Here is a 56,250-nt window from a genome sequence, read left to right on the forward strand (position 1 = left end):
AGGCCCATGACTTCGGGCTGGAGGATGTAGCGGCCCGAAACGATCTTGTTGGAGGGCGCGTCTTCTACCTTCGGCTTCTCGACGAGGCCCTTCACTTCGGTCAGCTTTCCATTCACTGCACCGGGCTTGATAACGCCGTAGCTGGAGACCTCGTTCTCGGGCACTTCGAGCACCGAGACCAGGTTGCCGCCGACTTCGTTGTAGGCCTCAACCATCTGGGCCATGCAGCCCGGCGAGCCGTACATGAGTTCGTCGGGCAAGAAGATCGCGAAGGGTTCATCGCCGGTGACGGCGCGGGCGCACCAGACCGCATGGCCCAGGCCCAGAGGCACCTGCTGGCGCACGGTGACGAGGTTGCCGGGCTTCATGCGCGTGGGCTCGAGCGGTTCCAGCGACTTGCCACGACCTGTCATCGTGGCTTCGAGTTCATAGGCTGTATCGAAGTGCTCGACAATCGCTGTTTTGCCGCGACCAGTCACGAACACGAATTCCTCGATCCCGGCTTCGCGTGCTTCGTCCACCGCATATTGAATAAGCGGACGATCAACGACTGGGAGAAGCTCTTTCGGTATGGCTTTAGTTGCGGGGAGGAAGCGGGTTCCAAGTCCGGCCACCGGGAATACGGCTTTGCGGACAGGCTTTCTGAAGTTGTTGGCAGTCATGGACCTCGCAGTACCCTTTAGATGTTGCAATGCAATTAAAGCGCTTTCGACGCTGCAGTGCAACCAAGCCCTTCCACAAACACACTGGCTTGCCAATGGTTGCGCGCTTGCTGGCGCGGCAAATCCCGCTAAATGGGAGGGAATGGACAAGATCGTTATTCACGGCGGCAAACGCCTTTCCGGCACTATTCCCGTTTCCGGCGCAAAGAACGCGGCGCTCACGCTGCTGCCCTGCGCGCTGCTGACCGAGGAGCCGCTGACGCTGCGCAATCTGCCGCGACTTGCGGACATCGACGGCTTCCAGCACCTTATGAATCAGTTCGGCATCTCGACGGCCATCGCGGGCTCGCGGCCGGAGGACTTCGGCCGCGTGATGACCCTGCAGGCCACCCGCATCACCAGCACGGTGGCGCCCTACGATCTGGTGCGCAAGATGCGCGCCTCGATCCTGGTGCTGGGCCCCATGCTCGCGCGCATGGGCGAGGCGACCGTTTCGCTGCCTGGTGGCTGCGCCATCGGCAACCGCCCGATCGACCTGCATTTGAAGGCGCTCGAGGCGCTGGGTGCGCAGATCGAGATGGCGGCGGGTTACGTGAAGGCGATTGCGCCCGATGGCGGCCTTCCCGGCGGACGCTTCTCGTTTCCGGTGGTCTCGGTCGGCGCGACCGAGAACGCGCTGATGGCCGCGGTCCTGTGCAAGGGCAAGTCGACCCTTCACAACGCCGCGCGCGAGCCGGAAATCGTTGACCTGTGCAACCTGCTCACCGCGATGGGCGCCCGGATCGAGGGCATCGGCACGTCGGATCTCACCATCCATGGCGTGCCGCGCCTGCACGGGGCGACCTACATGGTCATGCCGGACCGCATCGAGGCGGGGTCCTATGCCTGCGCCGCAGCGATCACGGGCGGCGAGGTCCTCCTCAAGGGCGCGCGGATCGAGGACATGGAAGCTACCGTGCAGGCGCTGCGCGATACGGGCGTGCTCGTCGAGCCGCGCGAGGATGGCCTTTACGTCGCGGCCAATGGCCCCTTGCGTCCGGTCACGCTCTCGACCGCGCCGTTCCCCGGCTTTGCCACGGACATGCAGGCCCAGCTCATGGCGCTCTTGTGCAAGGCGGAAGGCTCCAGCGTTCTTACCGAGACGATTTTCGAGAACCGCTACATGCACGTGCCCGAGCTCAACCGCATGAGCGCGCATATCGAGACCAAGGGCCGCACCGCCGTCGTCCATGGCGTCGATACGCTGACCGGCGCGGAGGTCATGGCGACGGACCTGCGCGCCTCGATGAGTCTTGTCATCGCGGGGCTTGCTGCCGAGGGTGAGACCCAGGTGCACCGCCTCTACCACCTCGACCGCGGCTACGAGCGTCTGGAAGAAAAACTTGCGCTGCTCGGCGCGCAGATCGAACGTATCGGCGCCGATTGAGGAACCGTATGGGCCCCTTGTGCATTCTCCCTTCAAACGCCCGCAAGGGCGCCTGAGAGGAGATTGGACAATGGGCCTTATGCGAATGGCCGCGCTCGGTGCGGCAGGCTACGCGTTCTACAAGTACACGCAGAAGGACAAGGGCGACACGCCCAAGGTTCGCGATGCGGGTGCGGCCAACATGGAAACCACGCCCAAGACGTGGTCCAAGACCGACGAAGCTCTCGACGAGACCTTCCCGGCCAGCGACGCGGTCGCCAACTACTGACAACGCAGTTGCATGTCCCTGATGCAGCGTACCCGAGGGGCGGGGCCGAAAGGCTTTCCGCCCCTTTCCCGTTGGGGCGTCGCAAGCCTGGGTGGCTGGGACGAAGAAGATAGCAGGACGTCAGAATTCAAGGGGCCATCGCCCGTTGACCCCAAAACGGGCCAGTCCACATTTCTCAGCCAGGGTGGCGCGCGAAAGGCAAGCTAGACGGGGTGGGGAGCCCGACGTCGATGGCCTCGGAATTATTTTCGAATTGCAGTGCCACCTTAATCTTCAAGCGGGGTCACGGAACCTGCAAAGCGTAGCATCAACCAGACCCGGATCGCGCTCGCAAGGCCGGGAGGGACTTCAGCTTGTGCACGTTCGAGGTCGATGCGCGCGACAAGCGCGTTGATCGGCACGCGTTCTTCCTCGGCGGCCGAGACGAGCGCGTCCCAGAACACCGGCTCCAAGCTGATCGAGGTCTTGTGTCCGGCGATTTCCACCGAGCGTTTGACGGGTGGGTGAAAGGGGGAGGCCATCCCCATGCAATAGGGGCACGCCCCCGGGCCGCCTACGATTTTTTTGGGGTGCCGTGCATGTGGGGCGCTCTCTAGGTTTCGCCGAGCAAGTGATAGCACGGAAGCGTGGAGAGGGATGGGATCATGGCAGAAGGGGATCTTCAGGACGGCTACGCGGCGCTGACCGAGCGGGAGAAGGAAACGCTGCGGCTGATGGCGCGCGGGCACGACGCCAAGTCCCTGGCACGCCACTTCGAACTGTCGGTCCACACGATCCGCGAGCGCCTGCGCAACGCGCGGCGCAAGATGGCGGTATCGAGCAGCCGCGAAGCCGCCCGTATGGTCTTGGATCCCGAGGAAGGGCGGGGAGCGGACTCGCCCCCCCCAGTCGCAAGGGGACACGGAAATGGGGGCTGCGTCCCGCCCGGATCGCACGGCAGACCGGGAGGAGCCGAACCGCGCTTCGAAGACCCGGCTCCTTCTGGTCTGGGCGCTCGGTGGAGTCCTTGCCGTGTCGCTTGCTCTTGTTGCTGCTCTCCTGATGCAGAGCCCTTCCTCTTCGCTCCCGTCCGCACCCGATGTACAAGGCGTCGAGAGCGCATCTGTGGATTCCGCGCGCGCTTGGCTACGCCTTGTCGACGAAGGAGAATGGAAGAGAAGCTGGTCCGAAACCGGAGAGGCCTTCCAGGCCCAGAACACGGCCGCGCGCTGGGCAAGCCTGGCCGCGCAGGTGCGCCCGCCGCTTGGTGATATCGTTACCCGGCGTCTGTTGGGCGAACAGGCCGTGCCCGGCCCGCCGAGCGCGCTCAAGGTGGTCAAGTTCCAGAGCGAATTCGCCCACAAGGCGAACGTGATCGAGACCGTCTCGCTCAGCTTGGCAGGGGGACGCTGGAAGGTGGTCGGCTACTGGATGTCCTGACCTCAAGTCGGAAAAAGGAAGATTTCCGAGGGTCCTCGCCCTCAGGCTCCCCAACCTGTCCAGCGCACCTTCCGTGCGCACCCTTCGTCGAGAAAGGTGAGGTCGCCCGTTTTGGGGGCAAGGGGCGATGGCCACTTGAAGCAGGACGTCGTGTCCTGATGGGGGGCCTGGAAGGTAGGTCCGTCCAGGCTGCCCCCTTATTTTAGTACATGTGCTGGCCGCCGTTGATCGACAGCGTCGAGCCGGTCACGAACTCGGCGTTTTCCGAGCACAGGAAGGCGACGCCGCGGGCGATCTCGTAGGCGTGGCCGAGGCGTCCGACCGGGATCTTCGCGACGATCTTTTCCAGTACCGGTGCGGGCACGGCTGCGACCATGTCGGTGTCGATGTAGCCCGGTGCAATCGCGTTGACGGTAACGCCGTACTTGGCACCTTCCTGGGCCAGCGCCTTGGTGAAGCCATGGATGCCCGACTTGGCTGCGGCGTAGTTGACCTGGCCGTACTGGCCGGCCTGGCCGTTGATCGAGCCGATGTTGACGATGCGGCCCCACCTGCGCTCGCGCATGCCCGGGAAGGTGGCCTTGGCCATGTTGAAGCACCCACCGAGGTTGATGCGCATCACCTCGTTCCAGTCCTCGAAGCTCATTTTGTGGAGCACGCCGTCGCGGGTGATACCTGCGTTGTTGACGACGATGTCGACCGGACCGACTTCCTCGGCGACCTTTGCCACGCCTTCCAGCGTCGCTTCGTGGTCGCCCACGTCCCACTTGTAGGCCGGAATTCCCGTCTTGTCGGTAAAGGCCTTGGCTTTTTCATCGTTGCCTGCGTAACTCGCAACAACCTTGTGGCCCCTGTCCTGCAGAGCCAGGGAAATAGCCTCTCCGATACCGCGGGTGCCGCCAGTAACAATCGCAACGCGTGCCATATTCAGCCTTTCGCTTTCGTGTGCATCCACGAAGCACATTGCTAAGAAAGGAATATGAATGCGGCAAGCTCAGTGTGGCGATATTTGCATTCGTCCTGGCGAATTGATGGTGCGACAAGTGCAACTGCGCTTGCGTGCCTGCGAATTATAGGCGGCTAGAGACCGCATTTCAACAATTTAGCAATAGTGTCAGAAGCTGAACTGGGTTCCGACATAAACCGCCTGGCTGTCCTGACGCCCATCGGTGAGCGGCTGCAGGCGTTCCCGGTCCTGCGAATAACGCACGCCCGCCGTCACGTTGAGGTTCTTGGCTACGCGGTACGCGCCGCCCAGGTCCACCTCGCCCTCGATCCCCGCGAACGTGCGCGGGGCACGCCCCGCCGCGCGCTTTTCGTCAATCGAGATGCGGGGGGTGAAGCGCGATTCCTTTTCCTCCTTGGTGCCCGGCGTCAGGCTGTAGGACTGGAGGTCGGGGAGGGCGGCTACGGAGCGCTTCTCCGAAGGCTTGACGAGTTCCTGTGCAAAGTTCTGGTATCCGCGCGACGTACCCAGGCTGAACGAGCTGGCGGCGATTTGCGGGTTGGCGGCCGCGCGCGGGCTTTCCGCCTTGGGCGCCTCGTAGCGCCCGCGCACGATGATCGCCTTGGCCGCAACCGGATCGTCGCGCACGACTACCAGCACCGAGCGTTCGGGGCGATGCGGCGTGCCGGCCGGAGTAAAGGCAAATTCGCCACCCTTGGCGAGCGAGCGCATGGCGACGGCGCGCGAGAGCGTTTCGCTGGTGGCCTGCGATTCCAACGAGTTCAGGCTTTCGCGTTGCGGATCTTCGCCATGGAACGACGCGGAAAAGGCCATGACCGCGCTGGGCAGCGCGAGCAGGCCGACTGATCCCGCCAGCAGGGCACCTGCCCGCACACCGCCGCGCGAAGCGGCCGGAGCTTCTGTCGGGGGGGCAGGGGTCTGCGCGGTCACGTCGAGGCACTCCCTTGGGATGGCCAGCGTACTGGCCTTGGTCATTGCGTTTTGCTCTGGCACGCTTCTTCTTAACACAGTCTGGCCCGGAAGGGGAAATGGTGATCGCAACGGCGTGGCTCAAGAGGGAGTCCGAGGACGAGGGCCGGCCACCATTCATCGGGGGTTTACCGGCCAGCAGCTCTACAGGGCGCCAGATCCAGGCCCGCTCACGGCCTGGGCTGTCCCGCTTGCGGCAGCATCAAAGGCAAGGGCGCTCTTGCTCCGAGGCAATGGCGGTTATAGAGGCAATGCAACATGTCGGGGACCGCAGGGGCAACCTCTGGGCCGATCCCTGCCGACACAGATCAGGAACCGGGAAGTAAAATGACAGGCAGCACTGAATTCGGCCTTTTCGCCCCGCGCAAGACGATGACCGCCGCGGTATGCGTGGCCGCAGCCCTCGCGCTGGCCGGCTGTGGCGGCAAGAAGAATGACGTGTCGGGCGCGCTGGCGCCTTCGCATGTCACCACCATCGGCGTGAACAGCTACCTGTGGCGCGCGAGCCTCGATTCGCTCTCGTTCATGCCGCTGGTTCAGTCCGATAGCAATGGCGGCGTGATCATCACCGACTGGTACGTGAACCCGGACAAGCCGAGCGAGCGCGTGAAGGTATCGGTGACGATCCTCGACCAGGACCTGCGCGCCGATGCGCTGCGTGTCTCGGCCGCGCGTCAGGTCCGCCAGGGCGATGGCTGGGTCGGTGCGCCGGTTCAGGCCGCGACCGTTCAGAAGCTGGAAAACGTGATCCTGACCCGTGCGCGCGACCTGCGCCGCGATTCGGTCGGCGGCTGATCCGGCCCTACGCCGGCCCAAGCCGACTTTCGAAAGGTCCCCTGCGAGGGGGCCTCCACCATAAAAGAACGCAAGGGCCGCAAGGGTCCTTGCAGGAGACCAGACTGAAATGACCGAGCGGTTCGACCCGGCGCAGGCGGATGTCCGCTGGCAGGCAGCGTGGGACGAAGCCCAGTGCTTCAAGGCGGACGACACCTCGACGAAGCCGCGCAGCTACGTCCTGGAGATGTTCCCCTATCCTTCGGGCCGCATCCATATCGGTCACGTGCGCAACTACACGATGGGCGACGTCCTTGCGCGTTACAAGCGCATGCGCGGCCATGAGGTGCTCCACCCGATGGGCTGGGACGCGTTTGGCATGCCGGCTGAGAACGCGGCTATGGAAAAGGGCGTCCATCCGGGCGGCTGGACGCGCGACAACATCGCCAACATGAAGGCGCAATTGAAGCGCCTGGGCTTCGCGCTCGACTGGTCGCGCGAGCTTGCCACCTGCGAGCCCGAATATTACGGCCACGAGCAGGCGCTGTTCCTCGACATGTATGCGCACGGCCTTGTCTACCGCAAGGAATCCGCAGTGAACTGGGACCCGGTCGACATGACCGTGCTCGCCAACGAGCAGGTCATCGACGGGCGCGGCTGGCGCTCGGGCGCGCTGGTCGAGAAGCGCAAGCTCAACCAGTGGTTCCTCAAGATCACCGACTTTGCCGACGAACTGCTCGAGGGGCTTGGCAGCCTCGACAAGTGGCCCGAGAAGGTCCGCACGATGCAGGAGAACTGGATCGGCAAGAGCCAGGGCCTGCAGTTTCGCTTCGACCTTTCGGACGGCGGCCTGGTCGAAGTCTATTCGACCCGGCCCGACACCATCTTTGGCGCCAGCTTCGTCGCGGTCGCGGCCGATCACCCGATCGCGCAGGGCGTGGCCAGAGACAACACCGCGGCGCAGGAATTCATCGCCGAGTGCAAGCGCGGCGGCACCACCGCAGCCGAGTTGGAAACCGCCGAGAAGCTGGGCTTCGACACCGGGATCACCGCGAAACACCCCTTCACCGGGGCAGAGCTTCCGGTGTTCATCGCCAACTTCGTGCTGATGGACTACGGCACCGGCGCGGTCATGGCTGTTCCGGGCCACGACCAGCGCGACTTCGAGTTCGCCACCAAGTACGAACTGCCAATCCTGCGCGTCGTCGCGGCCAATGCCGAGGACGCCGACACGCCCTTCTCGGGCGAAGCGGAAGCCGGCGACGGCATTCTTGTCCACTCCGACTTCCTTAACGGCATGAGCGTGGCCGAGGCCAAGGCCGAGGTCATTCGCCGTGCCCAGGACGGAGGCTGGGGCGAAGGCAAGACGGTGTGGCGCCTGCGCGACTGGGGCATCTCGCGCCAGCGCTACTGGGGTACGCCCATCCCGTTCATCCATTGCGAGGTCTGCGGCGTGGTGCCGGTGCCCAAGAAGCACCTGCCCGTCACGCTCCCCGAGGACGTCGATTTCCAGACGCCGGGCAACCCGCTCGAACGCCATCCGACCTGGAAGCATGTCGACTGCCCGCAGTGCGGCCATGCGGCGCGGCGCGAGACCGACACGCTCGACACCTTTGCCGATTCTTCGTGGTATTTCCTGCGTTTTGCCAGCCAGCCCGGCGACAAGCCTTTCGACAAGGAAGCTATCGCGAAGTGGCTCCCGGTCGAGCAGTACATCGGCGGCATCGAGCACGCGATCCTGCACCTGCTCTACGCCCGTTTCTGGACCCGCGCGCTCGCGCGCATCGGCCTTGTTGATGTGAAGGAGCCGTTCGCCAGCCTGTTCACGCAGGGCATGGTCACGCACGAGGTCTATTCGCGCAAGGAAGGCGGGCGCGATGTGTTCTTCGCGCCGTCCGAGGTCGATGTGGGGCAGGACGGGGACAAGCGCGTCGCCACCTTGAAGGCCGATGGCTCGACCATCGAGGTCGGCAAGGTCATCAAGATGTCCAAGTCGAAGAAGAACGTGGTCGACCCTGACGAGATCGTCGCGACGTACGGCGCCGACGCGATTCGCTGGTTCATGCTGTCCGACAGCCCGCCCGAGCGCGACCTGCCCTGGTCGGAAGCCGGGATCGAGGGCTGCGCGCGCTTCGTGCAGCGTCTGTGGCGGCTCTTTGCCCAGTTCGACGCTGGCGCTGAAGGGGCCGACAAGACGCTCGACCGCAAGCTGCACCAGACCATCGCGGCGGTGGCTGACGACATCGAATCGCTCGGCTTCAACAAGGCCGTCGCGCGCATTTACGAGCTGACCGGCGCGGTCGAGAAGGCCAAGCCTTCGGCAAGCCGCTCGACCGCTATCCGTGAACTCCTGCTGCTCATCGCTCCGATGATGCCGCATCTGGCCGAGGAAGCCTACGCTACCTTCGGCAAGGGCCTCGTCGCCGAAGCGCTCTGGCCCGAAGTCGACCCGGCGCTTCTGGTCGAGGACGAGGTGACCATCGCGGTTCAGGTCAAGGGCAAGCTGCGCGATACGCTGACGGTGGCCAAGGGGGCGTCGAAGGACGACCTCGAGGCGCTTGCGCTTGCCAGCGAGAAGGTCCAGCGTGCGATCGATGGCGCTGAAATTCGCAAGGTGATCGTCGTGCCCGACCGTCTGGTCAATATCGTCGCGTGAGGACTCTTCGCGCCTTTGCCGCCGCGCTTGCGCTGGCCGTTCCGCTGGCCGGATGTGGCCTCTCGCCGATGTATGCGGGCGGCGGCAGCGGGGAGGTCGCGCGCGGCCTTTCCGACATCCAGGTCGCCGCGATAGAGGGGCGTGCGGGCTGGCTCTTGCGCAACGCGCTGATCGACAAGATGGGCGAGCCGCCGGCGGGCACCACGCCGCGCTACCGGCTCGACGTGCGCCTCGATGACCAGCTCGAAGGCTTTGGTCTCCTTTCGGACGACACCATCGGGCGCGAGCGGCGTACCTTGCGCGCGCGCTTCCAGCTGGTCGACACGGCTAGCGACGAGATCGTCGTCGACGCGACTGCGGGCTCGGATGCGGGCATCGACGTGGTCTCCTCCGACTACGCCACCATCGCGGCCGAGCAGCGCGCTTTGGAGAACCTGGCCAAGGACGTCGCCGACCGCATCGTAACCAATCTCGCGCTGCGCCTGCGCGACGATGCACGTCCGTAAGGTCCCGTGAAGGCCACTCAGAAGGACTTCGCCTCGGTTGCGGCCCGGGTCGCGCGTGAGGCCCGCCTGTTCTTCTTGTGCGGGCCTGACGAATCGGGCGCGAGCGATGCGGCCGCGAAGCTCATCTCGCTCCTGGACGATCCGGGCGAACGTATCGAGATGAGCGGGGCGGAGCTTCGCCGCGATCCGGTGCGCCTGGGCGATGAGGCCCGCTCGACCTCCCTGTTCGGCGGCACCCGGCATATCTACGTACGCGCGCAAGGCGACGAGGCGCACGATGCGGTCAAGACCCTGATTGAGAATGAGGTCGAGGGTTGCCCGGTCCTGATCGTGGCGACCGGCGCAACCGACAAGTCGCGTACGGCCAAGCTGCTGGCAGGGCGCGGCGATGCGCTGGTGGGCATGTTCTACCCGCCCGATCTTTCCTCGGTGACCACTACGGTGCGCACGCTGGCCAACGGGGCTGGGCTCAAGATGGGGAGCGAGGTCGCGCAGCGCATTGCGCGCGCGGCGGGGCTCGATACGCGTCTTGCGCGCTCCGAGGTCGAGAAGCTGGCGCTCTATCTCGATGCCGTGCCCGAGGCTCCGCAGGCGGTGACGATGGAGGCTCTCGATGCGATTGGCGCCTCGACCGAGGACGATGCCTTCGGTCCACTCGTCGACACGATCTTGGGCGGCAAGCGGGAGCTGCTTGCCTCCGAACTCAAACGCATGCACGACCTGCAGATCAATCCGGTGGGGCTGTTGCTGGCGTTGGAGCGGCGTGTGGCCCAACTCGCCGCACTCAATGCGCAACTGGGGGCGAACGGTGATGTGGGGGTTCTGCTCGAATCCGAGGCCAAGGCGCGCCGCGTGTTCTGGAAAGACAAACCGGCCCTTGCGCAGCAATTGCGAGTCTGGCGCGGTCCGCGTCTTGACCGTCTCGTGTCGCGTCTTGTTGCGCTGCACCAAAATCTCCTGTCCAATAGTCAGGATTCAGAGCTTTTGTTGGCCGATGGTCTCGTGCGAATTGCCCGAATGGCGATAGGATCTACAAAGCAACGCGTAAGCAGAACCACTTAAGGTTTTTCGATTGCTACTTGGAGGCCATGGGGACTATACGTATTGCGTTGCAGCATTACCGTCTTCGAACTAACGCAGGGGGGCAGGGCAAGGTGAAGCTGGCTGTCAGGAGTGCCAAATCCATGAATGCGCCGTTTGCGCCACGTGCCATGCTCTACACCTCGCCGGAGCAAGGGGTTAGCCCCGTTGCGCCGGCTCTCGTGCGGCGGCGCTTGCAGTGTTACCTGGGCATCATGCTCGGCGACATGCTGGCGATTGCAATCGGTTTCGCGGTGATCGGCTGGGCCATTCACGGGCAGGTCGGGTTCTCGCGGGCGCTCGTATATGGACAGCTGGTCCTTCCCATTTTTCTGACACTGGCCCTCTACAACGGCAGCTATTCGCTTACCACGCTGCGCAACGCCTGGTCCGGTGTGGCCCGCACGATGATGGCGATGACTCTGTCGGTGGCTGTCGCGGTCTTCGTGCAGTTCCTTATCCGTCCCTCCGGCGAACTGCCCCGTCTCGCCTTTGTCCTTGGTTCCGTCACGGCGATGATCCTGATGGCCGTTTCGCGTCGTCAGATGCGAGCCCTGGTCCGCTGGCGCTGCGGCGCCCAGGTGCTCAACGAACTGGTCATTGACGATGGCGGCCCCAAAGTCGATTTCCCCGGTGCCATTCGCGTTTCGGCCACCGCGATGGGGCTACGTCCCGATCTCAAGGATCCCGATGCGCTTGACCGTTTCGGTCTGGTGCTGCGCAATATCGACCGCGTGATTGTAAGCTGTCCGGTCGGCCGCCGTGCGGAATGGGCAATGATGCTCAAGGGCGCCAACGTCGATGGTGAAGTGCTCGACGATGTCGTTGTGCGTCTCGGCGCGCAGGGGGCCAGGGTTTCGGGCCAGCATGGTCTCCTCTTGGTTTCGGCAGGGCCGCTGGGGCTGCGTGAGCGGGCGATCAAGCGCATGTTCGACCTCGCCTTCGCGGGCACCGCCATCTTTGCGCTCTCCCCGCTTCTGATCGTGATTGCGCTGGCCGTGAAGTTCTATGACGGAGGCTCGGTGCTCTTCGTCCAGCGGCGCATGGGCCGCGGTAACCGCTTCTTCAACATGTACAAGTTCCGCTCGATGACGGAAGCCTTGTGCGATGCTGACGGCAACCAGTCGGCCTCGAAGAACGACCAGCGTATCACTCCGGTCGGAAAGTTCATACGCAAGACCAGCATCGACGAGTTGCCCCAGCTCTTCAACGTGCTCTTGGGTGACATGAGCCTTGTCGGCCCACGCCCCCACGCGACGGGCTCGCTGGCGGGCGACAAGCTGTTCTGGGAGGTAGACCTGCGCTACTGGCAGCGCCATAGCCTCAAGCCGGGTCTGTCGGGCCTTGCGCAGGTGCGCGGCTATCGCGGGGCGACCGACAAGGAATCGGATCTCGTCAATCGCCTGCAGTCGGACCTTGAATACCTCGAAGGCTGGACGATCATGCGCGATGTGCAGATCATCTTCCTCACCTTGCGCGTGCTGGTCCATGATCGCGCGTTCTAAGCGCGCGTTCAGCCAGGCACACGCACGAAAAAGCCCGCCGGGTCGCCAGGACCGGGCGGGCTTTTTCGTGGCCGTATCGACCGTGGTCAGTTGGACGACTTGGGCACGTTGAACGTGCCCTGCACGCGCCCGCCCGAGGCCGAGGAGACGCCGGTCTTGAGATCGACCACGAACCGTCCCCCGCGCAGCGTGTCGGTGCTGCCGCGTTTGAGCGAGGCGTTGCCGACCATGGTGATGATACGCTTGTTGAAGTCGTAGACCGCCACGTCGCCGGTGGCGACTTCGTCGCGGCGGGTCACGCGCACGCCGCCGGTCGCGGTGATACGCTGGACCTCGAGGCGCTCGGCGTTGGTGAAATTGACCACCGTGCGCGCGGCCTTGAGCGTCAGTCCAGCCTGTCGGATGTCGACATTGCCGGTGAGGACGACGCGGTCCTCACGGTCCTGCAGTTCGATCTTGTCGGCCGAAAAGTCGACCGGTGCGTCGCTGTTGTGGCCTTCGAGGGCCTGCGCCCCGATCCTCTGGGAGGCGACAAGGCCGCCTGTTGCCAGGATCGCGAGGGCAAGGGCCGAACGCAGCGCAAGGGAGGGCAGGCGAACGGACGTCATTGGGGTATCTCCAGCTTGCTGCCGGGGGTCATCCGCAGCTTGGCATTGCCTTCAAGGGTTACGGTGCGCGCTTCGAGGTCGGCCTGCATGGTCTCGGCCTTGAAGGTACCGCTGGGTACCCGGCCTTCGACGCCGCCGGATCCGTGCGCGAGCTTGGATGCGATATCGACCGAGACGTTGTTTGCGGTCATGTGGTAGCCATCGCTCGCGGCGAAATCGACTGGTCCATCGACGTCGAGGAGGTCCTCGTCGTAGTTGTAGCGCCCGCGCGGGGCGGCGATCTCGCCCGGCCCGTCGCTGAGCGCGATCCGGGCGGCAAGGTCGAACATCTCGACAATGGGACTGGCTGCACTTTCCTGTACGGCGGTGCCTGCCGTGACGGTGAAGTCGCGCCCCCGGTCGTCCTTGCCGCTGTAGGCGGCATCGTCGACCGAGAGGCGGTTTTCAGTGACCTCGACCTTGTTGCGGTCGAGCAGGAAGCTGACTTCGCCACGCGGGCTGAGCGGCACGAGGATCATCACTGCCGCAACCACGCCGATCGCGGCGGGCAGGGCCTTCACCAGAAAACCCACCAGGCGGTCGTGCGAGCCGCCGGGCGCGGCAAGGTGCCGGCGGCGGTTGCGGATTTGTCTGGCTTCCTCAGACATGGGCGCGTGGTTCCTGCAGCGTCAAGCCGCTTGGTGGCTGAAAATATCGTGGTCCGGCCACCCGGCGAGGTCGAGACGCGCGCGGGCGGGAAGGAAGTCGAAGCAGGCCTGCGCCATCTCGGTGCGGCCCTCACGGGCCAGGCGCTCGACCAGAATGGTGTGCATCGCGTGGAGGTGGCGCACGTCGGAGGCCGCGTATTCCTTCTGCGGGTCGGACAGGTCCGGCGCGCCCCAGTCGCTCGACTGCTGCTGCTTGGACACTTCCTTACCGAGAAGTTCGCGCACCAGGTCCTTGAGACCGTGGCGGTCGGTGTAGGTACGCACCAGCTTGCTCGCGATCTTGGTGCAGAACACCGGTGCGGCCATCACGCCCATGTAGTGCTCCATCGCGGCCAGGTCGAAGCGCGCGAAATGGTAGAGCTTGAGGCGCCCCGGGTCCGCCAGGACTGCCTTCAGATTGGGCGCGGCATAGTCGCTGCCCGGCGCGAAGCGGATGAGATGCTCATCGCCGCCGCCATCGGAAATCTGGACCACGCACAGGCGATCGCGGCGGGTGATGAGTCCCATCGTCTCGGTGTCGACGGCGACGGGCCCCGGCGCCAGGACGCCTTCGGGGAGATCTTCTTCGTGGAGATAGACAGCCATGATGCAAAAGTGCTTAGGGATTGCCGGTCGGTTGCGCAATGGTCGCAAGCCCACCTTGTTGCCGGGCGCGGAGGAAATTTGCGATGAGCGGATCGGAAGGCTACGCCGGTGTCGAGGGCGCCGAGGCGGTGCCGGAAAGCTGGCGCGCCGCACTTGCCCCGGTGCTGGAAGCCCCTGAGGCGCGCCGTCTGGGCGCTTGGCTGCAAGCCGAGGAGGAGGGGGGCAAGACCGTCTATCCCCCGCGCGGTAGCCGCTTGCGCGCGCTGGAACTGACCCCGTTTGATGCGGTCAAGGTCGTGATCCTGGGGCAGGACCCCTATCACGGGCCGGGACAGGCGCACGGGCTGGCCTTTTCGGTGCAGAAGGGCGTGCGTGTGCCCCCCTCGCTGGGCAACATCTACAAGGAACTGGCCAGTGACTGCGGTGTGACAGCGCCCGGTCATGGCAATCTGGAGGGCTGGGCACGCCAGGGTGTGCTGCTCCTCAACAACGCGCTGACGGTCGAGGCGGGACAGGCCGGTTCGCACCAGAAGCGGGGCTGGGAGGCGATCACCGATGCCGCCGTGGCCGCGGTCGCGGCGCGCCGCGAACCGTGCGTCTTCCTGCTCTGGGGCTCGCATGCGCAGAAGAAGGCGCAGCGGGTGCCGGGCCTGATGCAAAGTCAGCACCTCATCCTTCAGGCGCCGCATCCCAGTCCGCTTTCGGCACACCGCGGGTTCTTCGGATGCGGACATTTCAGCCGTACCAACGCCTTCTTGAAAAAGAACGGGCGCACACGGATCGATTGGGGCTGTGTCTGATTGACGCAGGCGATCAGGCTGATCGCAAGCCTTGCGGCAACCACTTGGGCGCCTGACGCATTCTTCTTGGCAATCCCCCAATCGCCGAGAGGACCTATCCATGGCCGACAAGCCCACCCTGACCACCAGCGCCGGTGCCCCTGTTCCCTCCAATGAGAACTCGCTGACCGCGGGCACCCGCGGGCCGGTGCTGATGCAGGATTACCAACTCTTGGAAAAGCTCGCCCACCAGAACCGCGAGCGAATCCCCGAGCGCACCGTCCACGCCAAGGGCTGGGGCCTGCAGGGTACCTTCACGGTAACCAACGACATCACGAAGTACACCTGCGCGAAGATGTTTTCCGAGGTGGGCAAGCAGACCGAGGTGCTTTCGCGCTGGTCGACCGTCGCGGGCGAAGCAGGCGCAGCCGATGCCGAGCGCGACGTGCGCGGTTTCTCCCTCAAGTTCTACACCGAAGAGGGCAACTGGGACATGGTGGGCAACAACACGCCTGTCTTCTTCGTGCGCGATGCTTACAAGTTCCCCGACTTCATCCACACGCAGAAGCGCCATCCGCGCACGAACCTGCGCAGCCCGGAGGCCATGTTCGACTTCTGGGCCGCCCAGCCCGAAAGCGTGCACCAGGTGACGATCCTGATGTCGGACCGCGGCATTCCGAAGAACCCGATGCACATGAACGGCTATGGCAGCCATACCTTCTCGATGTGGAACGCGGCCGGTGAGCGTTTCTGGGTGAAGTTTCACTTCAAGACCCAGCAGGGCCACAAGTTCTACACCAATGCCGAGGCCGAGAAGCTGATCGGCAAGACGCGCGAATCCTATCAGGAGGACCTCTACAACGCGGTCGAGAAGGGCGAGTACCCCAAGTGGACGCTCTACATCCAGGTCATGCCCGAGGAGGACGCGCTCAAGACGCCCTACAACCCCTTCGACCTCACCAAGGTCTGGCCTCACGGCGACTATCCACTGATCGAGGTGGGCGTCCTGGAGATGAACCAGAACCCGGACAACTATTTCCAGATGGTCGAGAACGCGGCGTTCAGCCCCTCGAATATCGTGCCGGGTATATCCTTCTCGCCGGACAAGATGCTGCAGGCGCGCGTCTTCTCCTATGCCGATGCGCACCGCTATCGCCTGGGTACGCATTACGAAGCGCTGCCCGCAAACGCAGCCAAGGCCGCCAAGGTGAATCACTACCACAAGGACGGCGCGATGCGCTTCTTCACCAACGACTTCGGCAACCCGGATGCCTACTACGAGCCTAATCAGTACGATGGGCCTGTTGCCAATGCGGGTGCGCAGGAGCCACCGCTGCGTATCGATGGCGACATGGACCGCTATGGCAACCCGCAGGAGATGGACGATTTCACGCAGCCGCGTGCACTCTATGAAATGTTCACAGACGAGCAGAAGCAGCGCCTCTACACCAACTACGCCCAGGCCATGGGGCCGTGCTCGACGGGCGTAAAGGAGCGCTGGTACGCCGTCCTTGAAAAGGTCCACCCCGACTACGCGGCGGGCGTGCGCAAGGCCTGCGAGGAACTCGACAGCGACGTGAACGCGGTGCCGATCACGAGCGAGACCGCAACCGACGCCGAAGAGGTAAATACGGCGCCCGATACGGTGAAGGCGCATACGGAGTAAGCAGGACGTCCTTTTTCAAGGGGCCGTAGCCCCTTGACCCCCGAACCGGCGAGCTCACCTTCCTCGGCCAAAGTGGTGCGACTAAGGTGAGCTTGATCGTTCGGGGAGCCCAAGGGCCATGGCCCTCGGATCTATTTTCTTCTGGCCGGTCAAGCCGCCGCGCTGGTGCGCCGCAAGGGCTCGCCCTGTCCTGCTATCTCGGGGCGGGCCTCACGCATGCGAGTGCGGAAACCCGACATGAGTTCGCTGAGGCCGCGCGCCTCACTTTCCAGACTTCGAGTCGCAGCGGTCGTTTCCTCGACCATGGCCGCGTTCTGCTGGGTCATTCGGTCCATTTCGCTAACCGAGGTGTTGACCTGATCGAGGTCGCTTGCCTGCTGGCGCGCAGAGCTGGCCATCTGCTCGATGAAGCTGCGCAGTTCGCCCACTTGCGCCAGGATTGCTTCGAGCCGGGTGCCGGTTTCACCAACCAGCTCAACGCCGCCTTCCACTTGCGCGCTGCTCTTGGTGATGAGCGCCTTAATCTGGTGCGCCGCCTCGGCTGAACGCTGGGCGAGATCGCGCACCTCGTTGGCGACGACCGCGAAGCCCTTGCCTGCATCGCCCGCGCGTGCGGCTTCGACCCCTGCGTTGAGGGCCAAGAGATTGGTCTGGAAGGCGATGCCGTCGATGAGGTCGATGATGGTCGAGATCTCGCGCGCCGAAGCCTCGATGGCGGACATCGCGGTGACCGCCGCACGTACCACTTCGCCGCCTTGGCTGGCCTCGTCGTGGGCGGTGGTGATGGCCTCCCGCGCTTGGGCGGCGGTACCTGCCGATTCGCGAATGCGGGTGGTCACCTGCGCCATGGCCGCGGCGGTTTCCTCCAGACTCGCGGCCTGCTGCTGGTTGCGCTGGGCGAGGTCGTCCGAGCCCGCGCGGATCTCCGAGATCGCGTTCATCACGCTGGAGGCCCCGACGCGCACGGTGCCCATGGCCTTGCACAGCGCGGTCACCGCCTCGTTGAAGTTCATGCGCAGCGCCTCGTAGCTTTCCGGGAAAGGTTCGGTGATGCGGTATTCGAGGTCCTTGGCGGCAAGCTTGTGGAGGCCGACCGAGACATTCTCGACCACGCGCCGCTGTTCCTCTTCCGCGCTGGCCTTCTCGATCCCGGCGCGGCGGAAGACATCCATCGAGCGGGCCATCGTGCCGAATTCGTCGCGCCGCTCGGTGCCTTCGATGACGATGTCGAAGTCGCCCGAGGCGAGGTGTCCGAAGCTGCGGCTGGCGTTCTCCAGCGGGGTAACGATCGTGCGGTCGATCCGCCGGGCCGCATAGGGAATGGCGCTGGCCAGCAGCAGGGCTATGAGAGCGCTGGCTAGCAGGCAGACGGTGGTGATCCAGGTGTCGGTGCGCATCTCGGTCGTGGTGAAGGCGCGCGAAAGGGCGACGAGCTTGAGCACTTCCTGGCGCTGGCGGCTGTAGATGGGGGAGAGTTCGCGCACCTGGATCCAGTACATGGCATCCCGGTCACGGCCCTTGGCGGCCTTGGCGAACTTGCCATCGACAATGCGCCAGAAATGATCGGCCACCCGGATCACGCGGGCCAGCTGGTCGCGCACTTCGGGGGGGACATCGTTCTCCTGCCAATAGGCCTGGCGTTCGCGGAATTCGCCTTCGAGGCGCGCCAGCTCTTCGAGGACGAGCGGGGCGTTGCCCGGGTTGGCGGTGGCTTGCGTGACCTGGAGGTAGGGTTCGACGACGAAGGCTGGCGGCGGCAGGATGTCGGCCAGCATCTCGTTCTGGAGGGCGTGCTTGCGCTCGATCGGTCCGCCGAAGCGGATCATGTAGACGGCAAGGCCGGTCAGCAGCACGGCGAGCGCAACGAGCGCTGTCAGCCCGCGTCCGGCCTTCCGGGTCTGGTCCTTGATCACTGCCTCGCTCCATCCCTTCTGCGCGTCCAGGCGCGCGTCCTTGCCTGCAACCCGTGGCGGGGCTGTCGTGAAAAGGGGGGTAGCGGTGCACGGTGAAATGGGCGCCAAGGTGCACCTAGGCGACTTTGCGGGGGCCCCGGGCACGATGCGGCAAGATACCACCGGGTTGGAGTGGGCGCGCGACAAGCTTTCACAAGGTCATGAAAAAAGGGGCGCCCCCGTGGACGCCCCTTCGTATCTCGGTTGCCGTGTAGGCCTGTCTCAGCGCGGCAATTCGCTCGCGCCCATCAGCGCCTCGTCGACGGCGCGCGCGCACTGGCGGCCCTCGCGGATGGCCCAGACAACCAGGCTCTGGCCACGACGCATGTCGCCGCAGGCCCAGATCTGCTCATCCGAGGTCTGGTAGACCTGGGTATCGGCCTTGACGTTGCCGCGCGCGTCGAGTTCGACGGCGGCCTGGTCGAGCATGCCGGCCTTCTTGGGACCGACAAAGCCCATGGCGAGGAGGATGAGATCGGCTTCGAGCGTGAACTCGCTGCCCTCGACCTCAACCATCTTGCCGTCCTTCCACTCGACGCGGACGCATTCCAGGCCCTTCACGTCGTTATCGCCAACAACGCGTTTGGTGAGCACGGCCCACTCACGGTCCGCGCCTTCTTCGTGGCTGGAGGATGTGCGCAGCTTGAGCGGCCAGAACGGCCAGGACATGGCCTTGTCCTCGTGGACCGGGGGCTTGGGCATGATCTCGAGCTGGATCACTGACTTGGCACCCTGGCGGTTGGAGGTGCCCACGCAGTCCGAACCGGTGTCGCCGCCGCCGATGACGATGACGTTCTTGCCGGTGGCGGTAAGCGAGCCGCGCGGCGCGGCGCGAAGTTCATCGTCGCCCGCGTTGCGCTTGTTCTGCTGGGTGAGGAACTCCATCGCGAGACGCACGCCGGGCAGTTCCGCGCCGGGGATCTGCAGCTTGCGGGCATCCTCGGCACCGCCGGCAAAGACGATCGCGTCGTAGTTTTCCTTGAGCGAGCTCACCGAGACGTTCACGCCCACTTCGGTGGAGGTGCGGAAGGTTACGCCTTCGGCCTCCATCTGCGCGGCGCGGCGGTTGATGAGGTGCTTTTCCATTTTGAAGTCGGGGATGCCGTAGCGCATCAGCCCGCCCACGCGGTCGTTCTTTTCGAACACGGTGACCGAGTGGCCCGCGCGCGCCAGCTGCTGCGCGCAGGCAAGACCCGCTGGGCCCGAGCCCACGACCGCAACCGACTTGCCGGTCTTGGCGGCGGGGATCTTCGGCGTGATCCAGCCTTCCGACCAGCCCTTGTCGACGATCGCGCACTCGATCGACTTGATCGTGACGGGCTCGTCGATGAGGTTCAGGGTGCAGGCCGCCTCGCAGGGCGCGGGGCAGATGCGACCGGTGAACTCGGGGAAGTTGTTGGTCGAGTGGAGGATTTCCAGCGCGTTGCGGAAGTCGTCCTCGTAGACCAGGTGGTTCCAGTCGGGGATAATGTTGTTCACCGGACAGCCGGTGTGGCAGTGCGGCACGCCGCAGTTCATGCAGCGCGAGGCCTGCCCTTTCAGCGTTTCCGCCGAAAGGGGGACCACGAACTCCTTGTAGTTCTTCAGGCGCTCGTCGACGGGTCCGTACGTACGGTCCTGGCGGTCAAGCTCGAGAAAGCCGGTTTCCTTGCCCATGTCTTCTATATTCCTTCGAACTTATTCCGCCGCGACCGTGGCGGCTTCGAGACGCTCGGCCTCGAGCATCTTGAGCGCCTTGGCGTAGTCGCGCGGCATCACCTTGACGAACTTGCCCAGCGCGTCCTCGAAGTTTTCGAGGAGTTCGCTGGCCCGGCTCGAGCCGGTGTGCAGCTTGTGGCGTTCCAGCAGGACGCGGATGCGCTCGGCGTCGTGACGCAGCATGTCGCCCATGCCCAGGTCATTGACACTGACCGTGCGCTGCTGCGGTCGGCCGCTGCCTTCGTCCTCGTCCGGAGTTGCCGAAACGCTTTCGAGATCCACCATGGCGGTGTTGGCGAGGTCCCTGAAGCGGCCCTCCTCGTCGTAGACGTAGGCGATGCCGCCCGACATGCCGGCTGCAAAGTTGCGTCCGGTCTTGCCCAGCACCATCACCACGCCGCCGGTCATGTACTCGCAGCCGTGATCGCCGCAGCCTTCGACAACCGTGATCGCACCCGAGTTGCGGACCGCGAAACGCTCGCCGCCCACGCCGTTGAAGAACGCCTCGCCCGAGACCGCACCGTAGAGCACGGTGTTGCCCACGATGATGTTCTCGGTGGGAACGCGCTTCACGTTGTCCGGCTGGCGCACGATCACGCGGCCACCCGACAGGCCCTTGCCGACGTAGTCGTTGGCATCGCCGACGAGGTCGAGTGTCACGCCATGGGCGAGCCAGGCCGCGAAGCTCTGGCCAGCAACGCCGGTCAGCTGCACCTTGATGGTGTTGTCGGGCAGGCCTTCATGGCCATAGCGACGCGCCACCTCACCCGAGAGCATCGCGCCCACGGTGCGGTTGACGTTGATCACCGGCTTCTCGATGCGTACGGCCTCGCCCTTTTCCAGAGCCGGAGCAGCCGCCGCGATGAGCTCGTTGTCGAGCGCGTTTTCAAGGCCGTGATCCTGGCGCTCCGACCAGTTCAGCGAGGGGCTGTCGCCCAGCGGAGCCTGGTAGAGGATGCGGGAAAGGTCAACGCCCTTGGCCTTCCAGTGAGTGATCGCCTTCTTCATGTCGAGCTTGTCGACGCGGCCGACCATCTCGGCAACCGTGCGGAAGCCCAGCTGCGCCATGATCGCGCGCAGTTCCTCGGCGACGAAGAAGAAGTAGTTGATCACGTGCTCGGGCTGGCCGGTGAAGCGGGCGCGCAGGACCGGGTTCTGCGTGGCCACGCCGACCGGGCAGGTGTTGAGGTGGCACTTGCGCATCATGATGCAGCCGGCCGCGATCAGCGGGGCGGTGGCAAAGCCGAACTCATCCGCGCCCAGGAGCGCAGCGACCGCCACGTCACGGCCCGTACGCAGGCCGCCGTCCGCCTGTACAGCCACGCGGCTGCGCAGGTTGTTGAGGATCAGCGTCTGCTGGGTCTCGGCAAGGCCGATTTCCCATGGGCTGCCCGCGTGGGTCAGCGAGGTCAGCGGGGAAGCGCCGGTGCCGCCCTCGTAACCCGAGACGGTGATGTGGTCCGCACGTGCCTTCGAGACACCGGCGGCAACCGTACCCACGCCCACTTCGGAGACGAGCTTGACCGAAACGCGGCTCGTCGGGTTCACGTTCTTGAGATCGTGAATGAGCTGCGCAAGGTCCTCGATCGAGTAGATGTCGTGGTGCGGCGGCGGCGAGATGAGGCCCACACCCGGGGTCGAGTGACGGGTCTTGCCGATCACCTTGTCGACCTTGTGGCCAGGCAGCTGGCCGCCTTCGCCGGGCTTTGCGCCCTGCGCCATCTTGATCTGGATGTCGTCGGCGTTGACGAGGTACTCGGTGGTGACGCCGAAGCGGCCCGAGGCAACCTGCTTGATCGAGGAACGCATCGTGTCGCCGTTTTCCAGCGGCTTGAAGCGCTTGGGATCCTCGCCGCCTTCACCGGTGTTCGACTTGCCGCCGATACGGTTCATGGCGAGCGCCAGCGTGGTATGCGCCTCCCACGAGATCGAGCCGTAGCTCATGGCGCCGGTGGCGAAGCGCTTGACGATCTCGCTGGCGGGTTCGACTTCCTCGATGGGGATGGCCGTGTCGGCCACCTTGAAGTCGAGCAGGCCGCGGATGGTGAGCATGCGGGCCGACTGGTCGTTGATGCTCTCGGCGAACTCCTTGTACTTGGAGGGCACGTTGCCGCGCACCGCGTGCTGGAGGTTGCCGATGTTGTCGCTGGTCCAGGCGTGGTCTTCACCGCGCACGCGCGAGCCGTAGATGCCGCCCACGTCGAGCATGCCCGCGTAGATCGGGTTGTCGCCATAGGCCTCGGCGTGGCGACGCACGGTCTCTTCGGCGATTTCGGCAAGGCCGGCGCCTTCGATGGTCGTCGCGGTGCCTGCGAAGTAGGTCTCGATGAAGTCGCTCGACAGGCCGACGGCGTCGAAGATCTGCGCACCGCAGTACGACTGGTAGGTCGAGATGCCCATCTTGGACATCACCTTGCGGATGCCCTTGCCCACGGCGTAAACGTAGTTCTTGGCGGCATCGTCGGCCGAGATCGGCAGCTTCTTGCGGACCCGCATCTCCTCGATCGTCTCGAAGGCGAGGTAGGGGTTGATGGCTTCCGCGCCATAACCCGCCAGCGCGCAGAAGTGCTGGACTTCGCGGGCTTCACCGGTCTCGATGACGAGGCCGGTCTGCATGCGCAGGCCCTGGCGCACGAGGTGGTGGTGCACCGCTGCGGTCGCCAGCAGCGCCGGCATCGGGATGCGGTCCGGGCCCTGCGCACGGTCGGACAGGATCAGGATGTTCTTGTCCGCGAGCACGGCCTCGGTCGCCGCCCAGCACATTTCCTTGATCGCCATCTCAAGACCGGCCGCGCCGCTTTCGGCGTCCCAGGTCATGTCGATGGTCTCGGTGCGGAAGGCGCCGTCAAGGGCGGCTTCCACCGAGCGGATCTTGGCCAGTCCCTTGTCGGTCAGGATCGGCTGGCTGACCTCGAGACGCTTGTGCGTCCCGGCATCGTGACCAAGCAGGTTCGGGCGCGGACCGATCATCGAGACGAGGCTCATGACCAGTTCCTCGCGGATCGGGTCGATTGGCGGGTTGGTGACCTGCGCGAAGTTCTGCTTGAAGTAGTCGTACAGCAGGCGAGCCTTGTTCGACAGGACCGGGATCGGCGTGTCGGTGCCCATCGAGCCGATCGGATCGTCGCCGTTCATGGCCATCGGCTCGAGGAAGCGCTGAGTGTCTTCCTGCGTGTAGCCGAAGGCCTGCTGGCGGTCGAGCAGCGTGCCGGTGGGCGCGGGAATCTCGGCCAGTTCGGGCTCGATCACGTCGAGGTCGGCGAGCTTGTACTGCGCCTTGTCGAGCCACTTCTCGTAGGGTTCCTCCTCCGAGAGCTTGGACTTGATTTCCTCGTCCTCGATGATGCGACCTTCCTCGAAGTCGATCAGCAGCATGCGGCCGGGCTGGAGGCGCCACTTGCGCACGATACGCTCCTCGGCGATCGGCAGGACGCCGCTTTCCGAGGCCATGACGCACAGGTCATCGTCGGTGACGAGGAAGCGCGCGGGGCGCAGGCCGTTGCGGTCGAGGGTGGCGCCGATCTGGCGACCATCGGTGAAGGCCACGGCGGCCGGACCGTCCCAGGGCTCCATCAGCGCGGCGTGGTATTCGTAGAAGGCGCGGCGCTTGGCGTCCATCAGCGGGTTGCCGGCCCAGGCTTCCGGGATGAGGATCATCATCGCGTGGACCAGCGAGTAGCCGCCTGCAAGCAGCAGCTCGAACGCGTTGTCGAGGCACGCGGTGTCCGACTGGCCGTGCGGGATGATCGGCCACATCTTGTCGAGGTCCGCGCCCAGGAGGTCGCTTTCCATGGTGCGGCGGCGCGCGTTCATCCAGTTCACGTTGCCGCGCACGGTGTTGATCTCACCGTTGTGGGCCATGAAGCGGTAGGGGTGCGCGAGGCGCCAGCTCGGGAAGGTGTTGGTCGAGAAGCGCTGGTGCACGAGGCCGAGCGCCGAAACGAAGTCCGGATTGCGCAGGTCGTCGTAGAACGAGCCGACCTGGGTCGCAAGCAGCAGGCCCTTGTAGACGATCGTGCGGCTCGAGAAGCTCGGCATGTAGAGCTCGGTCAGGCCGGGCATGTCGTTCTTCTCGGCAAGGTCGTGCAGCGGGTTCTGCGTCTGCTTGCGGATCACCAGCAGCTTGCGCTCGAACGCGTCCTGGTCGGCGCAGTCGCCGTCGCGCGCGATCACGCACTGGCGCACCACCGGCATCGATTCGAGCACCGCCTTGCCCAGGCCATCGAGCGTGACCGGCACGTCGCGCCAGCCCACGAGACGCTGGCCTTCCTTGGCAATGAACTTTTCGAACTTCGTGACCACGAAGTCGCGCGAAGCCTCGTCGCGGGGCAGGAAGCACATCGCAACGGCGTAGTCGCCCGGCTGCGGCAGCTCATGGCCATTGGCCTCGGCCCACTTGCGGAAAAGCTGATCGGGAATCTGCGTGAGAATGCCCGCACCATCGCCCAGCAGCGGGTCCGCCCCCACGGCGCCGCGGTGGTCGATGTTTTTCAGAATCTCCAGAGCCTGGGTAATAATGGCGTGCGATTTTTCACCCTTGATATGGGCAACGAAGCCCACGCCGCAGGAGTCATGTTCATTTTGCGCATCATAAAGGCCCTGGGGCTTAGGAAATCCCATCGATAATACCCATCCTGTCATTTTGTCAGGGGCCGCAAAACCCGCTTCGTCCGCGCAGCGCGCACGAATCGAGCGCCGCTCTTGAGCGACATAGTGACCCCACGGTCCCCATGCAGATTGAGGGCCGGTTTTGCAACCGACTTCGGGTCGTGACGGACGAAAAATTCCAATTGACGCCGATTCTAGGCCATTTTGTTATCAGGAATCGCCGTTTGAGAACTGTCACAATGGTTTGTTGATGCAAGTGTCCGTGGAGCGGAACCCGCTTCGGAGACCGGAAGGCCGCCGATTCCGTTCGTGGGTTTCCGAGATCAGGCGGCGCCGCTCATCCGTTGGAGCGTGGCGAGGGCAGCGCGCAGGGCCTTCTCGGTCTCTTCCGCGTCTTCACGCGCCGGGGCATCGAAGCGGCGGGGCTGCGGGTGGGAGGCATCGGCCTGCAGTTGACGCGGGAAGGCCAGGGGCTCGGAGTCTCCGGCAGGGGCGGCATCGAAGGGACGCGGTGCATCGCTCGATGTGTGGGCGGCCTGGCTGCGCGCCTCTTCGCCGGGGAAGATCACCACCGGTTCGATCTCGTCGTGGCCTTCGGGTTCCTCGATGCGCACGAAGGACGGGGCGTCTTGGGCCTGGCGCGAAAGGCCCAGCAGCGAGGAATAGCCCTGTTCGAGCACGCTCTCTTCCTCGGCGTCGTTTTCCTCCGGCTCTGCGGGCGCAAGGCCCGCGGGCGCGGCGAATGGTGCCGGGGACGGTGCGGACGGGGGCTCAGGCGCGCGGATGAGGCGCGCCGGGATATAGTCGGGCAGCGCCTCGTCGTCGTCATCCTCGAAGGCGTCGAAGTCGATCCCGCGCATGGCGGCGGGCATGCCCGGCTTCGCGGCGTGCGCCTTTTCGGGAGTTGTCTGCGCAGCCTCGTGCGCGGAAGGCTCGGGGGTGGTGGCCTCGGAGTTCGGGGCGGCGAAGGGCCCGCGGGCCAGAGCGACCGGGGGCGCCTCCTCTTCGGCCGATGGCGTCGGTACCTGGGGTGCCTCGGCGGCGGTTTCCGGCGAATAGGGGGCCGGCATGGCGGGCGCGCTTCTGGAGGAGGGTTCCGAAGCCGGTTCTTCCGGTGTCTCCTTGGCCGCGTCGCGGGCCTCGGTCTCGCGGCGGCGCGTCATGGCCAGGGCGAGACGTTCGAGCAGTTCGATCGGCGAGAGTTCATCGAGTTCGCGCGCGGCGATGCGTTCCGCGCCGCTACGCGGACCTGCGCCTGCGGTGAATTCGGCCATGGCCGCTGCGGCGAACGGCATCACTTCGGGCGCGTTGGCCGGCGCGGTTGGGGCGCTGCCGGGTTGGTCCGTCACAGCGGGCTCGGACACGGTCGGGATTTCGTCCCAGCTCTCTGCGCTTTCGGCGCTCGCCTCATCCTTGTGCGGGAGCAGCGAGAAGCCAGGGGCAGCGGTCTTTGCGGCGATCGCCTGCGAATAGGCATCGAACAGGCGCTGGCCGGGAGCGGCCGGTACGTCGGTGTCGGGCGCCGCGGCGGATGGGGCGCTTGTCCGGAAGAGCTGCGCCTCGGGCGGGATGGGGCGCGACGGGGACACGTTGTCCTCCAGGGCGAGCGGTCCATCGGGGGCTTCGGCTCCGCTTGGCGCGGGCATCGCGTCCGGCTGGACCGTGGGCTTCTGCGCACTGTCGAGATAGGCGTCGAGATCGAACGCGCGCATGTCGAGGATACCTTCCGCGATTTCGCCACGTTCGGTCTCTGCAAGGGGCGCTACGGCAGGTGCAGGTGCAGCGGCCGTCTCGGGCTGCACAAAGGGCGCGGGAGCCTCGGGCGCGCAATCTTCTGGCGCCTGGGCAGTCTCCGCACTTGCTTCTTGGGCGCTCGCGGTTTCCAGTTCCATGTTGGCCAAGGCCCGACGGCGGCCCGCAGGTGCGCGCGCGGCGGCAGGGGCTGCAGGGGCGGCGGCGGGCGCGGTGGCCGGGGCTTCGTTCCGAGCCATCTCTGCGCCATCTGCACGGGCGCGGGCAGGCGGGCGCGGGCGCACGATGCGCAGGGCCAGGAACCCGCCGAGGAGGGCGCCGATCCCGGTCATGGCAAGGGTAAGGGCAATGCGGAAGGTGGCCCCGAGCGGCGGAGCGGCCATGGGCACGAGCGTATCAAGGCCGGTCGCGAGAATCGCCTGTTCGACCACTGCGGGACGCAGCGCGATGCTGCACAAACCGGCCAGCGCACCGCACCACAGCGCGATGATGGCGGGGAATATCGGATGCCGGCTGATCGGCGGCTTTCCGCCCTTGGTCTTGCGCATCTTATCGGCCACGTCGCACACCCCCAGGAGTGATTATCGGGCCGGGAATCGCGGAACCGATCGCGTTCTAGTGCCCATGTTGCGCCACCACAGGTGACAGCATTTGGTAAACGTCTTGATAACGCCTGGCATTGGCAGACCAGTCGTGCGCACGGCGCACATGGGCAATGCCCGCAGTGCGAAGGCGTTCCCAACTATCGCGCGCGCCGAGCAGTTCGGCAAGCGCGCGCGCCAGATCCTGTGGATCGTCAGGCGCGAAGAGTACGCCGGTCTCGCCATGGATGACAAGTTCGCGATGTCCGCCCACGTTGCTGGCGGCAACGATCTTGCCCTGGGCCATCGCTTCCAGCGGCTTGAGCGGGGTGACGAGATCGGTGAGGCGGCTGCGCTTGCGCGGGTAGGCCATGACTTCGCACAGCGCGTAGTAGCGCTCGACCTCGGCGTGGGCGACGCGCCCCACAAAGCGGATCGCGTGCGCGGCGGGGGATCCTTTCGCCTGTGCGGCAAGGGCCTCGGCGCGCGGGCCTCCGCCGACCAGCAACAGGCGCGCGTCGGGCTCACGGGCGAGCAGGGCAGGCATGGCCGCGATGAGGTCGTCGAGGCCCTCGTAATCATAAAAACTGCCGATGAAGCCGATGACCGGGCAGGGGTGCCCGTCCGCACCCTGGAAGCCGAGCTTTCGGACAAGCGCCTCGTCGCGCCGCGCAGGTGTGCCGAAGAGGTCGAGGTCCACGCCGTTGGGCATGACCGTGATCTTGTCGGCGGGCACGCCGCGCCTGGCAAGATCGGCACGCAGACCCTCGCAGATTGTCACCACCGCATCGGCGCGAGCAACGACGTGGTTCTCAAGGCCGCGGGTCAGCCGGTACTTGAGCGAGCCTTCGCTACCTGTGCCGTTGCCCACCGCGGCGTCTTCCCAGAAGGCCCGGATCTCGTAGACGAGGGGGAGCGCGTGGCGCCGGGCGGCCCGCAGCGCCGCCGCGCCGCACAGCGCGGGTGAATGGGCGTGGAGGATGTCCGGGCGCCAGGCGGCGATCGCGGTCTCGATCCCTGCGTGGAAGCGGGCGACCTCGCGCGCCTCGCGCCAGACGGGAGGGCCCTTGGCGGTTCCGGGGGTGCGGTGGAAGAGCAGGCCATCGGCCTCTTCTGGCACCGCCTCAGCAGGAGAGGTCCCGGTCTTGTGGCGCAGCCCCGTGACGCCGCGCACCTCGTAGCCCATAGCCTGCTGAGCCTTCAGGATCGCACGGGTGCGGAAGGTATAGCCACTCTGCAGCGGCAGCGAATGGTCCAGCACGTGCAGGATGCGGGGCGGGCGTGTGCTCATGGCGCTCGTTTGCTACAGGACAACGCTTAACGCGGCGTCAACCCAGACGCCTTAGCAGGTTTTGCGATGGTCGACATCTTTGCCCTTGCCCTCTCCCACGGCCTGATCGCGCTGGCCGTGTGGCGCCTGTTGCAGCGGCCCGATCTCGACCGTGAGGGCGAGGCCACTGCGCCGCGCCGTACGCCGCGTGGGCAGGGGATGCGCGTTCCCGGCGCCAACCCGGATGCCGAGAGCGAGGGTGCGGGCGCGGCACGGGGCGAAAACGATGCTTAATCTCGCCTTCACCGGCTTCTTTGTCGCGCTTCTGCTGGCCGGGCTGCGGCGCCCGTTCCTGTGGGTGTTGTGCTATCTCTACATCGACATTGTGGCGCCCCAGATCATTTCCTGGGGTTTCCTTTCGGTCATCCCGACCTCGCTGATTGCTTTCGTTGCGGCCTTTGGTGGCTGGCTGGCGCTCGACGGGAAGGAGGGGACGCGCTTCACCTGGCGCCAGGCGGTGATGCTGGCGCTGCTTGCCTACTGCGCGATGACCACGCTGCGCGCGGACTATCCGCTGCCCGCTCTCGAGAAATGGAGCTGGGTGTGGAAGGCGCTGGTCTTCGCGATCTTCCTCCCGCTCACCCTGCGTACGCGCCTGCGCATCGAGGCGGCGGCGCTGGTGATGGTGCTGGCGGCCAGCGCGCTCATCATCGACGGAGGGATCAAGACCGCGCTGGGTGGGGGCGGCTATGGCACCTTGCGCATCTTCGTGGAGACCAACACGGGCCTCTACGAAGGCTCGATCCTCTCGTGCGTGGCCATCGCGATTATCCCGATCATCCTGTGGCTGGCGCGCCATTCGACGATCTTTCCCTCCGACTGGCGGGTCTGGACCTTCGCGGTGGCGCTCATCTTTGCCTGCTGCCTGATCCCTGTGGGCACGCAGGCGCGCACCGGCCTCGTCTGCCTTGCGGCCCTATGCATCCTTTACCTGCGTACCGCGCGCCACCGCGTATTGATCCTGGTGGGCATGACTCTGACCGCCTTTGCTGCGATTCCCTTCCTGCCCCAGTCCTTCGTCGCGCGCATGAACACGATCGAGAACCACGAGGCCGACCAGTCGGCAGGCACGCGGCTGGGGGTGTGGAAGTGGACCTGGGACTACGCGCGGGAGAACCCGCTCGGCGGCGGCTTCGAGGCCTACCTTTCGAGCCGGGTCGAATACGACACGGTCGTGCGGGAAACCACGGGCGAGCTCACGACGGTGCGCCGCGAGCACGTGGTCGAGAAAGGTCGGGCTTACCATTCCAGCTACTTCGAGATGCTGGGGGAGCAGGGCTATCCCGGCCTGTTCCTGTGGTTGCTTCTCCAGGCCTCGGGGCTGTGGCAGATGGAGGCGCTGCGACGCCGCTACCGCAAGCAAAGCGCGCCTGAGGTGGCCTGGGTGGCCCCGCTTGCCAATGCGCTTCAGCTCTCACAGGTGTCCTACCTCGTGGGCTCCCTTTTCGTGGGCATCGCCTTCCAGCCCTTTATCCTCATGGTGATCGGCCTGCAGTGCGGTCTGTGGAGCTATCTTGCGCGGGTAGGTACACCACAGGTGAAGGCCGACCGCGCGAAGCCCCGTGCGCGCGCGGAAAGGAAAATGAAGGTGCGCCCCTTAACCTGAAGGGCACATGGCCGTTTTGGTTACCGTGGGGTGTGCGGTGGCACGACTAAGAATCTTTCCATAGTCTGCACTTCGCTTCCGCATTTACGGCAAATTAACCTTTAACCTTCATCCCACCTATGGTTAATTCTCGGCAAGGTCCGTTGCGAAGCGGTTACCGCAGTCTACACCGGGAGCCGATAGGGTCGGCAAATAAGGGCAACAAGGGGATCACCCAATGCGAGTTCTGTTGATCGAGGACGAACCCACCACTGCACGTGCGATCGAGCTCATGCTCACGGCAGAAGGGTTCAATATCTACTCGACGGACCTGGGCGAGGAAGGCCTCGATCTGGGCAAGTTGTACGATTACGACATCATACTGCTCGACCTCAATCTGCCCGACATGCACGGGTACGACGTGCTCAAGAAGCTGCGCGTGGCCAAGGTGCAGACCCCGGTGCTTATCCTGTCGGGCATCGCGGAAATGGATTCCAAGGTGCGCTCGTTCGGCTTCGGCGCAGACGACTACGTCACCAAGCCGTTCCATCGCGAAGAACTTATCGCGCGTATTCATGCGGTTGTGCGTCGTTCGAAGGGCCACTCGCAGTCGGTCATCCGCACCGGCAAGCTGGTCGTCAACCTCGATGCCAAGACTGTCGAGGTCGATGGCGCGCGTGTGCACCTGACCGGCAAGGAATACGCGATGCTCGAGCTGCTCAGCCTGCGCAAGGGCACCACGCTGACCAAGGAAATGTTCCTGAACCACCTCTATGGCGGCATGGACGAGCCGGAGCTGAAGATCATCGACGTCTTCATCTGCAAGCTCCGCAAGAAGCTCAGCCATGCCTGTGGCGGGGCCAACTACATCGAGACCGTCTGGGGCCGCGGCTATGTCCTGCGCGATCCGGACGAATTGCAGGAAGTCGCCTGAGCGTCCTGCGCCCCGATCTGACCGAATCGAAACGGCCGGCGTTCCTTGAAGGAATTGCCGTCCGTTTCTATTCGCGATTCGGGCAGGATCAGAGCAACGCGGCGAGGAGCGAGAGCAGGGCCGCTGTCATCACCGCGTTGAGTGCCATGCCCAGGCTTGCAAAAGCGCCCGCGGTCTCGCTGACCTGAAATGCGCGCGCCGCTCCGAAGCCGTGCGCCGATACGCCCAGCGCAAAGCCACGGGGGCGGTAATCATCGAACTTCATCGCGTTGAGGAGCGGGGTGGCCGTCATCGCCCCCGCTATCCCGGCGAACAGGACGATGCAGGCCGCCAGGGCGGGCACGCCGCCCAGTTGCTCCGCGATCGCCATGGCCACCGGCGTCGTCGTCGCACGGGGGGCAATCGAGGCAAGGATCTCCGCGGGCGCTCCGAACAGGGAGAGAATCCCGATTGCGCTGACGACCGAGGACACCGCACCGGCCGCGAGCGACAGGACAATCGGCACGGCAAGCCGCTTGATCCGCTCGCGCTGCGCCCAGATCGGGACGGCGAGGCCGACCACGGCCGGGCCGAGCAGGAAGCTGAGGAGAAAGGTGTCGGCCTTATAGTCGGCATAGGGCGTCCCCGTAGCCCAGAGCAGCGTGATCAGCACCGGCGTGGTCCAGAGCACCGGGTGGCACAGCGGATGACGCCCCGAGCGATGCGAACGGCGCTCGAAGATCTCGAAGACACCCAGCGTCACGGCCAGCCACAGGAGCGGTGTGGCGAGAAGATCGGTGAGGGCGCTCATGCGCCGCGCTCCGCAGGCTGTACGGGGCGCTTGCCGACCTCGTCCGGGGTGAAGCGGCGAAGTGCCCAACGGAACACCAGCGCGGTGACGACGATAGTCAGCACGGTCGAGACCCCGGTCGCGAGCGCGAGCCCCAGCCCATAGCGGGAAAGGGCGGAACCTTCCTGCATGAGGCCGACCGCGGCGGGCACGAACATGATCGAGAGGTGCGCGGTCAGCCACCCACTGACAGCGCTGAGCGTGGGCCGCTCGCGCCGCACCAGCGCCAGCCAGCCCAGCAGCAGCACCATGCCGATGACCGAACCGGGAAGCGCGAGCCCGGTGATCCGGTGCAGCGCCTCTCCGATGAGCTGGCAGGCAAGAAGGAGGAAGATGGCGGCGAGCATGGTGAAAGGTCCGGTCCTGCTGGGGGCGGGTGGTTCGCCCCGCCTTGGTGGGGGTATGGCCGGGCCGGGGCGTGCGTGCAATTCGTCCGTTGCGTGGATTCAAGGCACGGAGCCATTTGCGGACAAGGATAGAAAGGTGATTCCGAGGGCCATCGCCCTCGGGCTCCCCAAACTGTCGACCTCAAGGTTCTTGCACCATGTGGTCTGAGAATGGGGAGGTCGCCCATTCAGGGGTCAAGGGGATCAGATCTTCGTTCTTCTTTTCTTCGGTCATCCGCCTTGCACCGGGAAAGAGAGGCCAAGCTGCCACGCCTGCCACGCCTGCCACGTGCAATATTGACCCGCACGCGCTTGCCTGCCAGTGCCGCGGCCCATGACTGCGCACAAACCCGGCGATCCCACGACTCTCAACCGCCTCTATGGCCGCTCCAAGGGCAAGCCCTTGCGTGCGGGCCAGCAGGGCCTTGTCGACAACCTCCTGCCCAAGATTTCGATGCCCGAGGACGGGCCGATTACGGCCGAGGGGCTGTTTGGCGATGATCGCCCGCTCCACTTCGAGATCGGCTTCGGCGGGGGCGAGCACATGGCCGCCCGTGCGGACATGCTGCCCGGCCACGGTTTCATCGGTGCCGAGCCCTTCATCAACGGGGTCGCGCAGGCGCTGATGCACGTTGCGGGTGACAACGGTGCGCATCCGCCGCTCGGCAATGTGCGCATTCACCACGGCGACGCGCTCGAGGTCCTTGCGCGCATTCCTGATGGTTCGCTCTCGTTCCTCTACCTGCTGCACCCCGATCCCTGGCCCAAGGCGCGCCACGCCAAGCGGCGCATGATGAACGATGGTCCGGTGGACATGTTCGCGGCCAAGCTCAGGCCGGGCGGCGAGTTCCGCTTCGGCACGGACCACGCCATCTATCTGCGCCATGCGCTGATGGTGATGCAGCGGCACACCGGCCAGTTCGAATGGCTCTGCGAGAAGCCTCTTGACTTCCAGAAGCGCCCGGGCGGCTGGCCCGAGACCCGCTACGAGGCCAAGGCCCGCGCGGTCTACAAGCACGAGGTCTGGTACTTCCGCTACCGCCGCAAGGGCTGAGCCTTAGGATTTCAGGGAAAACAGGACGTCGGTTTCCGAGGGCCATCGCCCTCGGGCTCTCCGAACTGTCGACCTCGCCTGTCGCGCGCCGCCTTGACTGAGAAAGGTGAGGTCGCCCGTTTTGGGGTCAAGGGGTGATCACCCCTTGAGAAATTGCCTTTCTGATTTTTGCCTATTCCTACTCAGAGGTACTGCTGCACCTTGTTCAGCAGATCGCTACGACGACGGCGCTGGCGGATCTGGTCGGTGGCGATGCTGAGGGGCTGGACGCGGGGGCCCTTGGGCACGTTGCGTTCGAAGTGGAAGCTGCGCGTCGCGCCCACGGGCAGGTCCTCCAGCGCGTAGAGCGCGACCACGGTAAGGTCGAACTGGTCGACTTCCTCCTCCTGCACGTCGGTTTCCTCGTTTGCGTCGAGCAGGGTGCGCACGATGTCATCGAAGTGGCCGATGTTCATGAATTGGCCGGTCGCAAGGCTGCCCTGGCCCATGATCGAGCGCGGGTCTTCGCCCAGGTCGCCGGGCAGTTCACGCAAGTCTGTCAGCGCCAGTTCGATCTGGCGACCGCGCACGTGCACCGTGGCGATAAGACTGGAGACGTAGAGCGGCTGGCTGCTCATATTGGTGACGAGGCAGCGGCTGCGCATGCCGCGCCCAGCCGCGCGGGTGATGAGGATCGTCGAGCGCTTGGTGCCCCGGAACTGGACCAGCAGCAACTGCAGGTAGATCACCCAGACGATCAGCATGGCAAAGCTGAGGGCAACGCTGACAACTTGCGTGTTCCCGGTAAACCACTGCCACACGGGCGCCTCCCTCGATTCGATACCGCTCTTCGCGGCTGCGGCCCGGTGCCGCAGCGCAGGGCCAGCCTTTAGGATCGGCCCCGGGTGGGTCAATTGAAATTCGCGCCGATCAGGCGGCGTTGCGCCGTGTGCGTGCGGTTCGCGAGGCAAGCGTTGCAAAAAGGCCCCGGCAAGAGCGTCCTGCCGGGGCCTTTTTGTCAGGTGTTGCCGGAAACAGGGCCGTCCGGGAAAGCGGCCCTCTCCGATTGCGTTGCCGCTGCCTCAGCCGGCGATGCCAGCGGCCGCGAGCACGGCGCTCGTCAGCACGTCGGGCGCGATCGCGGTCATCGGTACGATCTGGACCGGCTTTTCCATGCCCAGCAGGATCGGGCCGATCGAGGTCGTGCCGCCGATCTCGCGCAGCAGCTTGGCCGAGATGTTGGCTGATTGCAGACCCGGCATGATCAGGACGTTGGCCGGAGCCGAGAGGCGGCAGAACGGGTAGAGCGCCATGATCTTGGGGTTGAGCGCGGCATCGGGTGCCATTTCGCCTTCGTACTCGAAGGGTACGTCGTCACGCTCGTCGAGGATGTGCACGGCATCGCGGGTGCGTTCGACCCACTGGCCCTCGGGGTTGCCGAAGGTCGAGTAGGAGAGGAACGCGACGCGCGGCTCGTGGCCCATGCGCTTGGCGACCGAGGCCGCTTCGGTGGCGATGATCGCCAGTTCCTCGGCGCTCGGGCGCTCGTTGATGGTGGTGTCTGCCAGGAACACGGTGCGGTTCTTGCCCACCAGCATGTGCATGCCGAAAGGCAGCTTGTCCGGGGCCGGATCGAGCACGCGGCGCACGTTTTTCATCGACTGCGCGAAGGGGCGCGTCATGCCGGTGATCATCGCATCGCCCACGCCCATCTTGAGCAGGCCCGAGGCGAAGGTGTTGCGGTCGGTGTTGACCATGCGCTGGACGTCGCGTTCCAGGTAACCACGGCGCTTGAGGCGCGCGTAGATCATCTCGACCATCGGGTCGACGTGGTCCGAGACCATCGAGTTCTCGATGTGGAAGCTCTCCGGGTTGGGCACGCCCAGCTCGTTCATCAGATCGAGGATGTTCTGGGTGCGACCGACTAGAATGGGCTCGCCATAACCGAAATCGCGGTACTGGATCGCGGCGCGAAGGACGACTTCGTTGTCCGCTTCGGCGAAGATCACGCGCTTGGGGTTGGCGCGAACCTGCGCGTAGACCGAGCTCAGCACCGAGGTGGTCGGGTTGAGGCGGCCCTTGAGCTGGAGGCGGTAGGCATCGAAGTCCTCGATCGGACGCTGCGCGACACCCGATTCCATCGCCGCCTTGGCGACGGCGGCGGGCACCACTTCCATCAGGCGCGGGTCGAACGGTGCGGGAATGATGTAGTCGCGGCCGAACTGCTGGACCTGGTCGCCATAGGCGGCGGCGACGTCCTCGTGGACCTGCTCGCGTGCGAGTTCGGCGATGGCGTTGGCGGCCGCGATCTTCATTTCTTCGTTGATCGCGGTGGCCGACACGTCAAGCGCGCCGCGGAAGATGAAGGGGAAGCCCAGCACGTTGTTGACCTGGTTCGGGAAGTCCGAACGGCCCGTGGCGATGATCGCGTCCGGACGCACGGCTTTGGCCTCGTCGGGAATGATTTCCGGGACGGGGTTGGCCATCGCGAAGATGATCGGTTCGTCGGCCATCTTGCGCACGTATTCGGCCGGCAGCGCACCGGCGGCCGAGAGGCCGAGGAACACATCAGCGCCGACCAGCGCTTCTTCCAGCGTACGCGCCTCGGTGGCGACCGCGTGCGCGCTCTTCCACTGGTCCATCTGCTCGGTGCGGCCTTGGTAGATCGTGCCCGAACGGTCGCACACGATCACGTTGTTGTGCGGCACGCCAAGCGACTTGATCAGCGAGGTGCAGGCCAGCGCCGCAGCGCCCGCGCCGTTCACCACAACCTTGATGTCCTTGATGTCACGGCCAGTGATGAGGCAGGCGTTGATGAGGCCGGCCGCGGTGATGATCGCGGTGCCGTGCTGGTCGTCGTGCATGACCGGGATGTTCATGCGGTCGCGCAGGGTCTGCTCGATCACGAAGCACTCCGGCGCCTTAATGTCTTCAAGGTTGATGCCGCCAAAGCTGGGTTCCATCATCGCGATGGCTTCGATAAGCGCCTCGGGGTCCTCGCTGTTCAGCTCGATGTCGATAGAATCGACATCGGCGAAGCGCTTGAACAGGACCGCCTTGCCTTCCATCACCGGCTTGGACGCGAGCGCGCCCAGGTTGCCCATGCCCAGGATGGCCGAGCCGTTGGAGATGACCGCAACGAGGTTGCCCTTGGCGGTGTAATCGTAAGCCTTCTGCGGATCGTCGGCGATGGCCTGGACGGGCACGGCGACGCCGGGCGAATAGGCGAGCGACAGGTCGCGCTGCGTTGCCATCGGCTTGGATGCGATGATCTCGATCTTACCCGGACGGATTGTCTGGTGGTAAAACAGAGCCTCGCGCTCGGTAAACTGGACCTTGCTTTTCTCGGACAATGAATTTCTCCCGGATGAGCGAGGGCCGATAACGAAAGATTCCGGGACGCGATAGGGGAAAGGCAAGGGGGTTGCGCTTCACAAGGCCCGGCGAGCGGGGCTAACGCAGCGCCATGAGTTCCGGCGCAACACCCATGATGGCCCAGTATCTCGCGCTTCGCGAGGAAGCTGGCGAATGCTTGCTGTTCTACCGTATGGGGGACTTCTTCGAGCTTTTCTTTGAAGATGCAAAAATCGCAAGTCAAGTTCTTGATATCGCACTCACCACGCGCGGCGAGCACAACGGAACCCCGATCCCGATGTGCGGCGTGCCGGTTCATTCTGCCGAGAGCTACCTTGCCCGGTTGATCAAGGCGGGCTGCCGCGTGGCCATTGCCGAGCAAACCGAGACGCCCGCCGAAGCGAAGAAGCGGGGGGGCTCCAAGGCCCTTGTCGCCCGCGATATCGTGCGCTTCGTAACGGCAGGGACGTTGACCGAGGAAGCTCTCCTGGAACCGCGCCGGGCGAACGTCCTGGCCGCGGCCTGCGAGGTGCGCGGCGTGATCGGTCTTGCCGCCTGCGACATCTCGACCGGGCAGATGGTGCTTGAGGAATGTGCACCTGACCGCTTTCTTGCAAGCCTTGCACGTTTGGGCGCGCGCGAACTGGTCGTGCAGGACGGCTGGGAGCTGGCGCCCGAGGATGCGATCGGGCGTTCGGGCCATGAATTCTCCTCCGAAGGCGGCGAGGAGCGGCTGAAGGGCATCCACGGCGTCTCCACGCTTGACGGGTTCGGGGCCTTCACCCGCCCGATGCTGGCCGCAGCCGGTGGTCTCATTGCCTATCTCGACCATGTCGGGCGCGGCGCGTTGCCGCTGCTGCTCCCGCCCGAGGCCCGTTCGGGCGAGGCGACGCTGGCGATGGACGAGGCCACGCGCGCGAGCCTGGAAATCCTCGAATCCGCGCAAGGAGCACGAAAGGGCAGTTTGATCGACGCGGTCGACCGCTGCGTCACTGGCGCGGGCGCGCGCCAGCTGGCCGAGGACCTTTCCGCGCCGCTGACCGACCGCAGCGCGATTTCCGCGCGTCTCGAACTGGTCGGCTGGCTGCATGAAGACCCGATGCTGCGCGAGGACCTGCGCGCGGCGCTGCGCGCGCTTCCTGACGTGGGCCGTGCGCTGGGTCGCGTAGTCGCCGGACGTGGATCGCCGCGCGACCTTGGCCAGTTGCGCGATGGTCTGGCCGGAGCGCATGCCATTGGCGGGCGCCTTGCAGGCCGTGCGGATCTGCCGGTGCTGCTGAACAGCCTGCTCCCGGCGCTGGGCGGTCACGTAGCGGGCTGGGGCGAAATGGTGGAGCACTTCACCCGCGCGCTGGTATCCGCGCCGCCGACCGAGCGCGGACAGGGCGGATTTATTGCCGAAGGCTACGACGCAAGCCTCGATGAACTGCGCCTCACCTCAGGCAACGCGCGCAAGGCGATTGCCGCGCTTGAGGCGAAGTACCGTGAGGATACCGGCGTTGCCGCGCTCAAGATCAAGCACAACAACGTGCTTGGCTACTTCATCGAGGTGCCCTCGCGCCACGCCGACACGCTGATGCAGGCCGAGAGCGGCTTTACCCACCGCCAGACGATGGCGGGGGCGATGCGCTTCAATGCGCTCGCGCTGCACGAGGAGGCGAGCCGGATCACCGAGGCAGGCGCCCATGCGCTGGCGGCCGAAGAGGCCCATTTCGAGGCGCTGGTCGAGGAGGCCGTCGCCGCACGCCAGGTGATCGCGGCCACCGCGGCGGCGCTCGCCCGTATCGACGTTGCCGCCGGGCAGGCCGAGCGTGCCGCGGAAGGGGGCTGGGCGCGGCCCGAAGTGGTCGAGGGACTGTCGCTGGAAATCGAGGGCGGACGCCATCCGGTGGTGGAAGCGGCCCTCAAGGCGCAGAACGAGCGTTTTGTGGCGAACGACTGCCGTCTCGCCAGCCACGACCGGCTCTGGCTTATCGGCGGCCCGAACATGGGTGGTAAGTCGACCTTCCTGCGCCAGAACGCGCTCATTGTCCTGCTCGCGCAGGCGGGCGGGTTCGTTCCGGCGGACGCGGCCCGTATCGGTCTTGTCGACCGTCTTTTCAGCCGCGTGGGTGCCTCGGACAACCTGGCACGCGGGCGCTCGACCTTCATGGTCGAGATGGTCGAGACCGCCGCGATCCTCTCGCAAGCGACCGAGCGCAGCTTCGTGATCCTGGACGAGGTGGGGCGCGGAACGTCGACCTACGATGGCCTCGCGCTGGCCTGGGCGGTGGCCGAGGCGGTCCACGAGACCAACCGCTGCCGCTGCCTTTTTGCGACCCACTACCACGAGATGGCGCGCTTGGCCGAAACCTGCGAGGCGCTTTCGCTCCACCACGTGCGGGCGCGCGAGTGGAAGGGTGAACTCGTGCTCCTCCACGAACTGGCCGAAGGCGCGGCGGACCGCAGTTATGGCCTCGCCGTCGCGCGCCTTGCGGGGGTTCCCCCCAAGGTCATCAGCCGGGCCAAGTCGGTGCTCGAAAAGCTCGAAAAGGGCCGTGCGGAAATGGGCGGTCTTGCTGCTGGCCTTGGCGAGCTTCCGCTGTTCGCCGCTGCCGAAGAGGCGCGCGAGGACGCCTGCGACAGCTTGCGCGAAAAGCTGCGCGACATGGATGTCGACGCGCTTGCCCCGCGCGACGCGCTCGAAATTCTTTACGATCTCAAGCGCGAGGCGGGAACCGACGGTTAACCGGGAAGGTCCAGAAGGGGGCCATGGTGTTCTTCGGTCCGCGCCTCACCTGTGTCTTCCGCAGCCGCTGGCACGCTCTCTTCTGGGCGGCCAGCGTACTGCTGACCGCCTACTGCACTGTCCCGGCATCCGAAGGCGGGGGGCGCGACAAGCCGGAAGCTGTCGCCAAAACGCATGGCAAGCATAAGAACCCTTGGGCGACGGAAACGCCCACCTCTCCCGATTGATTTTCGTGTTTCTGGCGTGAGATCCTAGCCTCAACTGCCGTCGGACGCCAGATCCGGCTCGGGCGCGCTTTCACGTCCGTAGCGGTCTTCCAGGTCGTCCATCGCCTCTTCGCCCGCGTAAGCGGACATGTCGATGGTGCCGCTGGTGTCCATCTGGCGCATGTGGTCGACAAGATCCTGCGCGTTGGCACCGTCGAGGCTGGCGGAGAGCTTTTCGCTCTGTTCGAGCCCCAGAACCGAGGTCGACTGGTTCAAGGCCTGCTCGGCCACTTCCTGCGCCTGCATGGGCGCATCGGCCTGCTCGGCGTTGACCGTTTCGGGGGCGAAGTCGTCGTTACGTTGGGCCATCGGGTATCTCCTTTGACACCTGTAACGGAACGGACGCGAGTCGCGTTCCCCGTGCAGGGACAACGAAGATTGGAGAAAGGGGAAATCCGGGGGCCATCGCCCTCGGGCTCCCGGACCAGTCAACCTCCCCTCCCACGCGCCATGGCGGCCGAGAAAGGCGAGGTCGCCCGGTATGGGGTCAAGGGGCGATGGCCCCTTGAATCGTCTTGTTCTTTTAGCGTGTGGGAACGGGCTCCTCGCCCGAATAGTCGTAGAACCCCTTCCCGCTCTTGCGGCCGTACCAACCCGCTTCGACGTACTTCTGGAGCAGGGTGGCCGGACGGTACTTGGGATCGCCAGTGCTCTCGAAGAGGACCTTCATGATCTCGAGCAGGGTGTCGAGGCCGATGAAGTCAGCGAGCGTGAGGGGCCCCATGGGGTGGTTGGCGCCCAGCTTCATTGCCGCGTCGATATCCGCGACATTGGCAACGCCCGCGCCCAGCACGCAGATCGCCTCGTTGAGCATCGGGCACAGCACGCGGTTGACCACGAAGCCGGCCTCGTCGCCCGCAAGCACAACCGTCTTGCCCAGCTTTTCGCCAAAAGCCTTCATCTTCGCGACGGTGTCCTCGCTGGTGGCAAGGCCGGGGATGACCTCGATCAGGCCCATGACCGGCACTGGATTGAAGAAGTGCAGGCCGCAAAAGCGCGTGGGGTCGATCGTGCCTGCCCCCATACGGGTGATCGGGATCGAACTGGTGTTGGAGGCCATGAGCGCGCTGTCCTTGAGCACTTTGCCCGCCGCCTCGAAGATCTTTGCCTTGATATCCTCGCGCTCGTTCGCGGCCTCGATGATGAGGTCGCATTCGGCCATCGCCTCGTAGTCGCCGGTCGGGGTGATGCGGGCAAGGAGCGCGTCTGCATCGCCTTGCGTGATCTTTTCCTTGGCAATCAGGCGGCCAAGGCCCTTCTCGATCTTCGCCTTGCCCTTTTCGGCGGCGTCGAGGCTGACGTCGGTCAGGACCACGTCCATGCCCTTGCCCGCGACGGTCTGGGCAATGCCCGTACCCATGATCCCTGCACCGATGATACCGATTGTCTGCACGCTGTGTGCTCCCTCTCGAACGTTTGGCCGCAGGGACGCGCAGGTCCGGGGCCTTGTGGAAATTACATCTGCCGTCTTATCGATTCTGTCCGGGCACCCACAATACGTCGCGTGCGCCGTTCTCGTTCAGTGCGCGGGCGAGCACGAAGAGGTAGTCGGACAGGCGGTTGAGATAGGCAAGTGCGGCCGGATTGACAGGCTCGTCCCCCGCCAGCGCCGTCGCGCAGCGCTCGGCGCTGCGGCAGCTCGCGCGCGCGATGTGAACGCGTGCGGCTCCTTCGCTGCCGCCGGGCAGAATGAAGCTGGTGAGCGGCTGAAGATCGGCGTTGACGGCGTCGATGGCACCTTCCAGCCAGTCGACCTGGGCAGTGACCATGCGCAAGGTCATCTCGTCCGGGGTGAAGTCCTCGCCCGGGGTCGCGAGGTCCGCACCAAGGTCGAACAGGTCGTTCTGGATGCGCACGAGGTTGGCCCGATGCGTGTCCTCAGGACCAAGGGCGCAGACCGCCAGGCCGATCGCGCTGTTGACCTCGTCGATGCTGCCGATGGCCTCCATTCGGCGCGCGTGCTTGGGCAGGCGCGATCCGTCGACAAGGCCAGTGGTGCCGTCATCGCCAGTGCGGGTGTAGATCTTGTTGAGCTTGACCATGGTTCTCTCTCGCCGGGGTGTGGCCGTCCCTAGTCCGTCGGTCAGGCGATTGCACCACCCAAAGCACGGCCAACTGCCTGTCGGATCGCGCAGGAAAGAGGTGGCGGGCGGCTAGCGTGCGAAGGCCAGAAGCAGCGCGCAGACCAGGACCGCGGCGGCCTGGTACTTGATGCGGTTGAACATCATGCGGTTCTGCATCTGCTGGCTTTTCGACGGGCCGGTCTCACTGGGATCGCGGTTGAGGTCCTCCTTGGTGCCGTTGAGGAAGGCGATGATCCCGCGCACCAGACTGATCACGACCGCGATCATCAGGGCGACAATTACGATGACGAGTAGAGTGTACATGGCCTCAGGCTACGCCTTCGCCCAGCGAAAGGCCAGCGGGGAAGGCATGGGCGCGCAAGGCCGCAGCGAGCGCGGGGCCATCTTCGCCAGCGCGGCGCCGGTCGGCCAGCGAGGGCGAGCCGCGCCGCTTGGCAAGCTTGCGCCCATCCGCTTCGACCAACAGGGGGTGGTGGTGCCAGGTGGGCACGGGCAGGTCGAGCAGGGCCTGGAGCAGGCGGTGGATGTGGGTGGCGCCGAACAGGTCCATGCCCCGGGTGACGAGGGTGACGCCGTCTGAGGCATCGTCAAGCGTGGCGGCGAGGTGATAGCTGCCGGGAAGGTCCTTTCGCAGCAGCACGACATCGCCGTAGGGCGCCGGATCGGTTCGCTGCATACCGGCCCGCTCGTCTTTCCAGGTGAGAGGCCCGGCGTGTGAGGTTGCCGCCTCCATGTCGATCCGCCAGGCTGCGCCTTCGGAATCGACTGCACGGCGCTTGCAGGTGCCGGGGTAGACTGGCCCATCGGGGCCCATTCGGGTGGCGGCGGCCGCTATTTCGGCGCGGGTGCAGCGGCAGGGATAGAGAAGCCCCATCGCCTTCAGCCGCTCACCCGCGGCCACGTGCGCGTGGACGTTGCGCGACTGGATGCGTACCCGTCTGTCCCAGGCAAGCCCCAGCCAGGTCAGGTCCTCCAGCGCCTCCTCGGCGAGTTCCTGGCGGCTGCGCGCTCCGTCGATGTCCTCGATGCGCAGGAGGAATTCGCCGCCGCGCGAACGGGCAAGATCGTGCGCGGTTAGAGCTGCATAGGCATGGCCCAGGTGAAGCGAGCCGTTGGGGCTGGGCGCAAAGCGTGTACGGATCATGAAAAAGGCTCGTGAAGTGGACATGATGGCCTGAACAGCGCGGAGGTGCTCGTCGCATTTCGGCAAGGCTGTACCATAGGGGACTTGACGCCGAGTCGCGCAAGTGCTGCAAAAGACTTTATGTGCTGCCATGAACTTGTCATCACGGCCTGCGACAGGAGGCCATGCTCAGATCGGAGCTGATTGAGCGCGCGGCCCGTTTCCGCAGCGCGGAGGATGATCCCTCCCGAAGTCTTTCGGACTGCCCTGCGCTTGTTCTCAATGCGGATTACACGCCGCTCTCCTATTATCCGCTCAGTATCTGGCCTTGGCAGACCGTGATCAAGGCGGTGGTGCTGGAGAAGGTGGACGTGGTCTCGTGCTACGACCGGGCGGTGCGCAGCCCCAGCTGGACGATGCAGATCCCCTCGGTGATCGCGCTCCACGATTACGTCAAACCGTCCGAGTTTCCCGCCTTCACGCGCTTCAACCTGTTCCTGCGCGACAAGTTTACCTGCCAGTACTGCGGATCGCCGCACAACCTGACCTTCGACCACGTGGTCCCGCGGAGGCTGGGCGGAAAGACGAGCTGGGAGAACATTCTCACCGCGTGCTCGCCCTGCAATCTCAGGAAGGGCGGACGCACGCCCAAGCAGGCGAACATGCCGCCCATGGTCGCGCCCATCAAGCCGACCAGCTGGCAGCTGCAGGACCGGGGCAAGGCCTTTCCGCCCAACTACCTGCACGAAACCTGGCGCGACTGGCTCTACTGGGACATCGAGTTGGAGCCCTAGGTACAGGTTCCTAGTGCATTGTTGGCGCGTCGGGCGCGGCATCGCCATCGTCTCTCTCTTCCCCTGCGACCGCCGTCGTCACTGCGACGTCCATCGTCACGTTGCCCAGCGTGCGCATGATGTCGGGAAGCATCTCTACGGCCACAAGGATGCCGAGCGGCCAGAGCGGCGCGCCCATCGCGGCGGCAATCGGCCCGGTAGAGGCGATGAAGCTGACCGTGCCGGGGAGTGAAACCGTGCCGAAGGTGGTGACGAAGGCGACGAGCACGCCCGCCGCGATGGCGCTGGCCGAAAGCTCGTGTCCGGCGAGCTGCGCGGCGTAGACGGCGACGCCCACGTTCATCGCCGGACCGGTCGCGCGAAACAGGGTGACGGCGAGGGGGAGGGCAAATTCGGCCGCCGTGGCAGGGACCCGCAGCGCCCGTGCGGCGGCCAGCATTGCGGGCAGGCTGGCGAGCGAGGATTGGGTGGAGACCGCAACCACCTGTGCAGGCAGAACCGCGCGGGCAAAGGTGCCAAGGTGGCACCGCCCGACCAGCACCGCCAGCGGATAGGCGGTGAGCAGGAACACCGCGCCCAGCGCCGCGACCAGCAGGATGTAGTGGCCCAGCGTCCCGATGGCCGCCGCGCCAGTGCGCGCGGCAAGCGACAGGCCAAGGGCAAAGACGCCCAGCGGCGCGAACTTGAGTACCCACCCGATGACCACGATCATCGCGCCCGCCAGCCCCTCGAAAAGGAGGGCAAGCTGTCGGCGCGGTTCCTCGGCAAGGCGGGTGGAGGCCAGCGCAAATAGGGCAATGAAGACGATTACCGGCAGCATCGCGTCCTCGGCGGCTGCGCCCAGCACGTTGGAAGGGACGAGCGAGCCGAGGAAATCGCCGAGGCCGGGCAGGTCGGATTCGGGCGCCTCGCCGTGGCCTGCAAGATCGAGCGCGGGGGCGGGAAACAGGCGCAGGAGAAGCGGCATCAGGAGGCCGCCGAGGCAGGCGCTTGCGGCCAGCACACCCACGATAAGGCCGAGCGTGCGGCGGGCCAAGGCGCCCGCCTTCGCGGCCGCGGCGGTCTCGACGATGCCGGTGAACAGGAGCCCGGCGACCAGCGGCAGGATCGTCATCTTGAGCGCGCGCAGCCACAGGTCGCCCAGCGGTTCTGCCAGAATCAGGATATCGCGCAGCGGTGCCGAACCCTTGAACAGGGCGCCCACGGCCAGCCCGGCCAGAAGGCCGCCCAGCGTGAGGAGACCCGGAACGCGAATTTCGGGCATGCGGCTGGCGCTGGAAGGCTCGGTCATCAAGGTCCCTGGTCGTGTCTGGAAGGGGTAGGAAAAGGCGCATCCGGGTGAAAGGACGGGCGAGGGGGGTGACATTACCAGCCCGGCGCGGCATGGCAATTTACAAGACGCACGGCAGGTGACGGACAGGCATGAGCAAGCAATTCTTCGGAACCGACGGCATTCGCGGCCGCACCAACCAGGGCGCGATGACCGCTGCGACGGCCGCCAAGGTCGGGCAGGCGGCGGGCAAGCTGTTCCAGCGCGGCACCCACCGCCACCGCGTGGTGATCGGAAAGGACACGCGCTTGTCGGGCTACATGCTCGAGAACGCGATGACCGCCGGTTTCACCAGCGTGGGCATGGACGTGATCCTTCTTGGCCCGATGCCTACGCCTGCGGTCGCATTGCTGACCCGCGAGCTGCGCGCCGATGTCGGCGTGATGATTTCGGCCAGCCACAATCCCTACGAGGACAACGGCATCAAGCTTTTCGGCCCTGACGGTTTCAAGCTCTCGGACGCCGACGAACTGGCGATCGAGAAGATGCTGGGCGAGGACCTGGGGCTTGCCGAAGCCGAAGATATCGGACGAGCCCGGCGTATCGACGACGCGCGCGGCCGCTACATCCACGCGGTCAAGGCCTCGCTGCCGAGCACGGTGCGGCTCGATGGTCTCAAGATCGCGGTCGATTGCGCCAATGGCGCGGCCTACCAGGTCGCCCCTTCCGCGTTTTGGGAACTGGGCGCCGAGGTGGTGACGGTGGGCGTGACGCCCAACGGCAAGAACATCAACAAGGCCTGCGGCTCGACCCATCCTGATCTGCTGCAGGAGACGGTTGTCTCGGGTGGCTGCGATATCGGCATCGCGCTCGATGGCGATGCGGACCGGCTGATCGTTGTCGACGAAAACGGCAAGGTGGTCGACGGTGACCAGATCATGGCGCTGCTCGGCACGCAGATGGCCGCACGCGGCAAACTGCGGGGCGGGGGCGTGGTCGCCACCGTCATGTCGAACCTGGGGCTGGAGCGTTACCTGCAGGGGCTTGAACTGACGCTGGAGCGCACCAAGGTCGGTGACCGGCACGTGCTCGAACGCATGAAGTCGGGCGGCTTCAATGTGGGCGGTGAACAGTCGGGTCACATGATCCTGCTCGACCATGCGACGACCGGCGATGGCACCGTGGCGGCCCTCCAGGTGCTGGCCGCGCTCGTTCAGTCGGGCAAGAAGGCGAGCGAGGTTCTGCACCTCTTCGATCCGGTTCCCCAGCTCTTGCGCAACGTGCGCTTTGCAGGGGGCCAGCCGCTGGAGGACGCGCGCGTGCAGGCCGTCATCGCCGAGGCCGAGAGCACGCTGCGCGGCGAGGGCCGCCTCGTCATCCGCCCCTCGGGTACCGAACCGGTGATCCGGGTCATGGCCGAAGGCGATGATGCCGCCAAGGTCGAGGCGGTAGTCGCCGCGATCTGCACCGCCATTGAAGAGGTAGCCGGCTGATGGCCCTGGAAATGCGCCCCGATTGCGCGCGCTGCGGCGCCGATCTTCCCGCCGAGGCGCCCGGCGCCTTCATCTGCTCGTTCGAGTGCACCTACTGTGCGGAATGCGCCGAGAATCTCGACGACCTGTGCCCCGAATGCGGGGGCGAGCTGACCGACCGCCCGACCCGAGCCAAGAAGCACCAGGACGCCGCGCCCCCGTCCAAGGTGCGCCGCTACAAGGCCAAGTGACGAACCTCAGGCCATGACCACACCTCCTCGTATTCTTTCCATCGCCGGTTCGGATTCTTCGGGTGGCGCAGGGATCCAGGCCGACATCAAGACGATCACGATGCTGGGCGGCTACGCCATGACCGCGATCACCGCGATCACGGCGCAGAACACCTGCGGGGTGACCGACGTGGTCGCGCTTTCGCCCGAGGTGGTGGGCGCGCAGATCGATGCCTGCGTCAGCGACATTGGGGTCGATGCGGTCAAGATCGGGATGCTGGGCTCGGCTGAGATTGCGCACGTGGTCGCGGCGCGGCTGGAGGAGCTGGGCGTGCCGGTGGTGTTTGATCCGGTCATGGTCGCGACATCGGGATCGGTGCTGGCTGACTCGGCGACGATCGCGGCTTTCTCCCGGCTTATGGCCTGCGCCGCTCTGACGACGCCCAACGTGCCCGAGCTTGAGGCCCTGGGCGGCGATGCGGCGTTGGTGGCCTTGGGCGTGTCCTACCTTGCCAAAGGCGGCGATGCCGAAGGCGACGTGGTCGAGGACCGATTGATGGTGCCGGGCAAGGACCCGGTTATCTGGCGCGCACCGCGCATCGTCACGCGCCACACCCACGGCACCGGCTGCACGCTCTCGAGCGCGATTGCGATGGGCCTTGGGCATGGAATGTCGCTGCCCGAAGCGGTTGAAGGCGCGCGTGAATTCGTGCGCCGTGCCCTCGGTGCGGCCCCTGGGCTGGGCGCCGGGCATGGCCCGATGGGCCATCACGCAGTCCGATAGGTTCCGGAAGAAGAAATTGATACAGCGGACATCGCCCCTTGCCCCCGGAACGGGCGATGTCACGTTTCCCAGCCAGGATGGCACGCTCAAGGTGGGGTCGACGGTTCGGGAAGCCCGAGGGCGATGGCCCTCGGATTTATCTTCCGGTCTCAGCCGCAGTCGAGATCGTAGAAGGCACGGATCGCCTTCCATCCGTCCTCGGCGGTTTCACACCAGGTGAACAGGTCAAGGTCCCTGCGGGCGATCACGCCTTCCTCGGCCAGCGCCTCGAAATTAATGACCTTTTCCCAGAACTCGCGTCCGTAGAGGAGCACAGGGATCGGCTTCATTTTGCCGGTCTGGATGAGGGTGATCATCTCCAGCATCTCATCGAGGGTGCCAAAGCCACCGGGGAACACGGCCACCGCGCGGGCTCGCAGCAGGAAGTGCATCTTGCGCAGCGCGAAGTAGTGGAACTGGAACGAGAGGCGTGGGGTAACGTAGGGGTTGGGAGCCTGTTCGTGCGGCAGAACGATGTTGAGCCCCAGCGATTCCGCGCCGACCTCGTGCGCGCCGCGGTTGGCCGCTTCCATGATCGAGGGGCCACCGCCCGAGCATACGACGAACTGGCGCATGCCCTTTTCCACCAGGCCGCACTGGCTGGCGATACGGGCGAGCTTGCGTGCCTCCTCGTAGTACTTCGCCTTGGCGACGAGCCGTTCGGCAACCTTCTTGTCCTCGTCGCTGGAGGCCATCGCAAGAACCTCGTCGCACTTTTCGGGCGAGGGAATGCGTGCCGAGCCGTACATGACCAGGGTGGAGCCGATGTTGGCCTCTTCCAGCAGCATCTCGGGCTTGAGCAGTTCAAGCTGGAAGCGCACCGGGCGAAGTTCGTCGCGCAGCAGGAAATCGGTGTCCTGGAAGGCCAGCTGGTAGGCCGGGTGCCGGGTCTGGAGGGTGCCGGTCTGTTCGCCGGCGAAAGTGGCTTCCTGTTCCGCCTTGTAGAAGCGGCGGTCGGTGAGTTTCTTTTCTTCTTCTGTCATTTGCCTATCCATGGACCGGCAAGGCCGGTCCGTCGAGAGATTTGCCGAGACGCCGCCGCGGGGCGTGGCTAGGGTGCCACACCATGCAGTCGAGACGCCAATGCCTGAAAACCGTCGCGACCTCGGCCGGGGCGTTTGCCCTTTCGGGCTTCCCATTTGCCGCCGCCGCTCGCGCGCACGCCAAGGACAACGCGGACCGGCACGAAAGGCTCCGCGCCCCGCGCCTGGGACCCGGCGACGGGCTGGGGCTGGTCGCGCCGGCGGGCTTCATCGGCGATCGGTTCGGGATCGAGGAAATCGCCGAGGCCGTGCGCGCGATGGGGCTGGAGCCAATCCTGGCGCCCAACCTGACCGCCCGGGCGGGCTATCTTGCCGGAGACGATGCGGCGCGCGCGGCCGCTTTTATGGAGACCTGGCAGGACCCCCGCGTAAAGGGCGTCATGGCCGTGCGGGGCGGCTGGGGGACCGCGCGCATGCTGCCCCAGCTGGATTTCGCCGCGCTGCGCCGCGCGCCTAAACTCTTCACCGGTTTCAGCGACAACACTGCGCTCCACGCCGCGCTGGCTGCCCATGGCTGCGCGCCCAGCGTGCATGGTCCCAACGCCTCGGCCAGCTGGCCGCCTGACGTCTGGGAAAGCTGGCGCGCCCTGGCCTTCGAGGGCGCAACGCCCACGCTCTCAGTCGCAGGCTACACAGGACCCAGTCTTGGCGGGGGGCGCCGCACCCCGCGCGTCTTTGCGGGCGGACAGGCGCAGGGTCGCCTTCTAGGCGGCAATCTCAGCGTGCTCTCGGCGCTGGTCGGTACGCCTTATTTCCCCGACATGCGCGGCGCCGTCCTGTTTCTGGAGGACACCAACGAATCCGAGTACCGGATCGACCGCATGCTGACCCAGCTGGCCCTGGCCGGTGTTTTGAAGGTCCTGGCGGGCGTCGTTTTCGGACAGTGTACCAATTGCCGCAACCCGGGGCCTGGCTATTCCAATTTCACGATTTACCAGGTGCTCGACCAGCATTTCGGTGCGCTCGGCATTCCAGCCTTTCAGGGCCTCTCGATCGGCCACATCGCCGCGCAGGCAAGCGTGCCGGTGGGGTGCCATGTGCGCCTTGATGCCGATGCGGGCATGCTCCATGTCCTCGAACCGGTTGTTACCTGAGCAAGCGGCCCGCCGCGGGCAGGTCAGTCCCGCTCTCCAGACAGAGCGTAGCGCCGCACGAGATCCCCGTAGACATGGAGGTCGAGGGGCTCTGCGAACTCCAGCCCGGCGCAATGCGCGTTGGACCAGGCAACGAAGGCGAGGGCCGGGCGCTGGCCGGGCAGGGCGAGGCGCACCGCTTCGTCGGGTTCCAGCCCCTCCACACCCTCGATCCGCGCGCCATAGGGGGTGAGATCTTTCAGCATAACCGTGCTGCTGGAAATGGTGCGGCGAAAGCGCGCCAGCATCTCGACATGTTCGCGCGGCGCCCGCCGCCCGAACGGCGAACCGGGTGCTTCGGGCGCTGCCTCGACAAGACTTTCGGTTCTATCTCGCGATGCCGCGGGGAACAGGGCACGGACCATCCGACCTCCTTCCGGCCATTCGGTTAGCCAGCCAATCAAGCGGCCTGGAAGGGTAATCTAAGTCGGATACGGTTAGCGGATCGCAAGCGGCAGCCTATGGACATGCGCGTGGTCTGTGGGCACGAAAAAAGGGGCGGCCTCGTGGGGAGGCCGCCCCTTCTCGGGGCCCGGTCGATCCGGTGGGAGGATATGCCGCAGTCAGGGTTTCGGGCAACCGCGGCGGGGAACCGGACGACGGGCGCCGTCCTGTCCGACGGTCAACAAGGGACCAGACCGCCGGACGTGACGTAGGGTGCCTTAGAAATCGACCTTCGCGCCGATGCGGAAGTAGCGGCCCATAAAGAGCGAACCCTGCCACGCGGCGTTGAACTGGTAGATGCCGTAGGCCGCGTTGGGATCGTACTTCGGCTTGCCGTCGAGGATGTTCATGACATCGGCGTAGAGCGTGAACTTGCCATCGCCGATCTTCGTCTCGGCGTGGCCGTCGAGGTTGAAGGTGCTGGGGCCATGGCACTGCACGGCACGGCCGCTGTCGGGGTAGGTCACAAGCTGGCCGGCCGCGGCGCTGGCTTCGCAGTCCTTGTACTTGCCGCCGGCATCCGAGGCCGTGCTCGAATAGCCGCTGGTGTAGTACGCGGTGAGCGTCACGCTGGTGGTGTCGGCGAAGTCGAGCGTGTTCTGCCACGCAGCGCGGAAGCGCGGGGCGCCTGAGCACGACGTCCAGTTACAGCCACCCAGCGAACCGTCGAAGCGGTTGATCGTGCCGTCGATGTCCTGCTGCAGACGGATCAGGTACGAGGCCGTGGCGTTGGTACGCCAGGTGATTGTATCGGTGACCCCGAAGTAGGCCGAGCCCGAGACGTCGATACCCTTGCCGAGCATCGAGTTCGCGTTCTGGAACGAGCTGCCGACCTCGCCGATCAGCGGAAGCGCGCCCAGGTTCTCCGGATCGGGAGCCCCCTGCGTCACGGTGATGCCCGGCATGTCCACCTGGCCATTGTTGCCGTAGTAGGCAGCATAGAGCGCATCGGTGGGGTTCACCGAGGTGATCAGGTTCTTGATCTTGGTGCGCCAGTAATCGACCGTCAGCGTGATGTTGCGGGTCGGCTGGATCACCGCGCCGAAGGTGTACGAGGTCGACTTCTCGGACTTCAGGTCCGGGTTGCCGGCCGAGGTGATGCCCAGGTTGTAGCCGCCCTCGTAGTAGCCCGGGTTGCTGGCGTGGGCCGCGCAGAATTCCTCGTAGGCCGCGTTGCTGCAGTTGATGGTGGCGTTGATGTAGCCGGTCGAGGGCAGCTGGAACGATTCGTTCAGGTTCGGGGCGCGGAAGCCCTTGGTGAACGTGCCGCGCAGCTTCAGCTCGTCGATCGGTTGGAACTCGGCCTCGAACTTGGGCGCGAAGTTTTCCTGCCCGGTCGAGTAGTGGTCATACGAACCGTCGGCCTTCACGCGGAACTCGTCCACGATCGGCACCGAGATCTCGTAGGCCGCCGACCACACGTCGCGGTGACCCTTCACGCCAATGGCGTTGATGCCGTAGTAGCGGTCTGCTGGGTTGACGTCGTTGGGGGCGTTCGAGCTCGGGTTGTTGATCGACTCGTAGCGGTACTGGCCCTGGATTGCCACGTTGACCATGCCGCCCGGCAGCTCGAATACGTCCTTGCTGAGGGTCGCCATGACCTGCGCCAGTTTTGATGTTGCGCGCTTGTGCTGGTCGGGGAACACGCCCTGGATGGCTTCGGCCGAGTTGGCCGAGGGATCCATGAAGTTGTAGGTGCCCTGCGCCACCGCGTCCATCAGCCCCTGGGCGTTGATGTAGCCGGTGTTGGTGACATCCAGCGTCACTTCCGAGGCGGTCGCGCCGATCATGTAGTCCCAACCGTCACCGAACGAACCGTCGACACCGCCCGAAATGCGGTAGGTCTTGGCGTTGGTGTATGTGTAGCGCGGCAAGTCGGGCATGCCGAGCAGGCGGGCTGACTGGCCCTGCGCCGCGAACAGGTTGTTCGGGTTGAGCGTGCCGTTGCTGGCGTTGCAGCCGGTGCCGGTCAGCTGGTTGTCCGCCGAAAGCGTGCCCACGCCATCCGCGCAGACATAGGCGGGCAGGTAGATCTGGCTGATGGTGACGCGGTCACCGCCCGCCGCGGTGCGCCCCGTCCAGCCCGAGGGGGCCATGCGGTTCGCGGTGGTCACGTTGTAGTAGTTGAACATCAGGAACGCCTCAGTGAGGTCGTTCAGACGCACCGTGCCACGCAGCGTGCCGCCGATGCGCTTGGTGCGCGCGGTGTAGGCCTCGTAGTCGTTGGTGAGATCCTGCTGGCAGACGACCGAGGGGGTGCCGGCAATGCCCTGGGCCTGCTGTTCGGGGGTGAGCGTGACCGCGTTCAGGCGGCCGCAACCTGCCGCCGGGTTGAGCAGCTGGTAGTCACCCTGCGCGACGTAGTTGCCGTCGGCGTCCTGCGTGAAGGGCTGGACAAAGGGAACGATGGTCGACTGGATGCCGTTGAAGCCGCCGTCATACTGGATGCCGTTGCGCACGTTGTTGGTGAGGCAGCCGTCTTCGGGACCGCCGCAGATCGAGGACTGGTCGGCCGTGCTCCACGGACCCGTGCGGGCCGAGAGGTCCATCGCCGCGTTCTTCTGATATTCGAAGTTCGCGTAGATGTTGAAGCCCTGGTCGTCGAGATCGCCGTAGCCGTAAGTGCCGTTGATGCGCTGTTCGTCACCGTCGCCGCGCTGCGAAACGCCCATCGAGGCATCGAGGTGCAGGCCCTGGATCTGGCGCTTCGAGATGACGTTGACCACACCGGCGATCGCGTCCGAGCCGTAGGTCGCCGAGGCGCCGTCGAGCAGGGTGTCGACGCGATCGACGATCGAGCCGGGCATCGAGTTGATGTCGACGATGTTGCGCTGGCCGTCGTCCGCAAGCGGGTAGTACGCGGTGCGCATGCCATCGAACAGGGTCAGTGTGTAGGCGTTGTTGAAGCCGCGCAGCGAGGGGGCGGTGGCGCCGGTGGTGAAGCCGTTGCCCGACCAGCTGGCCGGGATCGTGCCCGCGTTGTTGGCCGTCAGCGTCTGCAGCGTGTCGGCAACGGTCTTGATGCCGCGCTTCTCAAGATCGTCCGAGGTGATCGAGACGACCGGCGAGGCCGTGGCGGCCGCCGGGTTGCGGGTGATCGAGCCGGTGACGATGATGACATCGTCGGCGCCTTCGCGGGCGGCCGGGGCCGCAGCGGTGGCGTCCTGTGCCTGGGCGGTGCCGCACAACAGGGCAAATGCGGTCAGGCTGGTGGCGCCGCGCAGCGCTGCTTTCCGGAAAGTGGGTGTCACGTAGTTGTCCTTGTCCCTTGGAGCCGGGCAGCGTGGGGGGCTGGGGGATCCCGGTTCGGTTGCAGGGCTCCGCGATCAGGAGACGCGAAAGCCGTGAGCGCTGCCTGTTGGCGGTCGGGGCAAAGACGTTCAACGCTTTTGGAAATATTTAAGAAATATATTCATGAGGCGTTGCAATCATGCAACGCTTTGATTTTTTTTAAAAAATGTATCCATTTGCGGGATTATTCCAACAGGACAGGTGGAATTTAGAAACAATCTGCAATAAATAGTTCATGTGCCCGAAGGGAGGAATTGTACGACGCAATATTTGCAGAAGAACATATATCGTTCCTCTTTAAAGTTCGATTGCGAATGTCAACTTATGAGGGGAATGTCCTATGGGTTTTTCAGGGGCGCAGTGTGATGAACAAAATTGCCATAAATTTGCAATAAAATTTCCCGCTGTGCCAAGAACTGTTGCGTTGCCAGGTCTCTTCGTTCCCACGCCATCCCGAGCGTCCGGCGGCCGTCAAAGGCAAGACCCGGATCTGCTGACCCGGCCATCCACGGTCGGTCAGAACACCTTGAAGCCGACCAGCGGAGTGCGTCCCGGGCCGGGAGGGCCGAGTTGCGGGGTGAGGATTTCGTCGGTGAGATTGGCCAAGTTGACGAAGAGTTGCAGCGGCAGGCTCGGCCCCTGAAGGGTGGTGGCGCGGTTGAGCGGAACGAGCGCGCCGCCTGCATTGGCCGACCAGGCGCGTCCGATGTGCCGTGCGCGCAGCCATCCGGCGATACCTGCCTGACCCGTGTCGCGCGCGGTTATCATAGCGAGAAGGGCAGGATGCTCGGCAATGCGGTTGATCTGGCCTGGCGGGGAATCCTTGCGGCGGGTGCGCGTCCAAGTCACGTTCCCGCTCAGGGCAAAGGCTTCGCTGGCCTGCCAGTTGCCCCCGGCCTCGAGCCCCTTCACGTGCGAAGCTGAAAGGCTGATGCGCTGGCGCAGGCCGTCGACCCGGCGCTGGTCCATGGTGTCGTCAAGCGGCTTTGTTGCGCAAATCGGTCGCCGATCAGCACTCGGCCTTTGATGACATTCGGATGCGCGACACGCTGCGTTTGAGGCCTTCCGAGCCTGGAGAAACGGTTGAGGATGGCGCCATGGCACCGGCATCGCATGCGGCAATAGTTTCGTGACAGGTTCTTGTGTCGAAGGCGCCATCGGCACTGAGGCCCGCGCTTGCCGGTGGGCGCGGACAGCCACTGCATCCCGGGATCAAACCAGACTTGCAGCGAACCTCTCTGCGCCAGCTATGCGTTGTAGGACTTCCCGTTCGTCGTGCGGTAACGCGCCCGGGGCGGTCTGCTCATCACCGTCCCTTAACCAACTGGATTCACCAACGGAATCCCTCCGTCATTTTCGTAGCAAAGCCACCAGCAGGGCATTTCGGATTCGCACGAGGACGTGCTCGCCACCAACCGCACGCAGATGGCTTATGCGCAGGATCCGGTGCCCTACGGCAAGGGCCCATTCGACAATTCGAACCCCGATCCGGGCGTGAACCCGACGCTCTACGAGTACTTGGGAGGCGCCTGCCGCGTGGGCGTGCGCATAAACATGTAATGACCTCCAGCCCCCTGTTCGTCGCCTGCGAAAGTGGGCGATGAGCAGGGGTAAGGGAGCGCTGGCTTCACGGGGGGGATGACATGGCAGGAAAAGGCAGGGCTCCCCGGGACCTGGAACAGTGCGTTCGCCGATCCCGGCTTCCTGACCAAGGCCTGCTCTATGCTGCGTTGCTGCAGGTCCTGGGACTATACGGCCCGCGCTGGCACAGGAGGCGGCAACCTCCGTGGCAAGCCCGGCTCGCGTCGCTGACGGTTTCACCTTCGGGGCCTCGGGCGATCCCAAGGCGGTCGGCGATGCGGTGGCGATGGGCATCGACCGTATCAGCCATGCCAACAATCACACCACAGATTGGGGCGTGGAGGGGCTTCGCGCTACGTTCGGTTATCTGGATGCAGCGGGGCTCGTTCAATCGGGTATCGGGCGCAATCTCGCGGTAGCGCGATTGCCCGCTTCCGCCCGTTTGTCCCGCGCGCCACGCTTGACCTGCGCGCCGTGCACGACGACGAATTCCGACACTGCTTGTTCGCGCGCGTGTGATTTCGTGATCGGGCACCAGCTCTGGCAGGATCCGGGTTTCGCCTGGAAGCCCATCGGTTCGGGCCGGGTGGGCATTCTCATCCGCTCGGACATGTAGGACGGCGGCGCCTCAATCGCGCGGACAAGTCTTCGCGACTATGAGGTCATCCGTTGCTCGCGGTTTCGTCTGGCGAGCCGGCAAGTCGCCGGGCGAGGATCACCATCGCCCAGGTGTCGCGGGTGCAATAGGCCCGCAGCGCCTCTTCCAGCGCGTGGCGGCGCTCAGGCGATGTGTCGGGCGAACTCGCTTCCAGAAAACTGTCCTGGGCCATCGCACCGTCCTGAACGGCGAGCTGCGTGTAGGCAAGTTCCGGGGCAATCGTGGGCAGCACCGCCTTGATCGACCAGGAGCCACGCTGTTCGCGGTGGTACCAATGGTTGCGGGTGACGGGCAATAGGTCGACCGTGCGCTCGGCCCGCGCCATCAGTGGGGCTTCGAATTCCGGAACCTGGCGTGCCAGCGCGCGCAGGATCGCGCGCTCGAAACCGGCGTTGTAGGCAATGATGGTCGCGTTGGGGGGGATCGTGCGCGCCAGTGCCTCGGCGCAGCCCGGCCGCGGGTCGCTGCCATCGACGCACAGGTATTGATGGTGGGTCATTGTGCCATCGGTCTGCTCGAGGTGGAGCGAGAACTGGAAGGGCACCTGCTGGTAGGGTTTGGTACCCGCCCAGAGCGGAACCGAGGCGGCAATCGTCTCGAAATCGAGCCAGGCGCGCGGCCATCTCCAGGAGGCCATGGCGCGGCGCGCCCCTTGGGTGTCATGGTAGGGTTTCCCGCTCTGGGTGGCCGC

50 protein-coding genes and 2 pseudogenes (2 of these 52 running past the window's edge) are annotated in these 56,250 nt (G+C 65.3%); 24 read left to right on the forward strand and 28 right to left on the reverse strand.

The features are described 5' to 3' along the window. Positions 1 to 662: the 5' portion of a UTP--glucose-1-phosphate uridylyltransferase gene (locus tag FMM79_RS08425; RefSeq protein ID WP_148627046.1), read on the reverse strand. The gene continues 220 nt to the left of window position 1, outside the view; the window shows 662 of its 882 coding nt (coding positions 1-662); it begins with the start codon at positions 660 to 662; its stop codon lies beyond the left edge, outside the window. A gap of 142 nt (positions 663 to 804) precedes the next feature. On the opposite strand from FMM79_RS08425, the gene murA reads away from it, so the two are divergent. Further along, a complete protein-coding gene (murA, locus tag FMM79_RS08430) occupies positions 805 to 2,088 on the forward strand; it encodes a UDP-N-acetylglucosamine 1-carboxyvinyltransferase (protein ID WP_148627047.1) in 1,284 nt (427 codons plus the stop codon). A gap of 70 nt (positions 2,089 to 2,158) precedes the next feature. Next, positions 2,159 to 2,356: a hypothetical protein gene (locus FMM79_RS08435; protein WP_148627048.1), complete on the forward strand. Its 198-nt coding sequence runs from the start codon at positions 2,159 to 2,161 to the stop codon at positions 2,354 to 2,356. A 266-nt stretch (positions 2,357 to 2,622) separates the two neighbouring features. Here the strand turns inward: FMM79_RS08435 and FMM79_RS08440 are convergent, their stop codons facing one another. Further along, entirely contained in the window at positions 2,623 to 2,877 is a 255-nt protein-coding gene (locus FMM79_RS08440) for a ribbon-helix-helix domain-containing protein (RefSeq protein WP_148627049.1), read from the reverse strand. A gap of 123 nt (positions 2,878 to 3,000) precedes the next feature. Here FMM79_RS08440 and FMM79_RS22235 point away from each other — a divergent pair. Beyond that, positions 3,001 to 3,189, forward strand: a pseudogene (locus FMM79_RS22235) (LuxR C-terminal-related transcriptional regulator); the annotation flags it as partial. Positions 3,190 to 3,262: 73 nt separating this feature from the next. Further along, positions 3,263 to 3,775, forward strand: a complete 513-nt coding sequence (locus tag FMM79_RS08445) for a DUF4019 domain-containing protein (RefSeq protein WP_240339059.1) — start codon at positions 3,263 to 3,265, stop codon at positions 3,773 to 3,775. Between the two features lie 202 nt (positions 3,776 to 3,977). Here the strand turns inward: FMM79_RS08445 and phbB are convergent, their stop codons facing one another. Next, positions 3,978 to 4,700 (reverse strand): acetoacetyl-CoA reductase, encoded by a 723-nt coding sequence (gene phbB / locus FMM79_RS08450; protein WP_148627050.1) that lies wholly within the window; start codon positions 4,698 to 4,700, stop codon positions 3,978 to 3,980. A gap of 189 nt (positions 4,701 to 4,889) precedes the next feature. Further along, the gene (locus FMM79_RS08455) at positions 4,890 to 5,717 is read right to left on the reverse strand and encodes a hypothetical protein (protein ID WP_240339060.1); all 828 of its coding nucleotides are present in this window, start codon (positions 5,715 to 5,717) and stop codon (positions 4,890 to 4,892) included. Between the two features lie 321 nt (positions 5,718 to 6,038). Between FMM79_RS08455 and FMM79_RS08460 the strand changes: the two genes are divergently transcribed. The 5 genes from FMM79_RS08460 (at position 6,039) to FMM79_RS08480 (ending at position 12,232) form a co-directional block, all read left to right on the forward strand. Next, positions 6,039 to 6,506 carry a DUF3576 domain-containing protein gene (locus tag FMM79_RS08460; RefSeq protein ID WP_148627051.1) on the forward strand — a complete coding sequence of 156 codons (468 nt, stop codon included), beginning with the start codon at positions 6,039 to 6,041 and terminating at the stop codon, positions 6,504 to 6,506. A 109-nt stretch (positions 6,507 to 6,615) separates the two neighbouring features. Then, on the forward strand, positions 6,616 to 9,141 hold the full coding sequence (gene leuS / locus FMM79_RS08465; RefSeq protein ID WP_148627052.1) for a leucine--tRNA ligase: 2,526 nt from the start codon (positions 6,616 to 6,618) through the stop codon (positions 9,139 to 9,141). Next, positions 9,138 to 9,647 (forward strand): LPS assembly lipoprotein LptE, encoded by a 510-nt coding sequence (gene lptE, locus FMM79_RS08470; RefSeq protein ID WP_148627053.1) that lies wholly within the window; start codon positions 9,138 to 9,140, stop codon positions 9,645 to 9,647. Before leuS ends, lptE begins: the two co-directional genes overlap by 4 nt. 6 nt (positions 9,648 to 9,653) lie before the next feature. Then, positions 9,654 to 10,709, forward strand: a complete 1,056-nt coding sequence (holA, locus tag FMM79_RS08475; protein WP_148627054.1) for a DNA polymerase III subunit delta — start codon at positions 9,654 to 9,656, stop codon at positions 10,707 to 10,709. Between the two features lie 122 nt (positions 10,710 to 10,831). Further along, positions 10,832 to 12,232 carry a sugar transferase gene (locus FMM79_RS08480; RefSeq protein ID WP_148627055.1) on the forward strand — a complete coding sequence of 467 codons (1,401 nt, stop codon included), beginning with the start codon at positions 10,832 to 10,834 and terminating at the stop codon, positions 12,230 to 12,232. Positions 12,233 to 12,318: 86 nt separating this feature from the next. On the opposite strand, the gene FMM79_RS08485 is transcribed toward FMM79_RS08480, so the two are convergent. The 3 genes from FMM79_RS08485 to FMM79_RS08495 are packed head-to-tail and all read right to left on the reverse strand — an operon-like array spanning position 12,319 to position 14,132. Next, on the reverse strand, positions 12,319 to 12,840 hold the full coding sequence (locus FMM79_RS08485) for an LptA/OstA family protein (protein WP_148627056.1): 522 nt from the start codon (positions 12,838 to 12,840) through the stop codon (positions 12,319 to 12,321). After that, positions 12,837 to 13,487 carry an LPS export ABC transporter periplasmic protein LptC gene (locus FMM79_RS08490; protein WP_148627057.1) on the reverse strand — a complete coding sequence of 217 codons (651 nt, stop codon included), beginning with the start codon at positions 13,485 to 13,487 and terminating at the stop codon, positions 12,837 to 12,839. Before FMM79_RS08490 ends, FMM79_RS08485 begins: the two co-directional genes overlap by 4 nt. A gap of 21 nt (positions 13,488 to 13,508) precedes the next feature. Next, the gene (locus FMM79_RS08495; RefSeq protein WP_148627058.1) at positions 13,509 to 14,132 is read right to left on the reverse strand and encodes a ribonuclease D; all 624 of its coding nucleotides are present in this window, start codon (positions 14,130 to 14,132) and stop codon (positions 13,509 to 13,511) included. 83 nt (positions 14,133 to 14,215) lie between these two features. Between FMM79_RS08495 and ung the strand changes: the two genes are divergently transcribed. After that, the gene (ung, locus tag FMM79_RS08500; protein WP_148627059.1) at positions 14,216 to 14,932 is read left to right on the forward strand and encodes a uracil-DNA glycosylase; all 717 of its coding nucleotides are present in this window, start codon (positions 14,216 to 14,218) and stop codon (positions 14,930 to 14,932) included. A gap of 100 nt (positions 14,933 to 15,032) precedes the next feature. After that, the gene (locus FMM79_RS08505; RefSeq protein WP_148627060.1) at positions 15,033 to 16,577 is read left to right on the forward strand and encodes a catalase; all 1,545 of its coding nucleotides are present in this window, start codon (positions 15,033 to 15,035) and stop codon (positions 16,575 to 16,577) included. Between the two features lie 149 nt (positions 16,578 to 16,726). Here the strand turns inward: FMM79_RS08505 and FMM79_RS08510 are convergent, their stop codons facing one another. From FMM79_RS08510 to FMM79_RS08530, 5 genes are all read right to left on the reverse strand, one after another. Continuing rightward, entirely contained in the window at positions 16,727 to 18,490 is a 1,764-nt protein-coding gene (locus FMM79_RS08510) for a methyl-accepting chemotaxis protein (protein WP_148627061.1), read from the reverse strand. Positions 18,491 to 18,751: 261 nt separating this feature from the next. Further along, positions 18,752 to 20,185: a glutamate synthase subunit beta gene (locus FMM79_RS08515; protein WP_148627062.1), complete on the reverse strand. Its 1,434-nt coding sequence runs from the start codon at positions 20,183 to 20,185 to the stop codon at positions 18,752 to 18,754. 21 nt (positions 20,186 to 20,206) lie between these two features. Next, positions 20,207 to 24,847, reverse strand: a complete 4,641-nt coding sequence (gene gltB / locus FMM79_RS08520; RefSeq protein ID WP_148627063.1) for a glutamate synthase large subunit — start codon at positions 24,845 to 24,847, stop codon at positions 20,207 to 20,209. Between the two features lie 311 nt (positions 24,848 to 25,158). Beyond that, on the reverse strand, positions 25,159 to 27,147 hold the full coding sequence (locus tag FMM79_RS08525; RefSeq protein ID WP_148627064.1) for a hypothetical protein: 1,989 nt from the start codon (positions 27,145 to 27,147) through the stop codon (positions 25,159 to 25,161). Between the two features lie 55 nt (positions 27,148 to 27,202). Continuing rightward, positions 27,203 to 28,459, reverse strand: a complete 1,257-nt coding sequence (locus FMM79_RS08530; RefSeq protein ID WP_148627065.1) for a TIGR04063 family PEP-CTERM/XrtA system glycosyltransferase — start codon at positions 28,457 to 28,459, stop codon at positions 27,203 to 27,205. A 66-nt stretch (positions 28,460 to 28,525) separates the two neighbouring features. Between FMM79_RS08530 and FMM79_RS08535 the strand changes: the two genes are divergently transcribed. From FMM79_RS08535 to ctrA, 3 genes are all read left to right on the forward strand, one after another. Then, entirely contained in the window at positions 28,526 to 28,732 is a 207-nt protein-coding gene (locus FMM79_RS08535) for a hypothetical protein (protein WP_148627066.1), read from the forward strand. Further along, complete coding sequence (locus tag FMM79_RS08540) at positions 28,725 to 30,104, forward strand: putative O-glycosylation ligase, exosortase A system-associated (RefSeq protein WP_148627067.1); 1,380 nt, start codon at positions 28,725 to 28,727, stop codon at positions 30,102 to 30,104. Before FMM79_RS08535 ends, FMM79_RS08540 begins: the two co-directional genes overlap by 8 nt. A 217-nt stretch (positions 30,105 to 30,321) precedes the next feature. After that, positions 30,322 to 31,017 (forward strand): response regulator transcription factor CtrA, encoded by a 696-nt coding sequence (ctrA, locus tag FMM79_RS08545; protein ID WP_148627068.1) that lies wholly within the window; start codon positions 30,322 to 30,324, stop codon positions 31,015 to 31,017. An 88-nt stretch (positions 31,018 to 31,105) separates the two neighbouring features. Here ctrA and FMM79_RS08550 read toward each other — a convergent pair whose 3' ends face one another. Next, positions 31,106 to 31,807 (reverse strand): LrgB family protein, encoded by a 702-nt coding sequence (locus FMM79_RS08550; protein ID WP_148627069.1) that lies wholly within the window; start codon positions 31,805 to 31,807, stop codon positions 31,106 to 31,108. Beyond that, positions 31,804 to 32,193: a CidA/LrgA family protein gene (locus FMM79_RS08555; RefSeq protein WP_148627070.1), complete on the reverse strand. Its 390-nt coding sequence runs from the start codon at positions 32,191 to 32,193 to the stop codon at positions 31,804 to 31,806. The genes FMM79_RS08550 and FMM79_RS08555 overlap by 4 nt, the downstream gene beginning before the upstream one ends. Before the next feature lie 373 nt (positions 32,194 to 32,566). Here FMM79_RS08555 and FMM79_RS08560 point away from each other — a divergent pair, with 373 nt between their 5' ends. Further along, a complete protein-coding gene (locus FMM79_RS08560) occupies positions 32,567 to 33,286 on the forward strand; it encodes a tRNA (guanosine(46)-N(7))-methyltransferase TrmB (RefSeq protein WP_148627071.1) in 720 nt (239 codons plus the stop codon). A 182-nt stretch (positions 33,287 to 33,468) separates the two neighbouring features. Here FMM79_RS08560 and FMM79_RS08565 read toward each other — a convergent pair whose 3' ends face one another. Then, positions 33,469 to 34,086 (reverse strand): hypothetical protein, encoded by a 618-nt coding sequence (locus tag FMM79_RS08565; protein WP_148627072.1) that lies wholly within the window; start codon positions 34,084 to 34,086, stop codon positions 33,469 to 33,471. Positions 34,087 to 34,347: 261 nt separating this feature from the next. Then, positions 34,348 to 36,618, reverse strand: a complete 2,271-nt coding sequence (locus FMM79_RS08570) for an NADP-dependent malic enzyme (RefSeq protein WP_148627073.1) — start codon at positions 36,616 to 36,618, stop codon at positions 34,348 to 34,350. A 113-nt stretch (positions 36,619 to 36,731) separates the two neighbouring features. Between FMM79_RS08570 and mutS the strand changes: the two genes are divergently transcribed. Further along, positions 36,732 to 39,347 carry a DNA mismatch repair protein MutS gene (mutS, locus tag FMM79_RS08575; RefSeq protein WP_205466566.1) on the forward strand — a complete coding sequence of 872 codons (2,616 nt, stop codon included), beginning with the start codon at positions 36,732 to 36,734 and terminating at the stop codon, positions 39,345 to 39,347. Between the two features lie 23 nt (positions 39,348 to 39,370). After that, positions 39,371 to 39,574, forward strand: coding sequence for a hypothetical protein (locus tag FMM79_RS08580; protein WP_240339061.1), 204 nt, complete (start codon positions 39,371 to 39,373; stop codon positions 39,572 to 39,574). 30 nt (positions 39,575 to 39,604) lie between these two features. Here FMM79_RS08580 and FMM79_RS08585 read toward each other — a convergent pair whose 3' ends face one another. The 5 genes from FMM79_RS08585 to gluQRS form a co-directional block, all read right to left on the reverse strand. Next, positions 39,605 to 39,922, reverse strand: coding sequence for a hypothetical protein (locus FMM79_RS08585; RefSeq protein ID WP_148627074.1), 318 nt, complete (start codon positions 39,920 to 39,922; stop codon positions 39,605 to 39,607). 214 nt (positions 39,923 to 40,136) lie between these two features. Further along, on the reverse strand, positions 40,137 to 41,006 hold the full coding sequence (locus tag FMM79_RS08590; protein WP_148627075.1) for a 3-hydroxyacyl-CoA dehydrogenase family protein: 870 nt from the start codon (positions 41,004 to 41,006) through the stop codon (positions 40,137 to 40,139). A gap of 76 nt (positions 41,007 to 41,082) precedes the next feature. Next, positions 41,083 to 41,655, reverse strand: coding sequence for a cob(I)yrinic acid a,c-diamide adenosyltransferase (locus FMM79_RS08595; RefSeq protein WP_148627076.1), 573 nt, complete (start codon positions 41,653 to 41,655; stop codon positions 41,083 to 41,085). A gap of 111 nt (positions 41,656 to 41,766) precedes the next feature. Then, the gene (locus FMM79_RS08600) at positions 41,767 to 42,000 is read right to left on the reverse strand and encodes an HIG1 domain-containing protein (protein WP_148627077.1); all 234 of its coding nucleotides are present in this window, start codon (positions 41,998 to 42,000) and stop codon (positions 41,767 to 41,769) included. Positions 42,001 to 42,004: 4 nt separating this feature from the next. Then, positions 42,005 to 42,841, reverse strand: coding sequence for a tRNA glutamyl-Q(34) synthetase GluQRS (gluQRS, locus tag FMM79_RS08605; RefSeq protein WP_148627078.1), 837 nt, complete (start codon positions 42,839 to 42,841; stop codon positions 42,005 to 42,007). A gap of 164 nt (positions 42,842 to 43,005) precedes the next feature. Between gluQRS and FMM79_RS08610 the strand changes: the two genes are divergently transcribed. Further along, positions 43,006 to 43,614 (forward strand): HNH endonuclease, encoded by a 609-nt coding sequence (locus tag FMM79_RS08610; protein ID WP_148627079.1) that lies wholly within the window; start codon positions 43,006 to 43,008, stop codon positions 43,612 to 43,614. Positions 43,615 to 43,624: 10 nt separating this feature from the next. Here the strand turns inward: FMM79_RS08610 and FMM79_RS08615 are convergent, their stop codons facing one another. Further along, positions 43,625 to 44,905 (reverse strand): dicarboxylate/amino acid:cation symporter, encoded by a 1,281-nt coding sequence (locus FMM79_RS08615; RefSeq protein ID WP_240339062.1) that lies wholly within the window; start codon positions 44,903 to 44,905, stop codon positions 43,625 to 43,627. A 131-nt stretch (positions 44,906 to 45,036) separates the two neighbouring features. Between FMM79_RS08615 and glmM the strand changes: the two genes are divergently transcribed. Genes glmM through thiD form a run of 3 tightly spaced genes read left to right on the forward strand, consistent with a single transcriptional unit; the run spans position 45,037 to position 47,370 of the window. After that, positions 45,037 to 46,377, forward strand: coding sequence for a phosphoglucosamine mutase (gene glmM / locus FMM79_RS08620; RefSeq protein ID WP_148627080.1), 1,341 nt, complete (start codon positions 45,037 to 45,039; stop codon positions 46,375 to 46,377). Further along, on the forward strand, positions 46,377 to 46,607 hold the full coding sequence (locus FMM79_RS08625) for a DUF1272 domain-containing protein (RefSeq protein WP_148627081.1): 231 nt from the start codon (positions 46,377 to 46,379) through the stop codon (positions 46,605 to 46,607). Before glmM ends, FMM79_RS08625 begins: the two co-directional genes overlap by 1 nt. A 13-nt stretch (positions 46,608 to 46,620) precedes the next feature. Then, on the forward strand, positions 46,621 to 47,370 hold the full coding sequence (gene thiD, locus FMM79_RS08630; RefSeq protein WP_148627082.1) for a bifunctional hydroxymethylpyrimidine kinase/phosphomethylpyrimidine kinase: 750 nt from the start codon (positions 46,621 to 46,623) through the stop codon (positions 47,368 to 47,370). Positions 47,371 to 47,519: 149 nt separating this feature from the next. Here the strand turns inward: thiD and FMM79_RS08635 are convergent, their stop codons facing one another. Then, the gene (locus tag FMM79_RS08635) at positions 47,520 to 48,392 is read right to left on the reverse strand and encodes an LOG family protein (RefSeq protein WP_148627083.1); all 873 of its coding nucleotides are present in this window, start codon (positions 48,390 to 48,392) and stop codon (positions 47,520 to 47,522) included. A gap of 83 nt (positions 48,393 to 48,475) precedes the next feature. Between FMM79_RS08635 and FMM79_RS08640 the strand changes: the two genes are divergently transcribed. Continuing rightward, positions 48,476 to 49,546, forward strand: coding sequence for an LD-carboxypeptidase (locus FMM79_RS08640; protein ID WP_148627084.1), 1,071 nt, complete (start codon positions 48,476 to 48,478; stop codon positions 49,544 to 49,546). A gap of 23 nt (positions 49,547 to 49,569) precedes the next feature. Here the strand turns inward: FMM79_RS08640 and FMM79_RS08645 are convergent, their stop codons facing one another. The 4 genes and pseudogenes from FMM79_RS08645 to FMM79_RS22240 all read right to left on the reverse strand — a co-directional run. Further along, positions 49,570 to 49,950 carry a hypothetical protein gene (locus tag FMM79_RS08645; protein ID WP_240339063.1) on the reverse strand — a complete coding sequence of 127 codons (381 nt, stop codon included), beginning with the start codon at positions 49,948 to 49,950 and terminating at the stop codon, positions 49,570 to 49,572. Between the two features lie 297 nt (positions 49,951 to 50,247). Beyond that, positions 50,248 to 53,280, reverse strand: coding sequence for a TonB-dependent siderophore receptor (locus FMM79_RS08650; RefSeq protein WP_148627085.1), 3,033 nt, complete (start codon positions 53,278 to 53,280; stop codon positions 50,248 to 50,250). Between the two features lie 556 nt (positions 53,281 to 53,836). Beyond that, positions 53,837 to 54,289: a TonB-dependent receptor gene (locus FMM79_RS08655; protein WP_162528465.1), complete on the reverse strand. Its 453-nt coding sequence runs from the start codon at positions 54,287 to 54,289 to the stop codon at positions 53,837 to 53,839. A 194-nt stretch (positions 54,290 to 54,483) separates the two neighbouring features. After that, a pseudogene (locus FMM79_RS22240) lies at positions 54,484 to 54,627 on the reverse strand (IS5/IS1182 family transposase); the annotation flags it as partial. Between the two features lie 94 nt (positions 54,628 to 54,721). On the opposite strand from FMM79_RS22240, the gene FMM79_RS21200 reads away from it, so the two are divergent. Beyond that, positions 54,722 to 54,880 (forward strand): hypothetical protein, encoded by a 159-nt coding sequence (locus FMM79_RS21200; protein WP_153269318.1) that lies wholly within the window; start codon positions 54,722 to 54,724, stop codon positions 54,878 to 54,880. 226 nt (positions 54,881 to 55,106) lie between these two features. Then, the gene (locus tag FMM79_RS08665; protein ID WP_162528466.1) at positions 55,107 to 55,517 is read left to right on the forward strand and encodes a CapA family protein; all 411 of its coding nucleotides are present in this window, start codon (positions 55,107 to 55,109) and stop codon (positions 55,515 to 55,517) included. Between the two features lie 46 nt (positions 55,518 to 55,563). Here the strand turns inward: FMM79_RS08665 and FMM79_RS21870 are convergent, their stop codons facing one another. Next, positions 55,564 to 56,250, reverse strand: the final stretch of a protein-coding gene (locus tag FMM79_RS21870) for a DUF2779 domain-containing protein (protein ID WP_240339064.1). Its footprint extends 804 nt past the window's final position; only the last 687 of its 1,491 coding nucleotides appear in the window; its start codon lies off the right edge, out of view; it ends in the stop codon at positions 55,564 to 55,566.

It is taken from the genome of Novosphingobium sp. BW1, from assembly GCF_008107685.1.
In the GTDB taxonomy this organism is placed as follows: domain Bacteria; phylum Pseudomonadota; class Alphaproteobacteria; order Sphingomonadales; family Sphingomonadaceae; genus Novosphingobium.

What these genes read in the sequence shown, in the direction of transcription:
- murA (WP_148627047.1), top strand. Translation starts at nt 805, where the DNA reads ATGGACAAGATCGTTATTCACGGCGGCAAACGCCTTTCCGGCACTATT.
- FMM79_RS08435 (WP_148627048.1), top strand. Translation starts at nt 2,159, where the DNA reads ATGGGCCTTATGCGAATGGCCGCGCTCGGTGCGGCAGGCTACGCGTTC.
- FMM79_RS08440 (WP_148627049.1), bottom strand. Translation starts at nt 2,877, where the DNA reads ATGGCCTCCCCCTTTCACCCACCCGTCAAACGCTCGGTGGAAATCGCC.
- FMM79_RS08445 (WP_240339059.1), top strand. Translation starts at nt 3,263, where the DNA reads ATGGGGGCTGCGTCCCGCCCGGATCGCACGGCAGACCGGGAGGAGCCG.
- phbB (WP_148627050.1), bottom strand. Translation starts at nt 4,700, where the DNA reads ATGGCACGCGTTGCGATTGTTACTGGCGGCACCCGCGGTATCGGAGAG.
- FMM79_RS08455 (WP_240339060.1), bottom strand. Translation starts at nt 5,717, where the DNA reads ATGACCAAGGCCAGTACGCTGGCCATCCCAAGGGAGTGCCTCGACGTG.
- FMM79_RS08460 (WP_148627051.1), top strand. Translation starts at nt 6,039, where the DNA reads ATGACAGGCAGCACTGAATTCGGCCTTTTCGCCCCGCGCAAGACGATG.
- leuS (WP_148627052.1), top strand. Translation starts at nt 6,616, where the DNA reads ATGACCGAGCGGTTCGACCCGGCGCAGGCGGATGTCCGCTGGCAGGCA.
- FMM79_RS08480 (WP_148627055.1), top strand. Translation starts at nt 10,832, where the DNA reads ATGAATGCGCCGTTTGCGCCACGTGCCATGCTCTACACCTCGCCGGAG.
- FMM79_RS08485 (WP_148627056.1), bottom strand. Translation starts at nt 12,840, where the DNA reads ATGACGTCCGTTCGCCTGCCCTCCCTTGCGCTGCGTTCGGCCCTTGCC.
- FMM79_RS08490 (WP_148627057.1), bottom strand. Translation starts at nt 13,487, where the DNA reads ATGTCTGAGGAAGCCAGACAAATCCGCAACCGCCGCCGGCACCTTGCC.
- FMM79_RS08495 (WP_148627058.1), bottom strand. Translation starts at nt 14,132, where the DNA reads ATGGCTGTCTATCTCCACGAAGAAGATCTCCCCGAAGGCGTCCTGGCG.
- ung (WP_148627059.1), top strand. Translation starts at nt 14,216, where the DNA reads ATGAGCGGATCGGAAGGCTACGCCGGTGTCGAGGGCGCCGAGGCGGTG.
- FMM79_RS08505 (WP_148627060.1), top strand. Translation starts at nt 15,033, where the DNA reads ATGGCCGACAAGCCCACCCTGACCACCAGCGCCGGTGCCCCTGTTCCC.
- FMM79_RS08515 (WP_148627062.1), bottom strand. Translation starts at nt 20,185, where the DNA reads ATGGGCAAGGAAACCGGCTTTCTCGAGCTTGACCGCCAGGACCGTACG.
- gltB (WP_148627063.1), bottom strand. Translation starts at nt 24,847, where the DNA reads ATGGGATTTCCTAAGCCCCAGGGCCTTTATGATGCGCAAAATGAACAT.
- FMM79_RS08530 (WP_148627065.1), bottom strand. Translation starts at nt 28,459, where the DNA reads ATGAGCACACGCCCGCCCCGCATCCTGCACGTGCTGGACCATTCGCTG.
- FMM79_RS08535 (WP_148627066.1), top strand. Translation starts at nt 28,526, where the DNA reads ATGGTCGACATCTTTGCCCTTGCCCTCTCCCACGGCCTGATCGCGCTG.
- FMM79_RS08540 (WP_148627067.1), top strand. Translation starts at nt 28,725, where the DNA reads ATGCTTAATCTCGCCTTCACCGGCTTCTTTGTCGCGCTTCTGCTGGCC.
- ctrA (WP_148627068.1), top strand. Translation starts at nt 30,322, where the DNA reads ATGCGAGTTCTGTTGATCGAGGACGAACCCACCACTGCACGTGCGATC.
- FMM79_RS08550 (WP_148627069.1), bottom strand. Translation starts at nt 31,807, where the DNA reads ATGAGCGCCCTCACCGATCTTCTCGCCACACCGCTCCTGTGGCTGGCC.
- FMM79_RS08555 (WP_148627070.1), bottom strand. Translation starts at nt 32,193, where the DNA reads ATGCTCGCCGCCATCTTCCTCCTTCTTGCCTGCCAGCTCATCGGAGAG.
- FMM79_RS08560 (WP_148627071.1), top strand. Translation starts at nt 32,567, where the DNA reads ATGACTGCGCACAAACCCGGCGATCCCACGACTCTCAACCGCCTCTAT.
- mutS (WP_205466566.1), top strand. Translation starts at nt 36,732, where the DNA reads ATGAGTTCCGGCGCAACACCCATGATGGCCCAGTATCTCGCGCTTCGC.
- FMM79_RS08580 (WP_240339061.1), top strand. Translation starts at nt 39,371, where the DNA reads ATGGTGTTCTTCGGTCCGCGCCTCACCTGTGTCTTCCGCAGCCGCTGG.
- FMM79_RS08585 (WP_148627074.1), bottom strand. Translation starts at nt 39,922, where the DNA reads ATGGCCCAACGTAACGACGACTTCGCCCCCGAAACGGTCAACGCCGAG.
- FMM79_RS08595 (WP_148627076.1), bottom strand. Translation starts at nt 41,655, where the DNA reads ATGGTCAAGCTCAACAAGATCTACACCCGCACTGGCGATGACGGCACC.
- FMM79_RS08600 (WP_148627077.1), bottom strand. Translation starts at nt 42,000, where the DNA reads ATGTACACTCTACTCGTCATCGTAATTGTCGCCCTGATGATCGCGGTC.
- gluQRS (WP_148627078.1), bottom strand. Translation starts at nt 42,841, where the DNA reads ATGATCCGTACACGCTTTGCGCCCAGCCCCAACGGCTCGCTTCACCTG.
- FMM79_RS08610 (WP_148627079.1), top strand. Translation starts at nt 43,006, where the DNA reads ATGCTCAGATCGGAGCTGATTGAGCGCGCGGCCCGTTTCCGCAGCGCG.
- FMM79_RS08615 (WP_240339062.1), bottom strand. Translation starts at nt 44,905, where the DNA reads ATGACCGAGCCTTCCAGCGCCAGCCGCATGCCCGAAATTCGCGTTCCG.
- glmM (WP_148627080.1), top strand. Translation starts at nt 45,037, where the DNA reads ATGAGCAAGCAATTCTTCGGAACCGACGGCATTCGCGGCCGCACCAAC.
- FMM79_RS08625 (WP_148627081.1), top strand. Translation starts at nt 46,377, where the DNA reads ATGGCCCTGGAAATGCGCCCCGATTGCGCGCGCTGCGGCGCCGATCTT.
- thiD (WP_148627082.1), top strand. Translation starts at nt 46,621, where the DNA reads ATGACCACACCTCCTCGTATTCTTTCCATCGCCGGTTCGGATTCTTCG.
- FMM79_RS08635 (WP_148627083.1), bottom strand. Translation starts at nt 48,392, where the DNA reads ATGACAGAAGAAGAAAAGAAACTCACCGACCGCCGCTTCTACAAGGCG.
- FMM79_RS08640 (WP_148627084.1), top strand. Translation starts at nt 48,476, where the DNA reads ATGCAGTCGAGACGCCAATGCCTGAAAACCGTCGCGACCTCGGCCGGG.
- FMM79_RS08645 (WP_240339063.1), bottom strand. Translation starts at nt 49,950, where the DNA reads ATGGTCCGTGCCCTGTTCCCCGCGGCATCGCGAGATAGAACCGAAAGT.
- FMM79_RS08655 (WP_162528465.1), bottom strand. Translation starts at nt 54,289, where the DNA reads ATGGACCAGCGCCGGGTCGACGGCCTGCGCCAGCGCATCAGCCTTTCA.